The sequence below is a fragment of the Arthrobacter zhaoxinii genome (genome assembly GCF_025244925.1).
Lineage (GTDB): Bacteria > Actinomycetota > Actinomycetes > Actinomycetales > Micrococcaceae > Arthrobacter_B > Arthrobacter_B zhaoxinii.
Window position 1 is genome coordinate 2053374 of the sequence record NZ_CP104275.1, and the last position, 54671, is coordinate 2108044.

59 protein-coding genes and 2 tRNA genes (2 of these 61 cut by a window edge) are annotated in these 54671 nt (G+C 65.6%); 19 read left to right on the forward strand and 42 right to left on the reverse strand.

Features of this window, described 5'->3' with window-relative positions; translation table 11 throughout:
* A protein-coding gene (locus N2K95_RS09595) for an aldo/keto reductase (RefSeq protein WP_260651386.1) crosses the window boundary here: on the reverse strand, positions 1-476 show its 5' portion. 370 nt of this gene lie to the left of the window's left edge; the window shows 476 of its 846 coding nt (coding positions 1-476); the start codon lies at positions 474-476; its stop codon lies off the left edge, out of view.
* Positions 477-591: 115 nt separating this feature from the next.
* Between N2K95_RS09595 and N2K95_RS09600 the strand changes: the two genes are divergently transcribed.
* From N2K95_RS09600 to N2K95_RS09615, 4 genes are all read left to right on the forward strand, one after another.
* The gene (locus N2K95_RS09600) at positions 592-1599 is read left to right on the forward strand and encodes an NAD-dependent epimerase/dehydratase family protein (protein ID WP_260651387.1); all 1008 of its coding nucleotides are present in this window, start codon (positions 592-594) and stop codon (positions 1597-1599) included.
* A 162-nt stretch (positions 1600-1761) separates the two neighbouring features.
* Positions 1762-2313 carry a TM2 domain-containing protein gene (locus tag N2K95_RS09605; RefSeq protein ID WP_260651388.1) on the forward strand — a complete coding sequence of 184 codons (552 nt, stop codon included), beginning with the start codon at positions 1762-1764 and terminating at the stop codon, positions 2311-2313.
* A 71-nt stretch (positions 2314-2384) separates the two neighbouring features.
* The gene (locus N2K95_RS09610; RefSeq protein WP_260651389.1) at positions 2385-2804 is read left to right on the forward strand and encodes a LexA family protein; all 420 of its coding nucleotides are present in this window, start codon (positions 2385-2387) and stop codon (positions 2802-2804) included.
* Positions 2797-4101, forward strand: a complete 1305-nt coding sequence (locus N2K95_RS09615; RefSeq protein ID WP_260651390.1) for a Y-family DNA polymerase — start codon at positions 2797-2799, stop codon at positions 4099-4101. The genes N2K95_RS09610 and N2K95_RS09615 overlap by 8 nt, the downstream gene beginning before the upstream one ends.
* Before the next feature lie 31 nt (positions 4102-4132).
* Here the strand turns inward: N2K95_RS09615 and N2K95_RS09620 are convergent, their stop codons facing one another.
* A complete protein-coding gene (locus tag N2K95_RS09620) occupies positions 4133-4786 on the reverse strand; it encodes a M15 family metallopeptidase (protein WP_260651391.1) in 654 nt (217 codons plus the stop codon).
* A 183-nt stretch (positions 4787-4969) separates the two neighbouring features.
* Here N2K95_RS09620 and N2K95_RS09625 point away from each other — a divergent pair, with 183 nt between their 5' ends.
* Together N2K95_RS09625 and N2K95_RS09630 are read left to right on the forward strand one after the other, a co-directional pair.
* A complete protein-coding gene (locus N2K95_RS09625; RefSeq protein ID WP_260651392.1) occupies positions 4970-5536 on the forward strand; it encodes an MOSC domain-containing protein in 567 nt (188 codons plus the stop codon).
* A 114-nt stretch (positions 5537-5650) separates the two neighbouring features.
* Entirely contained in the window at positions 5651-6106 is a 456-nt protein-coding gene (locus N2K95_RS09630) for a hypothetical protein (protein WP_260651393.1), read from the forward strand.
* Positions 6107-6137: 31 nt separating this feature from the next.
* Here N2K95_RS09630 and N2K95_RS09635 read toward each other — a convergent pair whose 3' ends face one another.
* The 3 genes from N2K95_RS09635 to N2K95_RS09645 all read right to left on the reverse strand — a co-directional run bounded on the left by N2K95_RS09635 (position 6138) and on the right by N2K95_RS09645 (position 9049).
* Positions 6138-7523, reverse strand: coding sequence for a CoA transferase (locus N2K95_RS09635; RefSeq protein WP_260651394.1), 1386 nt, complete (start codon positions 7521-7523; stop codon positions 6138-6140).
* Positions 7524-7626: 103 nt separating this feature from the next.
* Positions 7627-7932, reverse strand: coding sequence for an antitoxin VbhA family protein (locus tag N2K95_RS09640; protein ID WP_260651395.1), 306 nt, complete (start codon positions 7930-7932; stop codon positions 7627-7629).
* A 130-nt stretch (positions 7933-8062) separates the two neighbouring features.
* The gene (locus N2K95_RS09645) at positions 8063-9049 is read right to left on the reverse strand and encodes a helix-turn-helix transcriptional regulator (RefSeq protein ID WP_260651396.1); all 987 of its coding nucleotides are present in this window, start codon (positions 9047-9049) and stop codon (positions 8063-8065) included.
* Positions 9050-9149: 100 nt separating this feature from the next.
* On the opposite strand from N2K95_RS09645, the gene N2K95_RS09650 reads away from it, so the two are divergent.
* From N2K95_RS09650 to arfB, 6 genes are all read left to right on the forward strand, one after another.
* Entirely contained in the window at positions 9150-9578 is a 429-nt protein-coding gene (locus tag N2K95_RS09650; RefSeq protein WP_260651397.1) for a VOC family protein, read from the forward strand.
* A gap of 143 nt (positions 9579-9721) precedes the next feature.
* Complete coding sequence (locus N2K95_RS09655; protein ID WP_260651398.1) at positions 9722-10555, forward strand: SDR family oxidoreductase; 834 nt, start codon at positions 9722-9724, stop codon at positions 10553-10555.
* A gap of 81 nt (positions 10556-10636) precedes the next feature.
* Positions 10637-11419, forward strand: coding sequence for an alpha/beta fold hydrolase (locus tag N2K95_RS09660; RefSeq protein ID WP_260651399.1), 783 nt, complete (start codon positions 10637-10639; stop codon positions 11417-11419).
* Positions 11416-11985: a DUF1697 domain-containing protein gene (locus tag N2K95_RS09665; protein WP_260651400.1), complete on the forward strand. Its 570-nt coding sequence runs from the start codon at positions 11416-11418 to the stop codon at positions 11983-11985. The genes N2K95_RS09660 and N2K95_RS09665 overlap by 4 nt, the downstream gene beginning before the upstream one ends.
* A 23-nt stretch (positions 11986-12008) precedes the next feature.
* Positions 12009-12374, forward strand: coding sequence for a serine/threonine protein phosphatase (locus N2K95_RS09670; protein WP_260651401.1), 366 nt, complete (start codon positions 12009-12011; stop codon positions 12372-12374).
* A 33-nt stretch (positions 12375-12407) separates the two neighbouring features.
* Positions 12408-12830, forward strand: a complete 423-nt coding sequence (gene arfB / locus N2K95_RS09675; protein WP_255791777.1) for an alternative ribosome rescue aminoacyl-tRNA hydrolase ArfB — start codon at positions 12408-12410, stop codon at positions 12828-12830.
* Between the two features lie 54 nt (positions 12831-12884).
* Here the strand turns inward: arfB and N2K95_RS16320 are convergent, their stop codons facing one another.
* From N2K95_RS16320 to N2K95_RS09690, 3 genes are all read right to left on the reverse strand, one after another.
* Positions 12885-13358, reverse strand: a complete 474-nt coding sequence (locus tag N2K95_RS16320) for a DivIVA domain-containing protein (RefSeq protein WP_407080075.1) — start codon at positions 13356-13358, stop codon at positions 12885-12887.
* 162 nt (positions 13359-13520) lie between these two features.
* The gene (locus N2K95_RS09685; protein ID WP_260651402.1) at positions 13521-14279 is read right to left on the reverse strand and encodes a phosphotransferase; all 759 of its coding nucleotides are present in this window, start codon (positions 14277-14279) and stop codon (positions 13521-13523) included.
* A gap of 66 nt (positions 14280-14345) precedes the next feature.
* On the reverse strand, positions 14346-15275 hold the full coding sequence (locus N2K95_RS09690; RefSeq protein ID WP_260651403.1) for a LysR family transcriptional regulator: 930 nt from the start codon (positions 15273-15275) through the stop codon (positions 14346-14348).
* 72 nt (positions 15276-15347) lie between these two features.
* On the opposite strand from N2K95_RS09690, the gene N2K95_RS09695 reads away from it, so the two are divergent.
* Positions 15348-16469: a DMT family transporter gene (locus N2K95_RS09695; protein WP_260651404.1), complete on the forward strand. Its 1122-nt coding sequence runs from the start codon at positions 15348-15350 to the stop codon at positions 16467-16469.
* Between the two features lie 155 nt (positions 16470-16624).
* On the opposite strand, the gene N2K95_RS09700 is transcribed toward N2K95_RS09695, so the two are convergent.
* The 12 genes from N2K95_RS09700 to nrdH form a co-directional block, all read right to left on the reverse strand.
* Complete coding sequence (locus tag N2K95_RS09700; protein WP_260651405.1) at positions 16625-17269, reverse strand: NUDIX domain-containing protein; 645 nt, start codon at positions 17267-17269, stop codon at positions 16625-16627.
* A complete protein-coding gene (locus N2K95_RS09705; protein ID WP_260651406.1) occupies positions 17266-18813 on the reverse strand; it encodes a nicotinate phosphoribosyltransferase in 1548 nt (515 codons plus the stop codon). Before N2K95_RS09705 ends, N2K95_RS09700 begins: the two co-directional genes overlap by 4 nt.
* 10 nt (positions 18814-18823) lie before the next feature.
* Complete coding sequence (locus tag N2K95_RS09710) at positions 18824-19639, reverse strand: ribose-phosphate diphosphokinase (protein ID WP_260651407.1); 816 nt, start codon at positions 19637-19639, stop codon at positions 18824-18826.
* 84 nt (positions 19640-19723) lie between these two features.
* The gene (locus N2K95_RS09715) at positions 19724-20572 is read right to left on the reverse strand and encodes a hypothetical protein (protein WP_260651408.1); all 849 of its coding nucleotides are present in this window, start codon (positions 20570-20572) and stop codon (positions 19724-19726) included.
* Between the two features lie 52 nt (positions 20573-20624).
* Complete coding sequence (locus N2K95_RS09720; RefSeq protein WP_260651409.1) at positions 20625-21419, reverse strand: ABC transporter permease; 795 nt, start codon at positions 21417-21419, stop codon at positions 20625-20627.
* Positions 21416-22384 (reverse strand): ABC transporter ATP-binding protein, encoded by a 969-nt coding sequence (locus N2K95_RS09725; RefSeq protein WP_260651410.1) that lies wholly within the window; start codon positions 22382-22384, stop codon positions 21416-21418. Before N2K95_RS09725 ends, N2K95_RS09720 begins: the two co-directional genes overlap by 4 nt.
* 9 nt (positions 22385-22393) lie before the next feature.
* A complete protein-coding gene (locus N2K95_RS09730; RefSeq protein ID WP_260651411.1) occupies positions 22394-23002 on the reverse strand; it encodes a DinB family protein in 609 nt (202 codons plus the stop codon).
* Between the two features lie 57 nt (positions 23003-23059).
* Complete coding sequence (locus N2K95_RS09735) at positions 23060-24118, reverse strand: neutral zinc metallopeptidase (RefSeq protein ID WP_260651412.1); 1059 nt, start codon at positions 24116-24118, stop codon at positions 23060-23062.
* Positions 24119-24386: 268 nt separating this feature from the next.
* Positions 24387-25361 (reverse strand): class 1b ribonucleoside-diphosphate reductase subunit beta, encoded by a 975-nt coding sequence (nrdF, locus tag N2K95_RS09740; RefSeq protein ID WP_255791747.1) that lies wholly within the window; start codon positions 25359-25361, stop codon positions 24387-24389.
* 54 nt (positions 25362-25415) lie between these two features.
* Positions 25416-27554 carry a class 1b ribonucleoside-diphosphate reductase subunit alpha gene (gene nrdE, locus N2K95_RS09745; protein WP_260653776.1) on the reverse strand — a complete coding sequence of 713 codons (2139 nt, stop codon included), beginning with the start codon at positions 27552-27554 and terminating at the stop codon, positions 25416-25418.
* Positions 27551-28060, reverse strand: a complete 510-nt coding sequence (gene nrdI, locus N2K95_RS09750; RefSeq protein ID WP_407079933.1) for a class Ib ribonucleoside-diphosphate reductase assembly flavoprotein NrdI — start codon at positions 28058-28060, stop codon at positions 27551-27553. Before nrdI ends, nrdE begins: the two co-directional genes overlap by 4 nt.
* A 109-nt stretch (positions 28061-28169) precedes the next feature.
* Complete coding sequence (gene nrdH, locus N2K95_RS09755; RefSeq protein ID WP_146361766.1) at positions 28170-28415, reverse strand: glutaredoxin-like protein NrdH; 246 nt, start codon at positions 28413-28415, stop codon at positions 28170-28172.
* A gap of 438 nt (positions 28416-28853) precedes the next feature.
* On the opposite strand from nrdH, the gene N2K95_RS09760 reads away from it, so the two are divergent.
* The 3 genes from N2K95_RS09760 to N2K95_RS09770 all read left to right on the forward strand — a co-directional run bounded on the left by N2K95_RS09760 (position 28854) and on the right by N2K95_RS09770 (position 31742).
* On the forward strand, positions 28854-29774 hold the full coding sequence (locus N2K95_RS09760) for a LysR family transcriptional regulator (protein WP_255791745.1): 921 nt from the start codon (positions 28854-28856) through the stop codon (positions 29772-29774).
* A 58-nt stretch (positions 29775-29832) separates the two neighbouring features.
* Entirely contained in the window at positions 29833-30933 is a 1101-nt protein-coding gene (locus N2K95_RS09765; RefSeq protein ID WP_260651413.1) for an FUSC family protein, read from the forward strand.
* 539 nt (positions 30934-31472) lie between these two features.
* Positions 31473-31742 carry a hypothetical protein gene (locus N2K95_RS09770; protein WP_260651414.1) on the forward strand — a complete coding sequence of 90 codons (270 nt, stop codon included), beginning with the start codon at positions 31473-31475 and terminating at the stop codon, positions 31740-31742.
* A gap of 65 nt (positions 31743-31807) precedes the next feature.
* On the opposite strand, the gene N2K95_RS09775 is transcribed toward N2K95_RS09770, so the two are convergent.
* Both N2K95_RS09775 and N2K95_RS09780 read right to left on the reverse strand, forming a co-directional pair.
* Positions 31808-32881 carry an App1 family protein gene (locus N2K95_RS09775; RefSeq protein ID WP_260651415.1) on the reverse strand — a complete coding sequence of 358 codons (1074 nt, stop codon included), beginning with the start codon at positions 32879-32881 and terminating at the stop codon, positions 31808-31810.
* Positions 32882-32943: 62 nt separating this feature from the next.
* Positions 32944-34041, reverse strand: a complete 1098-nt coding sequence (locus tag N2K95_RS09780) for a fatty acid desaturase family protein (RefSeq protein WP_255791738.1) — start codon at positions 34039-34041, stop codon at positions 32944-32946.
* A gap of 198 nt (positions 34042-34239) precedes the next feature.
* Here N2K95_RS09780 and N2K95_RS09785 point away from each other — a divergent pair, with 198 nt between their 5' ends.
* Positions 34240-34944 carry a lysoplasmalogenase gene (locus tag N2K95_RS09785; protein ID WP_260651416.1) on the forward strand — a complete coding sequence of 235 codons (705 nt, stop codon included), beginning with the start codon at positions 34240-34242 and terminating at the stop codon, positions 34942-34944.
* A 16-nt stretch (positions 34945-34960) separates the two neighbouring features.
* Here the strand turns inward: N2K95_RS09785 and N2K95_RS09790 are convergent, their stop codons facing one another.
* The 16 genes from N2K95_RS09790 to N2K95_RS09865 form a co-directional block, all read right to left on the reverse strand.
* Positions 34961-35704, reverse strand: coding sequence for an NUDIX hydrolase (locus N2K95_RS09790; RefSeq protein ID WP_260651418.1), 744 nt, complete (start codon positions 35702-35704; stop codon positions 34961-34963).
* Positions 35704-36810 carry an AAA family ATPase gene (locus N2K95_RS09795; RefSeq protein WP_260651419.1) on the reverse strand — a complete coding sequence of 369 codons (1107 nt, stop codon included), beginning with the start codon at positions 36808-36810 and terminating at the stop codon, positions 35704-35706. The genes N2K95_RS09790 and N2K95_RS09795 overlap by 1 nt, the downstream gene beginning before the upstream one ends.
* Positions 36807-37457, reverse strand: a complete 651-nt coding sequence (gene pnuC, locus N2K95_RS09800) for a nicotinamide riboside transporter PnuC (protein ID WP_255791732.1) — start codon at positions 37455-37457, stop codon at positions 36807-36809. The genes N2K95_RS09795 and pnuC overlap by 4 nt, the downstream gene beginning before the upstream one ends.
* 168 nt (positions 37458-37625) lie before the next feature.
* Positions 37626-37701 (reverse strand) — tRNA-Ala (locus N2K95_RS09805).
* Positions 37702-37750: 49 nt separating this feature from the next.
* Positions 37751-37826, reverse strand: a tRNA-Ala gene (locus N2K95_RS09810).
* Between the two features lie 126 nt (positions 37827-37952).
* The gene (locus N2K95_RS09815; protein ID WP_260651420.1) at positions 37953-38636 is read right to left on the reverse strand and encodes a histidine phosphatase family protein; all 684 of its coding nucleotides are present in this window, start codon (positions 38634-38636) and stop codon (positions 37953-37955) included.
* Positions 38637-38645: 9 nt separating this feature from the next.
* Positions 38646-39032 (reverse strand): ribosome silencing factor, encoded by a 387-nt coding sequence (rsfS, locus tag N2K95_RS09820; protein ID WP_255791728.1) that lies wholly within the window; start codon positions 39030-39032, stop codon positions 38646-38648.
* 24 nt (positions 39033-39056) lie between these two features.
* Complete coding sequence (locus N2K95_RS09825; protein WP_260651421.1) at positions 39057-40232, reverse strand: hypothetical protein; 1176 nt, start codon at positions 40230-40232, stop codon at positions 39057-39059.
* Positions 40233-40256: 24 nt separating this feature from the next.
* Positions 40257-40865: a nicotinate-nucleotide adenylyltransferase gene (gene nadD / locus N2K95_RS09830; protein ID WP_260653777.1), complete on the reverse strand. Its 609-nt coding sequence runs from the start codon at positions 40863-40865 to the stop codon at positions 40257-40259.
* A 92-nt stretch (positions 40866-40957) separates the two neighbouring features.
* On the reverse strand, positions 40958-41191 hold the full coding sequence (locus tag N2K95_RS09835; RefSeq protein WP_255791722.1) for a hypothetical protein: 234 nt from the start codon (positions 41189-41191) through the stop codon (positions 40958-40960).
* Between the two features lie 121 nt (positions 41192-41312).
* Positions 41313-42644 (reverse strand): glutamate-5-semialdehyde dehydrogenase, encoded by a 1332-nt coding sequence (locus tag N2K95_RS09840; protein ID WP_260651422.1) that lies wholly within the window; start codon positions 42642-42644, stop codon positions 41313-41315.
* Positions 42641-43855, reverse strand: a complete 1215-nt coding sequence (gene proB / locus N2K95_RS09845; RefSeq protein ID WP_260651423.1) for a glutamate 5-kinase — start codon at positions 43853-43855, stop codon at positions 42641-42643. Before proB ends, N2K95_RS09840 begins: the two co-directional genes overlap by 4 nt.
* Positions 43856-43907: 52 nt before the next feature.
* Positions 43908-45491, reverse strand: a complete 1584-nt coding sequence (obgE, locus tag N2K95_RS09850; protein ID WP_260651424.1) for a GTPase ObgE — start codon at positions 45489-45491, stop codon at positions 43908-43910.
* A gap of 107 nt (positions 45492-45598) precedes the next feature.
* Complete coding sequence (gene rpmA / locus N2K95_RS09855; RefSeq protein WP_104053918.1) at positions 45599-45862, reverse strand: 50S ribosomal protein L27; 264 nt, start codon at positions 45860-45862, stop codon at positions 45599-45601.
* Between the two features lie 84 nt (positions 45863-45946).
* On the reverse strand, positions 45947-46258 hold the full coding sequence (gene rplU / locus N2K95_RS09860) for a 50S ribosomal protein L21 (RefSeq protein ID WP_146361875.1): 312 nt from the start codon (positions 46256-46258) through the stop codon (positions 45947-45949).
* Between the two features lie 349 nt (positions 46259-46607).
* Positions 46608-49919: a ribonuclease E/G gene (locus N2K95_RS09865; RefSeq protein ID WP_260651425.1), complete on the reverse strand. Its 3312-nt coding sequence runs from the start codon at positions 49917-49919 to the stop codon at positions 46608-46610.
* 439 nt (positions 49920-50358) lie between these two features.
* Here N2K95_RS09865 and N2K95_RS09870 point away from each other — a divergent pair, with 439 nt between their 5' ends.
* Positions 50359-51021 (forward strand): vitamin K epoxide reductase family protein, encoded by a 663-nt coding sequence (locus N2K95_RS09870; protein WP_407080076.1) that lies wholly within the window; start codon positions 50359-50361, stop codon positions 51019-51021.
* A gap of 7 nt (positions 51022-51028) precedes the next feature.
* Here the strand turns inward: N2K95_RS09870 and N2K95_RS09875 are convergent, their stop codons facing one another.
* A complete protein-coding gene (locus N2K95_RS09875; RefSeq protein WP_260651426.1) occupies positions 51029-51667 on the reverse strand; it encodes a CG0192-related protein in 639 nt (212 codons plus the stop codon).
* Positions 51668-51790: 123 nt separating this feature from the next.
* Between N2K95_RS09875 and N2K95_RS09880 the strand changes: the two genes are divergently transcribed.
* Entirely contained in the window at positions 51791-52891 is a 1101-nt protein-coding gene (locus N2K95_RS09880; protein WP_260651427.1) for an SDR family oxidoreductase, read from the forward strand.
* 61 nt (positions 52892-52952) lie between these two features.
* Here the strand turns inward: N2K95_RS09880 and ndk are convergent, their stop codons facing one another.
* The 3 genes in view from ndk to N2K95_RS09895 are tightly spaced (at most 39 nt apart) and all read right to left on the reverse strand, a layout consistent with a single transcriptional unit that may run on beyond the window.
* Positions 52953-53369, reverse strand: coding sequence for a nucleoside-diphosphate kinase (gene ndk, locus N2K95_RS09885; protein WP_255791708.1), 417 nt, complete (start codon positions 53367-53369; stop codon positions 52953-52955).
* Positions 53370-53408: 39 nt separating this feature from the next.
* Positions 53409-53885 carry a DUF4233 domain-containing protein gene (locus N2K95_RS09890; RefSeq protein ID WP_255791706.1) on the reverse strand — a complete coding sequence of 159 codons (477 nt, stop codon included), beginning with the start codon at positions 53883-53885 and terminating at the stop codon, positions 53409-53411.
* Positions 53886-53895: 10 nt separating this feature from the next.
* A protein-coding gene (locus tag N2K95_RS09895; protein ID WP_260651428.1) for a bifunctional folylpolyglutamate synthase/dihydrofolate synthase crosses the window boundary here: on the reverse strand, positions 53896-54671 show its 3' portion. 604 nt of this gene lie beyond the right edge of the window; the window shows 776 of its 1380 coding nt (coding positions 605-1380); its start codon lies beyond the right edge, outside the window; the stop codon is at positions 53896-53898.

The following is a 54671-nucleotide window of genomic DNA, read 5'->3' on the forward strand; positions in this document are numbered from 1 at the left end:
ACCTGGCTCTGCTCGTACAGGGCATCCAGATGGTCGGTGAGGAAGTTGGAAACCCCGATGGCCCGCATATAGCCGTCGCGGTACAGCGCCTCGAGTTCCTTCCAGGCCTGCACAAACATCCCCTGCGAGGGCACCGGCCAGTGGATCAGGTACAGGTCGACGACGTCGAGGTTCAGCGCTCGCCGACTGTCCAGGAACGCGGCCCGCGCCCTGCCCTGGTCTCCGTTGCGCAGCTTGGTGGTCACAAAGATCTCGGACCGCTCAATGCCTGACGCCGCGATGGCCGCTCCCACGCCGGCCTCGTTGCCGTACGCAGCGGCGGTGTCGATGTGCCGGTATCCGGCGGCCAGGGCGTCTTCCACCACTTCCTGCGTCCGGCCGGGCGGAACCTGGAAGACGCCGAACCCCAGCTGCGGAATCCGCACGGAGTTGCCGAGTGTCAGGTCCGGAACAACGGTGCGGGGACTCTCTGTCATGGCGGTGCCTTTCCTGCGGTGAGGTCATCTAGGCTGGGTGCAGCCGGGAGCCGGGGCACCTCCACCTAAGCCCGGCTCCCGCCCCCAGTCAAGGAACCACCTAAGGAAACCCGCAATGACGCATCCCGCGGCACTTGATCTGCTTTTTATCGGCGGCACCGGCGTGATCAGTTCGGCCGCCGTCGCGCACGCCTGCAGCCTCGGACACCGGGTGACCGTGCTGAACCGCGGCGTATCCGCGCTGCGTCCGGTGCCGGCCGGCGTCCAAGTGCTCTCCGCGGATGTCCGGGATGCCGGCGCTGTGCGCACCGCCCTGGGCGGCCGCACGTTCGACGCCGTGGCGGACTTCCTGTCCTTTACTGCCGAACACGTGGCAGCGGCGGTGGAACTGTACCGCGGTCGGACCGGACAGTATGTCTTCATCAGTTCGGCCTCCGCGTATCAGAAGCCCCCGGCCCGGCTCCCCGTGCGTGAGTCCACACCGCTGCGCAACCCGTTCTGGCAGTACTCCCGGGACAAGATCGCCGCCGAGGACATCCTGGTGCAGGCCTACCGCAACGAGGGCTTCCCAGGCACTATCGTGCGGCCTTCCCACACCTACGACGCGACAATGGTGCCGCTGACCGGACACTGGACGGACATCCACCGGATGCGCGCCGGGTTGCCCGTGGTGGTGCATGGGGACGGCACCTCCCTGTGGACGCTGACACACAGCCGGGACTTCGCGAAGGCCTTCGTGGGCCTCCTAGGACGGCCCGCCGCCGTCGGCGAGAGCTACACGATCACGTCCGACGAGTTCCTGCCCTGGGATGCCGTGTACCGTTCCCTGGCGGCGGCCGCCGGTGTTCCGGAGCCGCTGCTGCTGCACGTGGCATCGGAGACCATTGCCGCCCATGATCCGGGGCGCGGCCCGGGCCTGCTGGGCGACAAGAGCCATTCGGTCATCTTCGACAACAGCAAGATCAAATCCCTCGTGCCGGACTACCGGGCGGTGATCCCGTTTTCCGAAGGGGCCCGCGAAATCGTCCAGTGGCACGATGCCCATCCTCAGGAACAGGTCCTGGACACGGCCTGGATGGAGCTCAGCGACCGGCTCGCGGACCGGGTCCGGGCGGGGAGCTAGAACAGTTCCCTCGGAGCGGGCGGGTTTGACGCTTCTGTTTCCAGCGACTGTTAGAGTGCAGGCAGCAGGTATATCCGGATGCTTACGGCGCTCGCCGCCGGAGTTGAAACGCAATCTCGACACCCCGTCCGGATGGCTTCGAAAAAAACGTTAGAGGGAAGCATGTCAGGTAACGGTCCAGGCCAGGGAAACAACCACGGAAACCAGTGGTCCGACGACTGGGACGAGCAATACGCCTCCCCCAAGAAACCCGAAGCTACCGCGCCGGCGGCCGACCGCCAGGCCCAGCACTCCCAGCCGCAGAATCCCCAGGGATACGGGCAGCAGGCACCTCACTATCCCTCACCCGGATACCCGAACCAGCCCGGCGATGGTTACCCGAACCAGGCCCAGGGGTATCCCGTCCAGGGTTACCCGGCAGCCGGCCACCAGCAGGCCCAGGGCTACGGCCATGCCCAGTTCGGCCATGCGCCGCAGGGCTCCGGTTACCGTCCCCAGAAATCCCGCGTCGCCGCCGGACTGCTCGGAGTATTCCTCGGCGGCTTCGGCGTCCACCGCTTCTACCTGGGCAACAACAACCTGGGCATCGCACAGATTATCGTGACCGTTGTCACGAGCGGCTTGGGAGGTGTCTGGGGATTCGTCGAAGGCCTGATGATTCTCTGCAACGCCAAGACCTTCCGCACCGATGCCCACGGGGTTCCGCTCAAGTAGCGAACAGCAGTCCGGTGCTAGGCTATGGGTTCGAAAGTATGTTCTAGAACAGTCCCATAGGAGGCCTCGGCATGGCGGTGTTCTCAGCGGACCGTTCCCGCCGCCCCGCCCCGCCGTCGGAGTCCGACGCCGCGACCGCCGCAGGGTTTCCGAGTCCGGCCCGGGATTACTTCGACGGCCGGATCGACCTCAACCGGCACCTGATCCGGGACCCCACCTCCACCTACGTGGTCCGGGTGGAAGGCGATTCCATGGCGGGCACCGGCATCTGCAACGGCGATGAACTGATTGTGGACCGCTCACTCACTCCGCGCGACGGCGCCGTCGTCGTCGCCGTGGTGGACGGGGAACTCACGGTCCGCCGGCTGCTGCTGGACGGACAGCGGATCGTACTGCGGGCCGAGAGCCCGGGTTATCCGGACATCCTGGTGGCCGAGCCGTCGGAACTGTCGGTCTGGGGCGTTGTGACCCGCTGCCTGCACCATGTCTGAGCCGGCTGCGCCTCCGGGCGCCCAGCGGATCGCTCTGGTGGACGTCAACAGCTTCTACGTCTCCTGCGAGCGCGCCTTCGATCCGAAACTCGCCGGAGTGCCGGTGGTGGTGCTGTCCAACAACGACGGCTGCGTGGTGGCGCGCTCGGATGAGGCGAAGGCCCTGGGCATCAAGACCGGCACCCCGTGGTTCAAGCTCGCCGAGTCCGCGCCGCGCGTGGGCCTGATCCAGCGCTCGAGCAACTACGAGCTCTACGGAGACCTCAGTTCCCGCGTGATGGAGCTGTTGGGGCGCTACGCGCTGTGGCAGGAGGTGTACTCCATCGACGAGTCCTTCCTCGGACTCGCCGGCACGCCCCGCGAACTGGAGGCACAGGGCGCAACGATCCGCACCGCCGTCGCCCGGCACACCGGCCTGCCCGTCTGCGTGGGCATCGGCACCACCAAGACCCTGGCGAAGTTCGCCAACCGGATCGCCAAGCAGAACCGCCATCTGCAGGGCGTCTGCAACCTCGAGACCATGGATCCGGCCGCCGTGGAAGCCATCATGTCCCGGGTGCCGGTCACCGGACTCTGGGGTGTGGGGTCCCGGCTGGGCACGAAACTCGATGCGATGGGGATCTCCACCGTCGCGGACCTCCGCGCCGCCGATCCCGCACTGATCCGCCGGAAATTCTCGGTCACCCTGCAGCGCACCGTGCTGGAACTCAACGGCACCGCCTGCATCCCGCACGAGGACGAGCGGGCGGACCGCAAGCAGCTGATCTTCTCCCGCAGCTTCTCGACGCCGGTCACCAGCGCTGCGGAAATGCGGCAGGTGATGAGCATCTACGCCCAGCAGGCAGCCGCCCGGCTGGAGCGGGAGGGGCAACAGGCCAGCATCCTCACTGCCTACGCGGGGACCTCCCACTTCAGCGAGCGGGCGGCGTCGTTCCCCTCGGCCACCGTGCGCCTGCCCAGCCCGACGTCGGATCCCGTGATCCTCAGCCGGGCCGCCGTCGGCGCCCTGGAGTCCCAAGTGGTGGAGGGTGTCCCGTATACCAAGGCCGGGGTGATGCTGAGCGGACTGGAGTCCGCCGGTGCCCAGCCGCTCTTTGAGGAGTTCGTTTCCGTTCAGGAACGGCGGAACCTGGGCGAGCTGCTGGGGAAGGTCACGGACAAATACGGGGCTGCCAGCATCGGGCTCGGTTTGGCGGGGATGTCGACGGCGACGCCGGAGTGGACCATGTCCCGCAGGTATTCCTCGCCCCGGTACACCACCGAGTGGAGTGAACTGCCGGTGGTCAAGGCCGTTTAGCGGCGGTCTGTGTGCCTTCGGCCGCCGCGGTTCAGTACCCCGGAGCGGCCGGAAGACCGAGGAACTCCTCCAGCGTCACGCCGGCCTCGTGGACTCCGCCGGCGACCTCCGGCCCCACATAGCGCAGGTGCCAGGGCTCGTAGGCGTACCCGGTGATCTGTTCCGCCCCGGCCGGATAGCGGATGAGGAAGCCGTACCGGTGGGCGTTCGCCGCGGCCCAGGAACCGGCTGCCGTTCCTTCAAAACAGGTTTCCAGCGCGCACAGGCCGTCCGGATTGCCGATGTCCACGGCCAGCCCGGTTTCATGCTCGCTGAAGCCGGGCCGGGCGGAAAGCGAATCGGCTCCCTCCTGGCCGTACCTCTCGGTGTAGGAGGTGTGCAGCTGGGACTGATCCTCCCGTGACCGGTAGCCGCTGACCGGGGAAATGGAAACGCCCTCCGCTGCGGCAGCACTCACCATGCCGGCATAGGCCGCAGCCGCTTCGGCCCGCAGCAGCAGCCCGCCCGCGTCTACCAGATCCGGCGGCACATAGTCCGCCGCGAGGGGGCGCTGCTTGTTGACCACGAGCGTGACGCTGTCCGGCGCCTCGGCTTCGGGCGCAGCCGCCGCGTCGGCCGGCTCCTTGGACAGATTCAGGAACACGGCAAGGGAGACGACCAGGCATAAACACAGCAGGCCGGCCATGGACGCGCATGTCCGCAGGTACAGGTACCGCACTGTTCCGCTACCCCCTCATCCACATGGCACCCTCGTCATTTCGCGCCATCCTCGCACGTGCGGTGCAAAGCACGCGGCACCGGCGCGCCCGTGCCGCCTACGGGATACGCGGCGGCAACCCGTGCGCGCAGGAACGGTTAGCGTGGAGGCATGAGTTATGCGTACGACGTCGAGATCCTGCACCTGCTCGTCTCGCCCGCACACGCCTACTTTGGGCGTGCCAAGGACGGGGCGGCCGACGTCGCCACCACCGATGCGGATCGCGCCGAGGTGGTGGCCGGCAAGGGAATTGTCGGTGACCGGTTCTTCGGCAAGGCAGCCCACATGGATGCTGCCGTTACGCTGTTCGCCGTCGAGTCGCTGGAGGCCATCGCCGCGGAGCTGGGTGCGGACCGGTTCGATCCGCTGCTGCCCCGCCGCAACGTGGTGCTCCGCGGTGCCGAGCTGATCCCGCTGCTGGGGCAGGACTTTGTTCTCGAATCGGCAGGTGGCCGGGTTGAGTTCCACGGCGGCAGGCAGGCTCATCCGTGCGCCTGGATGGATCGGGTGCTGGCGCCCGGTGCGCACAAGGCGATGCGGGGCCGGGGCGGGCTGCGCTGCCGGCCGTTGAGCACAGGAACACTTCACCGCGGACCGGCCGTGCTCCTCAGCCCCGTGCCGTTGGATCCGGCGCGGGCTGCCGTCCCCTCGCTGCTGCGGCCCGGCCGGCTTCCCTGACGGAGGTGCCTAATCCCCGCGAGCGGGTAATTACCCGGTGACAGCACGGTCCCGTTGATTTAGCCTTCCGGCAGCCCGGCAGCCGGGCCCAGTCTCATTCACCGGGGGTTCTTTATGTCCGTTTTCTGGCCGGGCGTCATTATCGGCTCACTCATTATCGCCGGGTGTGCTGTCGGCTATTCCCAGCGTGGCAGGCTGGTCAAGGCCATGAACGCGGGGATGGAGGGGTCATACGGTAAGCGGACCGCCGAAACGTTTACCGGGAACCTCGATGCAGCCAAGGCAAACCTCATCATTCCCTTGTTCGGGGGAATGGCACTGGGAGCCGTGATGGTTCTTCTGTCCCTCACCGGTGTCATAGGGAGCGACCCTGCGCCTGAAGGCCCGCCGTTGAATCCGGTGGTTATTGTGCTTGCACTGATTGGTTTCTGTTTCGGCATCCTGGCTTTTATTCACACGGTCACCCGGAGGGGCAGGAAACCGTCCCGCATGCTTACCGCCGGATCAGCAACGCTCGGCATGCTCTTCATCGTGGCCGCCGGGATCGTCTTCCACTTTTCCGCCAACTGACTACCGCGGGATGGCCCGACGGAAGGCGGGGTCATTCCCAGACCAGCCCGGAACTGCCGTAACGCTGCGGCGGCCGGCTGTAGTCATGCTGCCTCCCGTCCACGTGCAGGGGCGGCGGCACAAACGTCAGCTCGCCGTAAGCGCTTGGCGAGGTGCGGACTTCGGGATCCAATTCGCTCCGCTCGGTCCCCGGCGGCGGAGCAGGCAGCCGCATCAGCTCCAGCGCGGTGCGCGCCAGCGACAGGTGAGCAGCTCCGCTGATTCCCCGGTTCCGGGCACCCATGAGCGCCGCCGCGGCGGCTGCCACCCCGAGTCCGGTGGCATAGTCCAGGGCCTGGACCGGCAGCGCTCCGGGCCGCCACAAGTCCCCGTCCCAGCCGCCGTAGAGGGAGGCGATGCCGCTGGCAGCCTGCACGATGCTGTCGAACCCCCGCCGGCCCGCCCACGGCCCGGCATCACCCCAGGCGTCGAAGCTGACCACGCCCAGCCCCGGGAAATCCGCCCGCAGCGCTTCCGGTTCCAGTCCGAAGCGGGCCAGGGAGCCGCCCCGGTACCCCAGCAGCACGACGTCGGCCGCCTCGAAGAGCTCGCGGAACCGGCGGTAGGCGGCCGGGTCGGCGAAGTCGGCCACCGCGCTGCGCTTCGAGAAGCCGGTGTCAATGTGTTGCTCCACCAGCTCCGGGGTGGCGGGCGGGTCGATCCGCAGCACGTCGGCACCCAGGGCGCCCAGGATCCGGCTGCCCGACGGACCGGCGATCACCCGCGTCAGGTCCAGAACACGCAGGCCGTCCAGAACCCCGCCCGACCCGCCGCGCAGCGCTGCCCCGACGGCGCGCTTGGGAGCAGGACCCGGCTCCGTATCCACCCGAATCCACGGCTCGTTCTGCAGCGCCCGGCCCGCCGGGGACTCTGCCCACTCCTTCGGAGTGCGGACCCTGGCGGCCACTCCCCCATGCGCAGTCACCCGTTCCTCCACCTCGGGCGCGGAGAGACGAAGCAGCGCAGTATCGACGTCGTCCGGCGAGGCAACTCCCAGTCCCTTAAGCAGGGCACGTTCGTGATGCGGATAGTTGGCGTGCAGCCGGACCCATCCGTCGATGGTCCGGCGGAAACCCGACAGCGGGGCGAACCCGCCGACTGCCTGGCCGTCCACCCGCAGATGGGTATAGGAAGCAAAAGACACTGCGGCGCCCCGGGAGGTCAGTGCGATGTCCCGGCCCCTGCCTGCGGCGCCGGTCCCGGCGGCGAGCGCCGTCGCCAGCGCCTGCAGGGATCCGAGGGCCAGTCCTTCCACGTCCAGTACGCCCGCCCACCACCAGCGCGGCCCCGACCACGGCGCCGGTTCCGTGTCCGCCGGCAGCAGCGGGGCCAGGTCCTGCCAGAGGGGAGGTAGCCGGTCTGCGGCCGGGTGGGGCAACTGCGTTACCCGGCTTCGATCCAAACGTACTCAACATCGGCCATCGCACCGGTTGCGCCGCTCACCCGATCGGCCAGGTTCTCAACATCCGCGCCCAAGACAGTTACTGTTCCTCCGCTCGGCGGACCAGTTGGTGCGCACGCTCATCAGCCCGGCGCATGAACTCGTCCATATCAATCTCTCCCCGGGCATGCGCCACCAGATCCGCCACATCCTCGCGGTTCGGTTCCCATCCCGCATGCCAAGAGGAGGCGCAGGTTTGCCGGATGGAGTTTTTCCTCTCCTCGGTCAGGCCTTCAAATAATCCGGGCCACATCGAAACCACGTCCATACCCGGTCCTACAGGGACCGGGTCCGGACGTGGCGCAGCCGCCAGACGTGCCAGGACGTCCATCAGGTTCTCAACCACGTTTCCTCCATCTGCTTTCCGGACTTCATGCTTTCCGGACTTCGCTGCCGGGCGCGGGCCCGTTCCGTCCAAGAGTTTGTTTTCTATCAGTAAATTGCCGGCCGGGCCAGAGCCGTCCGAAGTCCGCCGGCTACCTCAAAGCCGCGGCGAAGCGGGCGGCCAGCGTCCCGAAGGCGGCTGCCAGTTCAGGCGGGCCAACCACCTCGAGTCCGGCGTCGAACCGGCCGAAGGAGGCCGCCAGTGCTGCCCACGACCAGGAGCCCGCCTCCAGCCGGCACCGGTCGGATCCAACCGCTTCAACGGTGCCGTCCCCGGCGAACGGAACGACGTCGGCCGCCGGCAAATGCAGGATCACGGCGCCGCGGCAGGGCCAGTCTTCAGCGGGACTCTTACCCGGTTCCGCTCCCCGGAACCGGGCGGAGACGAAGGCGTACACGCTGCCGCCGGGCAGATCCCGCTGCCGGAACCGGGCACCCGCCGGCGTCCGCGGCGTGATGCGGTCGGCACGGAAGATCCGCCAGTCGTTCCGGTCCAGGTCCCAGCCCACCAGGTACCAGCGTCCGCGCGAGGCCACCAGATGGTGCGGCTCCGCCCGGCGCGGCGGTGCGAAACCTGCGCCGTCATCGTGCCGGCCGTCCGCATAGTCAAAACGCAGCACCTGCCGGGACCGGACGGCGCCGGACAGAGCCAGCAGGAGTTCCGGCGACACCGATCCGGCTGTGCCGGAAAGTCTCGGCAGCGTAGTGAACTGCAGCGCGTCCAGGCGATGGCGCAGCCGGGAGGGCATGACCTGCCGGACCGTCGCCAGCGCCCGGGCCGCGGCCTCCTCGATCCCCGCTCCCGTCAGGGGTGCGGATTGCAGCGCCACGGCGAGCGCCAGCACCTGGTCCTCATCGAAAAGCAGCGGAGGCAGCTCGGCCCCTGCCTCCAGGCGGTAACCTCCGTCCGGGCCTTTCAGCGCGGAGATGCGGTACCCCATCTCCCGCAGCCGCTCGACGTCGCGGCGCACCGTGCGGGGGCTGGTATCGAGGCGGTCTGCAAGAGTCTGCCCCGGCCACCTCCGCGGCGTCTGCAGGAGGGAAAGCAGCTGAAGGAGCCGCGACGTCGTGGTGGTCATAGGGAAAAAGATAAGCGAAGTAGCGGCCAGAACTTGACCTCTACTGGGAGAAGAGTGGGTGTTACCGGGAAACGCCCGGGCTATCCAGAAGGAGCAATCCATGTCTGTCACCACCACTCCGCATCTGAACTTCCGCGGCGATGCCCGGGCCGCCCTGGAGTTTTACCACTCGGTCTTCGGCGGTTCACTCGTCGTTGTCACCAACGAGGACGCCTACAGCGTCGAGCTCCCGGAGGAGGCGGGCCAGGTCAAGTTCGGGCAAGTCACCAGCGAGAACGGGTTCTCGATCATGGCCTACGACGTCCCCGCCGGTGTGTCCTATGACCAGGGCGAGAAGTCCTCCTTCGTTTCGGTCCGCGGCGACTCGGCGGAGGAGATCGCCGACCTCTGGGGGCGGCTTTCCGCCGGCTCCACCGTGCTGCAGGATCTGGCGCCCTCGGCCTTCTCCCCCGCCTACGGAATGGTGCAGGACCGCTTCGGCGTCACGTGGGTGCTTGACGTCGCCGTCGCCTATGACCGCGCCGGCTGACCCCCTGCCCGGTACACGGCGGGCACGCACCGATGTCCGGGACGTGCCCGCCGCGGCGCGGGTCCGGGAGTGCCGGAGACCGGCTAGTCTCAGAGGCATACACCCGGCGGTTCCCCCGCCGGCACTCTAAGCATGGGAGCGTTATGGCCTCGGACGTACTGGTAGTCATCGGCATGGGCGGCATGGGGCAGGCGGTTATGCGCCGGTCCGGCGCGGGACGGAAGATCCTGCTGGCCGACTTCAACGAGGACCTGCTCGAAAGTGTGCACGCCGCGGCACTGGGCGAAGGCTACGACGTCGTCTCCCAGCAGGTGGACGTCTCCTCGCGGCAGTCGGTGGCCGCGCTGGCCGCAACCGCCCGTGAGTTGGGAACCGTAACCGGCGTCGTCCACACCGCCGGGCTCTCCCCCGTCCAGGCGCCGGTGGAGGCCATCTGGAAGGTGGATCTCTTCGGTGTCGCCGTGGTGCTGGAGGAGTTCGAAAAGGTCATCGCCCCGGGCGGCGCCGGCGTCGTTATTTCCAGCATGTCCGCGTACATGGCCGGCGGCCAGATGCCCGCCGACGTGCTGGCCAGCCTGGCCACCGTCCCTGCGGACGATCTGCTGCTGATTCCGTTTATTGCCGGCATCGACCACCCCGGACACGCCTACAGCGTGGCCAAGCGCGCCAACCAGGTCCGCGTCCAGACCGCCAGCCTGCGCTGGGGTGCCCGCGGGGCACGCGTGAACAGCATCAGCCCCGGCGTCATTTCCACCCCAATGGGCCAGCAGGAGCTCTCCGGCGAATCCGGCGCGCAAATGCGCGCCATGATCGAGGCGTCCGGGACCAAGCGCCTCGGCACCGCCTTCGACATCGCCAATGCCACGGCCTTCCTGCTCAGCCAGGATGCCAGCTTCATGACCGGCGCGGACCTGCTGGTCGACGGCGGCGCAGTGGCCGCCGTCGATACCGGCCAGCGCAGCCAGGTCACCGGCTAGGAAGGGAAAGTTCCGCACCTTCAGGAACGGATGCGGATTCACTGATTGCCGGGGCGTCGGTGGTGTGATCGAATCTGGGACATGTTGTACGCAACCTCCGCAGACGGCACCCGCATCGCCTTCGACCAGGTGGGCCACGGCACCCCGGTAGTCATTGTCGGCGGCGCCTTTTCAACCGCCGACGCCGGCGCCCCGCTGGCCGACGCGCTGAAGGCCGCAGGCTTTCAGGCCGTGACCGTGGACCGCCGTGCCCGCGGGGAAAGCAGCGACACCTCCCCCTACTCCCCGCAGCGGGAGGTGGAGGACCTAGCAGCGGTCCTGAACGCCGTCGGCGGCGAGGCGGCGGTCCTCGGACATTCTTCGGGCGCGATGCTAGCGTTGCTGGCCGCAGCCGAAGGAGCGCCGATCAGCCACCTGTTCCTTTCCGAACCGCCGTTCCTCTTCGGCGAGGGGGAACCGTCCGCTGATCTTCCGGACCGGCTCCAGTCCCTCGTCGACGCCGACAAGCCCACCGAGGCCGTCACCACCTTCCAGCGTGAAGGCATCGGCCTGCCGGAACCGATGATTGAACAGATCCGGACCAGTCCGTTCTTCCCGGCGCTCCTTCCGCTGGCCCAGTCCGCTGTCTACGACGCGCGCCTTTCACAGGCCGTATCAACCCCGACGGCGGCGATGGCTGAGGTCTCGGTGCCCGTCACGATTCTGCGCGGAACCACCACGTACCCGGTGATCATGGACGCCACTGAGAAGCTGGCCCGGCTCATGCCCCATGCCGTCCTGGTGACAGTGCCGGAGTCCCACGACCACTCCCCTGACGCATCCGGCACAGTCCGCGAAATCCGCCGCCGCATACCGGTGCAGTGACGGACAATCCGGGCGGGGAACTGACCCCCTATCTGGTACTCCTGCGCGGCATCAACGTCGGCGGGCGGAACAAGGTCCCCATGCAGCCGCTGAGGGAGCATTTGGAGGACCTCGGGTATCAGCAGGTCTCCACCTATATCGCCAGCGGCAATGTTCTCCTCGCGTCAAACGACGACGCCGCCTCGATCGGCAGCCGGATCGAGGCCGCACTCACCGAGCATTTCGAACTCGACGACGAACTCGTCAAGGTGCTGGTGCTGAGCCGCGCGCAGCTGCAGTCCGTCGTCGAGCACCGGCCCGAGAACTTCGGTGAGCGGCCCGACCTCTACCACTCCGACGCGATCTTCCTCATGGGCATCGATGCCGACACCGCGATGGGCGCGTTCCGGCCGCGGGAAGGCATCGACGGGATCTGGGCCGGCGAGGGCGTGATCTATTCGCAGCGGCTCAGCGCCGAGCTGACCAAGAGCCGGCTGAGCACCATCGCGGCCTCCCCGCTGTACAAGTCGATGACGATCCGCAGCTGGAAGACCACCCGGAAGCTGTGGGACCTGCTGCCCGGGTGATGCGTCGGTGTTAGGGTCCTGCCATGTCCGAACCCCTGCCGTCCGAAAACACCTTTGACCATCTGCGGAGCGATGACGGCGAGCACGTGGGGTACATCCATATGACCGACGACGGCGCTTTCATACCGTATGACTTGCTGCACCGCCGCTGCGCTGAGGCCGGTGACCTTGATGCCGCGGAATCCCTGCTCGACGAGCTGGGGCTTCGGATGTTCATGGAGCAGTGGTGGCTCGACGCCGACGGACAGCAGATCCCCGTGCTGATCCAGGAAGTGCACAGGGACCGGGTGCTGGTGGCTCCGACAGCTGAGGGCGCGATTGCCAAGGCAGCCGATATGACCGCTGTCGTCGAGTTGGTGCTGCCCACCGACCGGCTGCATTCGCGTTAGCCCTACCGGATTCGTTCGTGCGACGCTGGTGGGATGGATTTAGTGGTGTCGCCCGCGCTCACGATTCCCGCGGCTGAACTCGAGTGGCGGTTCTCCCGTTCGTCCGGCCCTGGCGGCCAGCACGTCAACACCTCGGACAGCCGCGTCGCCCTCTCCTGGAACGTAGCCGGTTCTACGGTGCTGTCGGACCAGCAACGTCTGCTGCTGCTGCAGCAGCTGAAACGCAGCCTGGTGGCTGGAGTGCTGACTGTGACGGCCTCCGAGCAACGTTCCCAGCTTCGCAATCGGGAAACAGCCCTGGCCAAGCTCGCCGCCCTCGTGGCAGGTGGACTCGCGCCCGGACCTCCCCCGCGCCGCAGGACCAAAGCCACCCGGGGCTCGAACTACCGCCGCCTCGACGCCAAGAAACAACGGGCTGCCACGAAGCGGCAACGGCAGCGGCCTCCGGCTGATTAAGTCCACCAGGGCTTGGGCCCGAGGGCTGCTGCCCACGGATGGGCCGACTCCGGGTTAGCCCGGCGTCGTCGGCGTTCCGTACTGGGGTGTCTCCGGTATCTCCCCGGAAGCCGGCGTCCTGAGCTGCTCGTTTTCGGAAGTCCACCGCCTCAAATCGACAACAACGAGGTCCAGGAAATCATCCACCTCGTCCTGGTCTAAGCCCGGCCGAAACTGAGACACAGTGAACCTCTGATTCACTACCTGTTCCGGCGTGATTATGGGACTGGTAACCGGGACCGGCTGCCGGAGAATATCGGCCTTTTGCAGCTGCTCACGTTCTTTTTCGAGCCTCCGAAGTTCCAGGACAACTGTTTTCAGCAGTTCAGTGACCTGCTCCGAGTCATAGCCCTGCCTGATTTTCCTTGGCATGAAGCGCTTTTCGGCAACTTCGTCAGCAGTGATGGGAGGCTTCTTTGTCCCGTTGGATTTGCGGATTATCACAAGGATCAAAGCCAGCAGCGCTGCCAGCCCAATAAGAATTTCCAAAACGCTGACACTTCACTTCCGTTTATTGGAATCAATCAGAATCGATCAGAACCATAGTGGCAGTAACTATAAATCACAATCGACTCCTGAACAGCCCGTAGTTCCCCAACTACATTGGCTCACCGCCGACGAAGTGCGGTCAGAGACGCATAAGCCGATCGCTCACCGTACGGAGGTGAGAAGCGTTCGTGACCAGAGATCCTGATGGCGCTGTGCATACTGGGTTGCAGCCCGCCAATGATCCCCGTGGCCCTCCACGTACATCGAGCCCCATGGTTCGCGGCCTGAGTCATGGGACGACTTCAGAAGCTGATACATAGCCGCGGCACGCTGATGCATTGCCTCTGGCAATTGTTTGCGCAGAGACTCATCCGCGCCATATCCATCGACAAAGGCTTTAAGATTTTGGGCAGCATCCTTTGGCTCCTGCTTGGTGTTGGAGAGCGTGAAGGCTTGCGCGGCGTAGGCGAGGTCCCACAACCGCGTACTCGGCGCGGCAGCATCCCAATCAATGAACGCCCATCGATCACCAATAATGAGATTCCAGGGCGCAAGGTCATTGTGGCAAATCAGCTCGTCGCCCGGTGATGGGATAGCAACGATCCAACAAGCATCCTCAGGAGGTCTAAACGTCTCGCTGGCGTCATGAATCGCGCGGACCATTGCTCCGACACGGTGAAGCTCGGCATGCGTCAGCGGATCCATTTCAATTGCAAGTTGCCCAGGAATGAATTCGATAACCTGCCGGCCCTGCTCATCCTCACCTATGACCGCCGGCACATCGACCCCAGCCTCCCGAACAGCTGTCATGAACTCGAAGACGCTCGGAGTCGACTCCGTCCACGGCTTCCGGACCGTTGATCCAACACGGACCACACCGTCACTGACATTGCCGCCTTCGAGTATCTGCTCGTCATCCATCAGACGATGCTAACTCCACCCGTAAGCCGATCCTGTATCGCGATACTTCCTAGGTGATTTTCCGATTCAGACGGCTCCTTCTGCGTCTTTGCTGTCCGAGTGAGTGGGTGTGGCACGGTTCTGGAGAGTCCTGAGGACTTTCTGAACGGCTGTTCGGTGCAGGCTTTCGGGGCGGCAGAGGATGTCGACATGTCTGCTGAGGTGTACATCGCGGAGTGGTTTGAGGACTATGCGGCTGCCGGGTTGAGGTGCTGCGGTGTAGCGGGGCATGAGCGCAACGGCGGGACTGTTCGCAATAATCGCGGCGGCGACAAAGAACTCGTTGATCCGGTGCGTGATGTTCAGGGATTTCCCTGCATGCACGGCGATGCTGTGCAGAGCTGATACCAAGGGAAATCCATCCTGAACAGACACCCATTCCTCATCGATGAGCTCCGCGACACCGACGGTGGATTGACCGGCCAGAGGATGTTGATCCGACATTGCGACGTCTAAGGGTTCACGGACTAGGGGTAGCACAGTCAGGGACGACGGCCAGGGCGCGCTGTGCTCGAGGCGGTGAGCGATCACGAGGTCATAGTCAGCTGCGAGGGCGGGAAAGGCATCTTGCCCTACGTCCCGGTCGTGACAAACAACGCGGGGATTCCCCTCACCAGCAAGGTCTCCCAGAAGCGGGCCGAAGTAAGTCAGTCCGGCGCTGTTGAATGCGCAGATCCTCACTGTCGCGGTCGGATCCTGCACGTACCGGCTCACGGCCTGCTCCGCGGAGCTCATCGCCACGCTGATCTGGGTGGCGGCTTCGGCTAATGCCTGCCCGGCTCCGGTGAGGACCAGGTTTCGACCTCGGCGTTCTGTCAGGGGCACCTCGACCCGGCGCTGTAACGCGGTGAGCTGCTGGGACACAGCAGACGGTGAAACGTGGAATGCCCGCGCCACGGCAGCCAGACTTCCGCGTTCTCCCAGCTCCCTGAGCATTCGCAATTGATTCACATCCATAAGTGAACGCTAAACCATCACTTCAGAAACTGCCCTCTCGTCTAATTGATAAGGACCGGCGACACTCGAAAAGTGCCATCTTTCCTTTCACCCCCAGCCTCACCGAACTCCTTCGCCCGGCGTTTACGACAGGGCTGGCACGGTCGTGTCCTCTCCTTACTCGCTTCACGACGTGTCGATGTCCTTCTCCTGCTGGTCGCCGTGGTGTGGGGTAGCAGCTACCTGGCAGCGAAAACTCTCACCGACACCGTCGGCGTCACCGTAATTCTCTCCCTGCGGTTCCTCATCACGACCGCTGCGCTGGTTGTAATCGCGCTCATATGGAACCGGCGCAAGGCGGGACTGCGTGAGAGTGCCATCGGCGTCGTACTCGGCCTCACTCAGGCGGCCGTACTGATCCTGGAAACCCACGGGATCGCCGGCACCAGTGCCACGAATGCCGGCTTGATCATCAGCCTCGTCGTCGTTTTCACCCCAGTCGCCGAGAGCATCGCCTTTCGGGTGAAGCTACCGCGCATGGTGCTCGGCGCCGGCGTGATCGCCGTCGTCGGTGTGTGTCTGCTCGTTTCCGAAGATGGGCTCGCTACCCCGACTCCTGGCGACACACTGATGCTCGCCTCCGCGATCGTCCGTGCAGTCCACGTCACCGCTGTCTCCGGCCTTACCCGAGGACGGGCCTACAGCCCGCTGACTCTGACTCTGGTGCAAAGCGCCGTCTGCGCCGTCGTCTACACCGCCGCAGACCATACCGGCGTCCTTGCCGCCATCAGAACCTTCCACCCGACACAGTGGCTCGGCGTCTTCTACCTGGGCCTGGCCTGCAGCGTCTTCGCGTTCCTCGTCCAAACCTGGGCCATCCAGCAGACCTCTGCTTCACGAGCCAGCCTCCTCATGGGCACCGAACCCATCTGGGCAGTCCTCATCGGACTCACCATCGGACAGGACACCCTCGCCCTGCTCGGGCTCCTCGGCGCCGCACTCATCATCACCGGCACCTACCTCGGGCTACGAGCCGAAACCCGCCACCGAAACCAACAAGAACCGACACTCCCGGGCGCAAGCCACGCCCCGTCGTTGCCGGCCCGTAAGTCGATCCTTCGATGGGGCACAGGTTCGAGATTTAGAGGTGCTTCATTTTCGTGGTCACTATTTCGTAACCCATCGATTCGTAGAGCCCTCGGGCGCCGTGGTTGAATCCGAAGACGCTTAGTCCAGGAAGTGTGGGCGCCTTGGGAAGCACAGGCGTGCACGAATACGATCCTTTCCGTGCACGCCATCTGTCCGTGGTGCGTGTTCCGTTGTGAACCGCAACGGTAGGTGCATGGTTCACAGTGGAGCACAAAGTCAGGTTAGGTCCAGGACCATCCTGCCGCCGGACGGCCGCGGCCCGCGGCGACTGCCTCGCTGGACTTGAACAGGGCCGGGTTCCGGGCCAGCATCCGGCCCAGATTGGATGAATCGGGTTCGCTGCGGCCCGCGGCGGCAGCGAGACTCCGGATGATCCTGGCCGCCTGCGCGGTGGTGAAGTGCTTTCCCAGCAGTGCCTTCGTCAGCGGCTGGTCCACCCAGAGGGCATCCAGCACGGTGCCGGTAGTGCGGCGGATGATGGTGTCGTGGTCGAACGGCAGTCCGGAGACCTGCCCCACCGGCGTGACCTTGGCCCTCGTTTCATCGAGCCGGGCGTCCGGCTGCAGGACGGCGGTGTGGACAATCGAGATGGTCGGCCCGCGCGGATCACGGTCCGGATTGTCGTACACGCCCGCCGTGCCGATGTGTTCCACCTGGCCCTCCCCTACTCCGGTCTTGGCCGTCAATGCCCGCAGTGCGGCCTCGGCCAGCCGTTCGGAGGGAAGCAGGAGGACACCGGGGAGCGCCTGGACACCGGCAAACGGTTCGTTGGCCCGCTCCGCGGTCACCACGCACAGCCCCCCGTCCCTTCCGATGAAGGGCACGGTATCGATCGAGACGAGGGGCTGCTGCCGTTCAATGCTCATGAGGAAATGTTACCGAGCACTGTCCGCACGTCGGCGAAGGACTGGCGGCGGAGGAACTCGCCGTTGGCCCAGACCGGCTGCAGCAGGGAGGCTTCTTCCTGCTCGGGGGTGGCCTTCTCGATGAGGGCCAGCTCGCCGTCGTCGTTCCGTGTCACGGCCAGGCGGCCGGTGGCTGAGCGCTTGGACCCGAAGCCCTTGGCCGTGATCGGATCCTTGAAGACGTTGCGCCCTTCGCCGTTGACCTCGATGTAGGTGACCTTGACGGCGGAGGAGAACGTGTCCCGGGTGACGTACTGGTAGGTGAACGAGCCGGCGCCCAACACTACGTTCTCGGCTGCGTAGCCCGCCTTCTCCAAACGATCGGTGATGTCGGCGGCGCGTTCCGGCGTGATCGAGTCCCCGTACATCACGCGCACTTTGTTCAGGACCTTGTAGCCGGCCTGGTTGCGGGCGGAGCCGAACTCTGCGTCGAGGATGGCGACGACGCCGAAGAAGGCAGGGTCGTCGGTCATGGCCGGCACCGCGGCTGGAACGACGGCGCCGGGCCGGGTGGAGGTTCCGCAGACAATGTCGGCGGGATCCCCGGAGTCGGGACGGATGACGACGTTGCCGTCGCGGGACGTGATGATGTCCTTAAGCCCCGGCAGGATGTTCTGCAGCACGTGCCACAGATCGTAGCCGTCGGAAACCAGCGAGATGTTGCCGCTGGAATTGACCTCCAGGATGTGGCGGAAGGTCTCGGCTTCTCCGTCCTGGCCGCCGGCGCACATGACCGCATGCTCGCTGGCGGGGATGGAACCGAGGATCTGGCCGTTGTCGGCCCCGAAGGAGGAGTTGTAATAGCGGCGGATGAAGTCCGCCGAGCCGAGGGAGTCCGATCCCTTGAAGGACAGCAGGTGGCCGGCGCCGGAGGCGGCAGCGGCTTCGACGCCGGGCATTCCGCGGAAGGAGAAGTCGTGGAGCTGCCAGTCCACGAACGCGGCGTCCGTGCCGGTCTTTTCGGCAGCGGCATCGAGGATGCCGCGGTACTTGTCGGCGATGGTCGCTGCGGTGGAGGGCTGCCAGATGGACGCGCTCAGCGCCGTCTCGATGTAGTTGACCAGCCAGAAGAACTCCGGTTCGGTGGACTCAACAGTGACGGACGGGACCCGCAGGGGTACCCGGGTTCCTTCGGGAACGGCGCGGAAGATCAGCGGCAGGTAGCCGCGGCGGTGCAGGGCCCGGATGTGGCTGGTGCCTACGGTATTGGGGCCGAGGATGTCATTGAGGCCGGCCTGGTACTCGGCCACGGCCTCGTCTTCGTCTGCGGCGAAGAACGGAGCGAAGGCCTCGATGCAGAACTTCTGCAGGAAGGCCTGCAGTCCGAAGTGCACCACGTGGTCCACGCCCTCGAGGCGGGAGCCGCGGTTGGTGAAGTTGGAGAGGACCTTCGTGGTGCCCTGCGGGTACATGTGGATGTGGCCGAGCTTGTACGCGTCCGTCTGGAAGAGGGCGGCCGTGATGCTGGCAGTGGTCAGTGCGGTGGCGGGTGCTGTTGTGGTCATGGCGGCGTCCTTAGATGAGGTGGGAAATCAGGGGCGTGATGGAAGCGGCAACGTCCGGGTTGGCGGCGCCGGGATGTGAATCGGTGGTGTAGATGGAGCCGTAGGCCTGCCGCAGCTGGGCCGCCTTGCCGGAGAAGACTCCGTGGCTGACCCACAGGTCCAGGCGGTCCGGCCCGAGTCCGGTGGCGGCGGCCAGGCCCATGAAGGTTCCGCCGCCGTCGCAGATGTCGTCGACAACCAGGAAGCGGCCTTCGGCGGGCAGCTCCTCGCAGGTGAAGGAGGAGAGCTTGCCGGTGGCAAAGTCGCGGTGCTTCTCGGCGGAATAGAGCGGAAGTCCGAGCGCTGCGGCGGTTCGGGCGGTGCGTTCCTTCGCTCCGGCGTCCGGGCAGATGACCCCGGCATACTCCCCCGCCTTGTTCCGCAGGACCTGGGCGATCACGGCGGAGGAATCCACAACGCGCAGGTTGCGCACCAGCGCCGGCATGACGGGCGAGTGCGGATCGAAGCAGACCACTTCGTCGGCGTTCATGGCGTTGATGAGGTTGGCGTAGACCTTGGCGCCGAAGGGGTTGCCCCGGTCCTGGCGCGCTCCGGGCAGGTACGGGATGAGGGCCTGGACCTTATGGCCGCCCTGGTGGGCGTAGTCGATCCACATGGCCGCGCTCATATACTCGTTTGCGTCGGCACCGGTGAGGTAGAGGTAAAGCGGCGTCTCATTCGGACTGCCGTCGACTTTGAGGTGGGCCTCCCCGGCCGGGAAGGACATCGGCGTAGCGGCCGAATGGACGGTGTATCCCTGCGGGACTGTGGCGTATGCGGTGAACATGCTGCCAGCCTACACAAGTTTTTCGTCAATGGAAGTTTATTTCCTGAATAAACTTCATATTACGACTAATGACAGGGCGGCGGGCTAGCCCGGCACGCTGATATACCGGCCTCCCAGCTCCTGGGCGAGAGCGGCGATTTCCTCGGGGCCAGGCGCCTGCCCCTCACGGCCCGGCAGGACCAGCACGTGCCAGTTGCTGCCCTCGGCGAAGTACGCAGGTCCGTTTTCAGCGCCGTGAAGCAGGTCCGAGGCCTTGGACCGGTCCGCCTCGTTGTCATAGCGGACTATTTCGACCGTGTCCGTACACATCCGGTACTCTGCGGTGGAGCCGTCGATGTGCACGGTCACCGGTTCGGCAGTGGTGCCGGGGTCGCAGCCCAGGACCCCGGCAACGGCGTCGTACGCTTCGTGAATCGAGGCGAAGGACGGGACCCGCTCTTCCACCCGAAGGTCGATCGAAATCGCCGTCGTGCGGTCCGACATCTTTCGCTGCACCAGCAGTGACCAGCACCCGGGCTCGTCGAACTCATAGACGGCGTCCCATCCCTCCCCCGGTTTGTCCGGCCCTTGCCCCATCGAAGTGACCGGCTTCTTGAACACCTCGACCCGGTTTCCCTGCGGATCGGCAAGCCACGTATCGAATGTGCCGGTGCCGGTCACCCGCCAGGCAATCTCCACCGGCGATCCGGTGGAGAACGGAACCGAGGCGTCGGCCGTGTCCACTAAGCCCCAGGCCTGAAAGTCCGGGGCGTCGCTCAGGTCCAGCACCCTGTCCTCGCCGAGGACCACGGTGTCCCGGCAGGCCGCTTTCGAGACTTCCGCGCCGTCGTTCGACGCCGGCTGCTCGTCCGCGCTCGACGAGCCGGCGGCCGTGCAGGCGGACAGCAGCAGCACCGCCGCCGCTGCGGCTGTGAGTCCCTTTACGTTGCGCATTGGCGCCCACCCCGTCGTGTTTGGTGGGGACATCATGACACAGGGCAGCAGATCACGCGCCGATGTCCCTCCGGGTGAGCGCGAAGGCCGCAAGCAGCACCAGCAGCGCACTTGTTCCGTACAGTGCGCCGAGCCCGGCCCAGTCGGCCCCGTTGCTGAGCGGGCCGGCGCCGAAGGCCCAGTGATAGGGCGTCCAGGCGTGGAGGTAGTCCAGGTCAGGGTTCTGGTTGGCCACCGCGTTGAGGGCGTACCCGCCGACGGCGACCGCAACGGCCGCAGCGAGCGCCCAGACACGGCGGCCGGTGATGGCTCCCGCTGCCAGGGCGATGGACGCGGTCAGGAGTGCCAGTCCGATGAGCGCCGCGCACCCGGCCCAGACATGGGAAGGAACGAGTCCGAGTTGTGCTGGGCGGTTGAAAACCAGCACGGCCAGGCCGGTGAAAAGGCCGAGCAGCAGCAGGCGGGCAGCAATGGCGGCGCTGCGCTCCAGGACGAGCTGGACCCGGCCGACTGCATGCGCCAGGACGAGTTCCAAGGCCCCGCTCTCTTCGTCGCCGGCAATGGCCCGGGTTCCCCAGGAAACGGCGGCGATGGTGAAAAGGGCGAACCCGATGAGGCCGAAGAACGTCGACTGGGTGTATCCGGCGCCGGTGGTCAGCTCGTCATAGCCCAGTGCGGAAATGAGTTCGGGCGGCAGGCTCTGCAGGAGATCCTGGAAATCCTGGCCGGCCAGGGACGGATACAGGGGCAGGTACAGGCTCAGGACAGCCAGGATGCCCGCCGCCCATCCCAGAAGCGGACGCCATGACCCGGCAAGCGAACGGGTGAACAAGGGGAGGCGACTCATTCGCCCGCACCGCCGTCGGCCGGTCCGGCAGTGTTCTCCGGCCCGTAGAACCGCAGCACGGCCTCCTCGAGGTCGGGCTCCTGCACCACCAGGTCCAGGAGGTGGTATCCCGCCAGAGCCGTGATCAGGTCCGGCATGTCCCCCTCGAACCGGGCAGAGATTGAGGCTGCGTCCCCGGACCCCGGGTCGGCGGGCACCTGCAGCAGCTCAAATCCAGGCACCCGCCGAAGGCGTTCAACCAAGGCAGGTGCCTCTGCCGCAGCAATTCCAATCCGCACCCGGCGGCCGGCCGAAGCCCGGATGGCCGCGGTGCCGGCGGCGGATATCACTGTCCCTGACCGGAGGATGGCCACAGTGTCAGCGGCCTCCTCGATCTCGCTGAGAACGTGCGAACTAAGCAGTACCGTCTGGCCGTTGCTGCTCGCCTCCCTCACCAGCGCCAGAAACTCCTGCTGGATCAGCGGATCCAGTCCGCTGGTCGGTTCGTCCAAAATGAGCAGCGGGGGTTGGTGCATGAATGCCTGAATGAGTCCCAGTTTCTGCCGGTTTCCCTTGGACAGGGCACGCGCCGGGCGGCCGAGGTCCAGATCGAGCCGCTCCGCCAGCGCCGGAACGGTTCCCGGATCCACGGGTCCACTGATGCGCGAGAAAAAGCGGAGAAGTTCCCGTCCGCTGACTCTGTCCGCGACGGCCAGTTCTCCCGGCAGGAACCCGATTCGCCGGCGCAGGGCCGGGCCGCCGCTGCGGGGATCAACGCCGAGGACGGTTACCTCCCCGGAGCTGGGCCGCAGCAGGTCCAGCAGCAGGCGCATAAGCGTGGTCTTACCGGCACCGTTGGGACCGATGATCCCGAAGACACTTCCGGCGGGAACCTCTAAATCGATGCCTTTCAGCGCTTCAACGCGGCCGAAGTACTTCTGCAGCCCCCGGGTGCGGACAGCGGTTGAGGCAGAGCCAGTACCCATGGGGTCAGGCTACGCGCCTGCCGCGGGTGCCGGATAGGCGGCGGTGCCGGACGCCGGAGCGGGCCAGGATACGTCCGCCGGAGGATCCTCCCCCACCAGCCCGTCCACGGATTCACGAATCAGATCGGCATGACCGGTATGCCGGGCATATTCCTCGATCAGGTCGATCAGCATGCGGCGCAGGCTGCCGGCCTGACCCTCGATGGCGGGCAGCAGCTGGTCGAGTCCGCCGTCGTCGAGTGCGGCGGCAAGGCGTTTCCGGGAGCGCCCGACGGCGCCGCTCCACAGGGCGTAGAGGTCCTCCGGACTGTCGTCTGCGGCGGTGCGCCAGTCCCAGTCCGGATCGCTCTGCCAGTCCACGGCATTCCACGGGGCTCCCGGGTCCTGACCTTTCAACCGCCAGGCGAAGTAGGTATCTTCCACACCCGCCAGGTGCTTGAGCAGACCGCCGAGGGTAATCGCTGAGGCGCCGACGGTCCTGGTGAGCGCTTCAGCATCAAGGCCGCCTGTTTTCCAGGCAAAGGTGGCACGCTGCCGGTCCAGGGACCCCAGCAGGGTTTCTGTTTCCGTTCCCGCCAGCGGGGGTTCGATTTTGCGCGTGAGTTCTTTTTCGGTCATGACGCGGAAGGCTACGCGGGAGGGGGCACCACCGTCCACGGGTACAGTAACTGCGGTTTACCTCCAGTAGCGATCGACACACTCCATGGGATCGCCTCCGTTGCCGGATGTACCCAAGTACCCCAGCATGAGAGCGGCTCGCCTTTCCTCTGCAACAGGGTGTGACGATCCCGCCTGAGCAGAAGCGATCGCATTGAGTGCAGCAACGGCCTCATCGACGTCACCGGGCTCAAGCATTCCCTCGTAGTATGCCGTTGTCATCCAGACACCGGCGAAACAGTCGGCGATTGCCTCCTTGTTGGAACCGGTAAAAGCGGGGACCTGCCCCGGATAGAAACGTTCCCACTGGATACTCAGTTCGTCCTGCACACTATGCCCATATTCATGGGCGACTATAACGGCCGCCGCGAAGTCACCCACCCGCATACTTGTCCTGCCCAGAACGTCCCCCTTCCACATGCGCTGCATGGTCGTGACAGGAAATATTACTGTTCCATTATCGGAACCGTTGGCCACGTTATAGGGATCCCTGGAGCAGTAGTAGGCATTTGGATGATCATGCGGCACCACAGTGGAACCGCAGTTCATAACGTAGGCAGGGTCCGTCTCATAGACCACTTTGAAATAGACCACTGGTTCGGCGAAGTTGTTCTCGGTAAACCATTGGGTCCACTTTTTGTGCAGGTCTTCGAGGATCCACTCCACATATTCCTTGACCGTGTAGGAGTATGTGTTGGTTGTAACTTTGCTCTGCGGAGGGGCGGCGCCCTGTGGTGCCTCATTCAAAGGCTCCAGGCAGGATTCGTCTACCCGATCCGCGCACTGATTTGCGGAGAAGATTTCGGGCACCGCTGTCGCAGACGGTGAGGGGGAACTCGGCTCAGAGCCCGGTTGTTCAGCCGGAATACTGGTTTGCGTCTGAGCTGTCGCAGACGGTGAGGGGGAACTCGGTTCAGAGCCCGGTTGTTCAGCCGGAATACTGGTTTGCGACTCACCTGTTGCAGAGGTGGTTTCCGACGTTGGATCACCCTCTTTGGGCAGCAAGGAGCAGCCACTGGCGAACAATGCGCCAACGGTGAGCAGCCCCAGAAGGCAGCGGTTAAAGTGCTGATGCATGTTGGTCGTCCTTCGCATCGGGAATGAACGAGTGGTCCTGCAATGCCGCTGCGGTGTCAACCTGCACCGTGCAACGGGGCTTCCGGCTTGCGCCGACGCATATCCATCCCCCGAGGCGGATTTTAGTCCGCGGTCAGAAGCCGCTGCGAGGTCGAAAGCCGGTTTCGGCTGCCGAAAGCCCCGGAAACCGGAGACGCGCATAAAAAAACCCGCTGCCCTAACGCGGGCAGCGGGTTTTTCATTGCTCAGAAAGCTCCGAGCCTTGGAACTAGAAGTCCCAGTCGTCGTCTTCCGTGTTCACGGCCTTGCCGATCACGTAGGACGAGCCGGAGCCGGAGAAGAAGTCGTGGTTCTCGTCGGCATTCGGCGACAGGGCCGAAAGGATCGCCGGGTTCACGTCCGTCAGGGTGGACGGGAACATGGCCTCGTAGCCCAGGTTCATCAGCGCCTTGTTGGCGTTGTAGTGCAGGAACTTCTTGACGTCCTCGGCCAGGCCGACGCCGTCGTACAGGTCATGCGTGTACTGGACTTCGTTTTCGTACAGCTCGAAGAGCAGCTCGTACGTGTAGTCCTTCAGTTCCTCGCGGCGTTCCACGGGAACGGTCTCCAGGCCGCGCTGGTACTTGTAGCCGATGTAGTAGCCGTGCACGGCCTCGTCACGGATGATCAGGCGGATCAGGTCGGCCGTGTTTGTGAGCTTGGCCCGCGAAGACCAGTACATCGGCAGGTAGAAGCCCGAGTAGAAGAGGAAGGACTCCAGCAGGGTGGAAGCCACCTTGCGCTTCAGGGGATCATCGCCGCGGTAGTAATCGGTGATGATCTGCGCCTTCTTCTGCAGATGCGGGTTCTCCGTGGACCAGCGGAACGCCTCGTCAATCTCCTTGGTGGAAGCCAGGGTGGAGAAGATCGAGGAGTAGCTCTTGGCGTGCACGGACTCCATGAACGCAATGTTCGTGTAGACCGCTTCCTCGTGCGGGGTCAGCGCATCGGGGATCAGCGAGACGGCGCCGATGGTGGCCTGCATGGTGTCCAGCAGGGTCAGGCCGGTGAACACGCGCATGGTGAGCTGCTGCTCATCCGGAGTCAGCGTGGCCCAGGACTGGACGTCGTTGGACAGCGGCACCTTCTCCGGCAGCCAGAAGTTGTTGACCAGACGGTTCCAGACCTCAACGTCCTTCTCATCCTGGATCCGGTTCCAGTTGATCGCCTCGACGCCGTCGATCAGCTTCAGCTTCTCGGTCATGAGTAATTCCTTGTCTTCAAAAGTTCGGGGAAAGGGGTGCGGAAAGCAGCAGCGTTACAGCATGCAGGAAACGCAGCCCTCAACCTCGGTGCCTTCCAGCGCAAGCTGGCGCAGGCGGATGTAGTAAATGGTCTTGATGCCCTTGCGCCAGGCGTAGATCTGCGCCTTGTTGATGTCGCGGGTGGTTGCGGTGTCCTTGAAGAACAGCGTCAGGGACAGGCCCTGGTCCACGTGCTGGGTGGCAGCGGCGTAGGTGTCGATGATCTTCTCGTAACCGATTTCGTACGCATCCTGGTAGTACTCCAGGTTGTCGTTGGTCAGGTACGGCGCCGGGTAGTACACGCGGCCCAGCTTGCCTTCCTTGCGGATCTCGATCTTCGACGCCACCGGGTGAATGGAAGAGGTGGAGTTGTTGATGTAGGAGATCGAACCGGTGGGCGGCACGGCCTGCAGGTTCTGGTTGTAGATGCCGTGCTCCATGACCGAAGCCTTCAGCGCCTCCCAGTCAGCCTGGGTGGGGATGTGCACGCCCTCGAACAGCTCACGCACGCGCTGGGTCTGCGGAACCCATTCGCGGTTGGTGTACTTGTCGAAGTACTCGCCGGTGGCGTACTTGGAGCGCTCGAAGCCGGCGAACTTGCGGCCGGTTTCGATGGCCAGCAGGTTCGACGCCCGCACGGCGTGGAAGACCACCGTGTAGAAGTACATGTTGGTGAAGTCGATGCCCTCTTCGGAGCCGTAGTAGACCCGCTCACGCGCCAGGTAGCCGTGCAGGTTCATCTGGCCCAGGCCGATGGCGTGGGACATGTCGTTGCCCTTGGCAATGGACGGCACCGAGCCGATGTGGCTCATGTCCGACACTGCAGTCAGCGCGCGGATGGCCGTTTCAATGGTCCGGCCGAAGTCCGGCGAGTCCATGGTCTTGGCAATGTTCAGCGAGCCGAGGTTGCAGGAGATGTCCTTGCCGGTCTCGTCGTAGGACAGGTCATCCTTGTACGTGGTGGGCTGGGAAACCTGGAGGATCTCCGAGCACAGGTTGGACATGATGATCTTGCCCTCGATCGGGTTCTCCCGGTTCACCGTGTCCTCGAACATGATGTAGGGGTAGCCCGACTCGAACTGGATCTCGGCGAGGGTCTGGAAGAAGTCGCGGGCACGGATCTTGGTCTTCTTGATCCGCGCGTCGTCGACCATCTCGTAGTACTTTTCGGTGACCGAGATGTCGGAGAACGGCATGCCGTAGACCTTCTCGACGTCGTACGGGGAGAACAGGTACATGTCCTCGTCGCGCTTGGCCAGTTCGAAGGTGATGTCCGGGACGACGACGCCGAGTGAGAGGGTCTTGATGCGGATCTTCTCATCCGCGTTCTCACGCTTGGTGTCCAGGAACCGGTTGATGTCCGGGTGGTGGGCGTGCAGGTACACGGCACCGGCACCCTGGCGGGCTCCGAGCTGGTTGGCGTAGGAGAAGCTGTCCTCGAGGAGCTTCATCACGGGGATGACGCCGGAGGACTGGTTCTCGATCTGCTTGATCGGCGCGCCGACCTCGCGGATGTTGGTCAGCGCGAAGGCAACGCCGCCGCCGCGCTTGGACAGCTGCAGCGCGGAGTTGATGGAGCGCCCGATGGACTCCATGTTGTCCTCGATACGCAGCAGGAAGCAGGAGACCAGCTCGCCGCGCTGTGCCTTGCCCGCGTTGAGGAACGTGGGGGTGGCCGGCTGGAAGCGGCCCTCAATGATTTCATCCACCATCTGCGTGGCCAGCTGCTCGTCGCCGCGGGCCAGGTGCAGGGCAACCATGCAGACACGGTCTTCGTAGCGCTCCAGGTAACGCTTGCCGTCGAAGGTCTTCAGCGTGTACGAGGTGTAGAACTTGAACGCGCCGAGGAAGGTCTCAAAGCGGAACTTCTTCTTGTAGGCGCGGTTGTACAGCTCCTTGATGAAGGTCATGGAGTACTGGTCGAGCGTTTCCGGCTCGTAGTACTCATTCTTGACCAGGTATTCCAGCTTCTCTTCCAGGTCATGGAAGAAGACCGTGTTGTTGTTAACGTGCTCAAGGAAGTACTGGCGCGCAGCAGCGCGGTCGGCGTCGAACTGGATCTCTCCGTTCTTGCCGTACAGGTTCAGCATGGCGTTGAGCTCGTGATAGCCCAGGCCCTTGTAAGCCTCCGGGAGCTCCTTGGAGTCCGTCATGCCGGCTTCTGCGACTGATGTGTCCAAAACTTTTCCAATCCTTCGTTAACCTTGGCAACGTCCTCGGACGTGCCCATGAGTTCAAATCGATACAGCACGGGGACCTGGCATTTCACGGCAATGATGTCTGCCGCGAGGCAATAGGTTTCCCCGAAGTTTGTGTTGCCCGCCCCGATCACTCCCCGGATCAAGGAGCGGTTGTGCTCGCTGTTCAGGAACTTGATGACCTGTTTTGGAACGGCACCCCGGGCCGCTGCGCCCGGCTGGGCTGCCGTCCCGCCGTAGGTGGGAAGCAGCAGCACGTACGGGCTGCGGGCGAGCAGGGTGGGCTGGGAGGTGTGGAGCGGAAGCTGCGCCGCGCGGATCCCGAGCTTTTCCACAAAGCGGCGGGTGTACCCGGAGGCTGAGGAGAAGTAAATCAGGGACGCATCCGTTTCCGGCTGCCCATTCCCTGCGGATGCCGATGCCGGCCCGAGGCCGGCCTGGTCTGCCATCCCCAGTGTCATGGTTGCTGCGCTCCTGACGGGTACTGCGCGGGTGGTGCGTGGTGCGGATGATGCGAGGTGCTGCGGAACCGGGAACCCCCGGGGGTTCCCGGCCGCCCTTCGGCGGTGCCTAGGCTACGGAGGAAACCTGTGCCTGGGCCAGCTCTTCGATCTTGTCGGGCCGGAAGCCGGACCAGGAGTCCTGCTCGGTGACGACAACGGGTGCCTGCATGTAGCCCATGGCACGAACGCGCTCGAGGGCCTCGGGGTCCTGCGACATGTCCACGCTCTGGTACACAATGCCCTTCTTGTCGAGGGCGCGGTAAGTGGCGTTGCACTGTACGCAGGCGGGCTTGGTGTAAACCGTAACGGTCATGGCGTGGTCTCCCCTAGTGAAGCGTGAAGTCTGTTCTGTGATGCTGGATGGAGCTGGTGATGCGGGACGTTCGCGGTGCTGGAAATCTGCTTGCGGAGCTTCGTGAAGCTCCCGAAGTCTGTTCCTAGATACTACATCCAGTTCCCTGCCCAGACACTACATCTAGTGCGCCCCCCGAGGCGGAACCCCTACATGATGTATTACAAGTATGTCATTACATGGGGCGTCCGTCCACAGTTTGTGCACAGGCGGTGCCCCGTTATTCGGCGGATTTCCGGAGCTCGGCGGAGGTTCTCCACAGCCTGTGCAGAACGCAATGCACATGTGATGAGGCAGGCAAGATTCGTGCGTGTCGCGTACCGTGGGCGTGTCGGCCCTAGTGCCGGCCAACACTAGATATTGTGGTCGACGCCGCCGGGCAAGGAAGGAGGGCACAGGATGGTAAACCCCGTGCACTTGAAGACGCTGCTGGAGGTGATCCGCACCGGATCATTTGCCGCCGCCGCCCTGCGGCTGGGCTACACCGCCTCGGCAGTGTCCCAGCAGATGTCCGCTCTGGAGAAGGACACCGGAGCGCGCCTGTTCGAGCGTTCCGCCCGCACCGCTGCTCCCACGGACGCCGCCGTCGTCATGGCCAGGCACGCCGTCAAGGTCCTTACTGACATGGACGCCCTCCTGGCTGCCGCAGCTCGGCCCGGGCCGGGCAGCGGGCACGAGCTGCGGCTCGGCATCTTCCCCAGCCTCGCTACCTTTGCCCTGCCGGAGCTGCTTGCCTCACCCCGGTGGGTGGACCTGGGGATTGAGCTGCTGCTGTCCGTGGCTGAGCCCGCGCAGACCATCCAGGGCCTGCGTACCGGCGGCAACCTCGACGTCGCACTGGTGTATCAGGTGGGCCAGGGCGGACTGGCCTGGCCCTCCTCGATCAGCCGCCGGTGGCTGGGCGATGACAACTTCCGGGTGGTGCTGCCCGAGTCCTGGGGCATCCGCAGCGGCGCCGAGGTGACGGCTGAACAGCTGGCGGGGATGCCCTGGATCATGCACCACCCCGGCACCCCGGACGCCCTGGTGATTGAACGGCTCTTCGCCAGCTGCAGCCTGCACCCGCAGGTCGCCGCGTACTGCGATGACTTCAACGCCAGCCTGGCCATGGCGTCCGCCGGTCTGGGCGCGGCGCTGGTGCCGGAACTGGCGATGCTGAGCCGCCCCGCCGGCACGGTGGTGCTGGACGTCCCCGAGATCCGGCTGGCGCGGAGCATCTTCGCCCTGCTGATTCATGAACAGAACGTCCAGGTCGGGCTTTTCCTGGACCGGCTGGCCGAGGTGCTGGGCCGCCGCAGCATAGTGCCGCTCCCCACATAAGGCCCGCTGCAGGGCGAAAAAGTCGTTTCCCGGGGAACGCCCGGGCCATACTCGAATCATGACCACTGGCGAAAAAACCATCTCCAAACGGTCATTGAGTGCCGTTACCAACCGGGTAACCGGAGTCCTGCGTGTCACCCGCTTCCAGCTCGCCTTCAAGGCAACCCTCGCGGTCGGCATCGCCTGGACACTCGCCCCGCATGTGCCCGGGGTAGCTTCGCAGTACCCGTATTACGCACCGCTGGGTGCCATTGTCAGCATGTACCCCACGGTGTCCGGTTCCTTCCGCACCGGCATGGAGACCCTGGCGGGACTGGTGACCGGCATGCTCCTCGCGCTGGGGGCACTGCTGATCGGCACCCCGAACGTCTGGACCATTTCCGTGATCGTCGGGATTGGCGTGCTGCTCGGCGGGCTGTCCTTCCTGGGCGCGTCCGGCCGTGAATACGTGCCGATGGCTGCGTTGTTCGTGCTGCTCCTGGGCGGCGACGATCCGGACGGCTACTCGTTCGGCTACGGCGTGCAGATGCTGGTCGGTGTTGGTGTCGGGCTGGCCGTGAATGCCCTTGTCTTCCCGCCCCTGCACCTGAACGGCGCCGTCAACGGGCTGGTGACGCTGCGGAAATCGCTGGCGCGGCAGCTGCGGGACATGGGCACGGCGCTGGAGGAAACCTGGCCGCCGAAGCACGAGGACTGGTCCCAGCGCGAGAGTGAACTGGATACCCTGACCAAAGAGGTCCGGGAAGCCGTGGAGCTGGCCGACACCAGCCGGCACGGAAACATCCGCAGCCGCAAGTACAGCCGTGATTTCACTGCCGACTACCGGGCGCTGCGGGCCATGGAACGCGCCACCCGGCACGTGAAGGATATGACGGAAGTGCTCACGGATGCGATCTGGCGCAATCCCGAACATGTGGCCGTCCCGGCTGCCCTGACCGTACCGCTGGCCAAGGCCGTGAACGGCTGCGCAGAAGCGGTGGAGATCTGGGATCCCGAAAGCGAGGAGCACGCGACGGCCACCCAGGCACTCGTGGAGCTGGTGCGGCTGGTCAACACCTCAGGCTCGGCCGAGAGCCCGGTGGATGCGACGGCGGCACTGGCCATGGACCTGCGCCGCATCCTGCGGATCATCAATACGGAGTCCGACGACGACGCCTAGGCCGTGTTCCTGTCCTGCCTGCCGGCGAAAGGCCCGCCCCGGATTTCCGCCGCTGATTCGCCAACGCTAATGCGGAAGACTTCGCCGGGTAAAGCCGCCGTTCTGAAAATAATTGAATTCCCGCAATAAGCGTGCAATGACAGGCATTCAGGAGTATTCGGCGTTCCTCCCTGGAATCCGCAAGGTTGACACTGTCCCGCGGAAAAGCAAGACTGCGAAACAGAAAGACACAGTGCACTGCGTATCACAAAGCACCATCCGTAGGGGTCAGCCGCCCGGAAATCCGGGGTAGACAACATGGAGGGCCTCCCCAATTAAAGGGGGAACGAATGTCAGTGAAACAACGCAGAAATATCCTGCCGGGATTAGCCGCATTTTCGCTTGCAGCCATATCCCTGGCGAGTTGCTCTCCAGCAGACACGGCGGAAGGTTCCGCTGCCCCGGCGACGTCAGCTAGCCAGAGTCCGGGAAACGACCCCTCCGGATCGGCCTCCCCGGTCTCGGCGCCGGACCAGGGCGATGCCGTCCTCGTTACCCGGATGGAGGAGCCGGACGGCGGCAGCTTCGCCGTCCATGGTCTCCGTAGTGATGCCGAGGCCCTCACCTTCCACGCAAACTGTGCCCGGGCCAGCACCGTCACCGTTGACGTGGCGAAGCTCGGACCTGTGACGTTCACGTGTGGGCAGCATGGTGCAACCACCACCGCGACGGTGGATGCCCGGCCCGCCGCAGGCATCATTGACGTGACGGTGACCGGGGAGGAAAGCGTTGCCTGGGGTGTGACCATCACCGAGGACGAACTGCGCTAAACGCAAAACGGCTCGTGTCCCGGGATATTCCGGGACACGAGCCGTTTTATGTGAAATGCGGGGGTCTAGCCCTCGTCCGTCAGCAGACCAATCTCGGCGAGCTGACGGGCCATCCCGGCGCCGTCGGGGGCGTAGATCCACGGCACGTCCACCGGGGTCTCCCCCGGCTTCCCGGTCCGTCCACCGGCGAGCACCGCTTCGCCGGCCGAGAGCTGGCGGATGGCGATGGCCCGGACGTTCTCCGGGTGGCGCTTAGCGAAGTCCGCATAGATCTCTTCGTCGTGCTGGCCGTTGTCGCCGATCAGCAGCCACTTGATATCCGGGAACTCCTGGGCCAGCCGTTCCAGCTGGGTGCGCTTGTGCGCCTGGCCGCTGCGGAACCAGCGGTCCGTGGTGGGACCCCAGTCGGTCAGCAGCAGCGGACCGGCCGGATACAGGTTGCGGGTAATGAACCGGGTCAGGGTGGCGGCCACATTCCAGGCACCTGTGGAGAGGTAGAGCACGGGGCCTACGGGGTTCTCCCGTGCCAGCCGGTCCATCATCACCGACATGCCGGGCGTGGGCGTGCGGGCATGCTCATCGAGGACAAAGGTGTTCCACGCTGCCAGCATCGGACGCGGCAGGGCGGTGACCATGATCGTGTCGTCAATGTCGGACACCACACCCACCTCCGCGGCAGGATCCACTACGTAGATCGGTGCAGTGGTTTCTTCGCCGTCTTCGGAACGAAGCAGAACGGTGGTCCAGCCCGGTGCCAGGTCCGCCGGGAGGACGGCGTCCACCACTCCCCCGCGGTCAGCGGTGACCACATGCTTCTGGTCGCCCACGACGACGGTGACGGTCGCCTTGTTCACGGGCGGGCTCATGAAGTTCCGCCAGCCGCGGATGCCGTCGGCAATCGCCTTGGACGCCATCGACTTTTCCGCACCGTCGAAATAGCCGGGCTTGGCCAGGATGACCCGGCCCAGGACCCGCACCCATTCGGTGGAGCCGTACCCGGTGAAAGGCAGGACGGTCTGCACATCGCCCCGTTTGCGGGCACGTTCGTCACGCCATGCGTGGAGGGAATCCTCCATGCGCATGCCGAGGTGGGCCACCGGGGTCTTGTCCGCCGGGCGGGCGAGGGGGTTTTTAGTCATATTCCTAGTCTGTCAGATGCTTCGATCGGAGGTATTCGCCGGTCTTCCGACGGACCTCCCGGCTAGATGCGGTACTTGGACCGGACCGGGCAGTCGAACGGGTCACGAGCTGAGAGGCCAACCTCGTTGAGGTACCGGACCACAATGCCGTAGGACTGCACCAGGGTGGTTTCGGTGTAGGGAATGGAGTGCTTGGCACAGTGTTCCTTCACCAGCTGGCTGGCCCGGGCCAGGTGCGGCCGGGGCATGCTCGGGAACAGGTGGTGCTCCACCTGGTAATTCAGTCCACCCATCAGGGTGTTCATGCCGCGGCCGACAATATTGCGTGAGGTCAGCACCTGGCGGCCGAGGAAGTCCACCTTGGAGTCCCGGGGAAGGATCGGCATGCCCTTGTGGTTCGGGGCGAAGGATGCGCCCATGTAGACGCCGAAGACTGCGAGCTGCACGCCGATGAAGGCGAAGGCCATTCCCACCGGCAGGAAGAAGAACACGGCGGCCAGATACAGGCCCAGACGCGTGAACACCATGACCAGTTCAGAGATACGGCCCTTGACCTGCTTGTTCGCAAAGAGGTGCTTGATGGATGTCGCATGCAGGTTGATGCCCTCGAGCATCAGCAGCGGGAAGAACAGCCAGCCCTGGCGGCGGGCGAACCACGCCATGAAGCCCTTTTGCCGAGCGGCCTGCTCGGGCAGGAAGGAGATGGTGTCCATGTCGATGTCCGGATCCTTGCCCACCGTATTGGGGTTGGCATGGTGCCGGCTGTGCTTGTTCATCCACCACTGGTAGCTGATGCCGACGACGGCGTTGGCCACGAACTTCCCGGCGCGGTCATTCGCCGGTCCCGATTCGAAGACCTGCCGGTGCGAGGCCTCGTGGGCAATAAAGGCAAGCTGGGTCAGCAGGATGCCCAGTGCGGCGGCGATAAGCAGCTGGAACCAGCTTTCCCCGATAAAGAAGGACCCGGTGGCAGCGGCAACGAGACCGAGGCACAGAAACACGAACGTGGTGATGTAGAAAGAGCGGCGGCGCTTCAGCAGCCCTTCGTCACGGACTGCTTTGAGCAGTCCGGAGTAGGTGCTGGTCACGTTGTTCCGGCGCGGTTTCTTTTCGCTCGGGGTTTCTTCAACGGGTGCAGTGGAGGATGCGGTTACGCTCATTCTGCCTTCTGGTGGTGTACGACTTCCCAGCCGGCGTGATGAGCGGTTCCGCTCTACAGATGTGATCACCCTAACCCGGAAGTCTGGTATTTGTCTGTGACACTCCCGTGACCTTTGCCGCCGCCTCTCCGGACCGCCGGCAGGACGGGTCCCCGGCAGGCCCAGTACCATTGGCAGCAGCCGACCCGAAGGAGTGCCGTGACCACCGCACCGGCCCGCAGCAAGACCCCTGCCCTTCCCCGCTCGTGGTGGTGGGGGTTCCTGCCTTTCGCAGCGGCCTCTGCCGTCCATATCGGGGCGCGGGCGGTCGAAGCAACCGACATCGCCGAACCCACCAAGCTCACCCTGATGCCGCTGCTGGCGGCCGCGGCCCTGTGGGGCGGGCGGAGCCTGTTCAGCGGGCCCGCCGGCCGGAAGCTGCCGGCCGTACTGCTGCTGGCGGCACTGTTTTTCTCCTGGATCGGCGACGGGGCTGCCGCGTTCTTCCCCTCGGCACCGGAACTGCCGGTAATGCTCGGCTCCTTCGGGCTCGCGCACCTCTGTTACATCTGGCTGCTGGCACGGTATGCCGCAGCAGGCCCTCTTCCCCGGTGGGCACTGGTCTTTCCGCTGTGGTGGGTGCTGATGCTCGTGGTCCTCTGGCCGGCTCTCGGCGGTCTCGCCTTCGCCGTGGCAGCCTACGGCATTGTCCTCGCAGGCACGGCGGCGACGGCGGCGCGGTGCCGTCCGATGGTGGCAGCCGGCGGCCTGCTGTTCCTGGCCTCGGACACCGTCCTCGCCTGCCGGATTTTCCTGCCGGAACAGATGCCGGACTGGACCAGTCCCCTCGTGATGCTCACATACTGTGCGGGGCAGGGCCTGATTGTTGCCGGTGCCCTTCGCACCTGGGGGAACGCCCGCTGACCCGGGCGGTAAAGCGTCAGCTCTCCGCGGCGGGGCGGATCATCGGGGGGCTGAGATACTCGTCCCGAACGGTGAACACTGCGGCCGGGGCGCCCTTGCCACGGGCAACCTTGCGCCCGGTGTCATGCAGCGCGCCGGTCATCTTGCGGGTGAAGTTGCCGGCGTCGAGCTTGTCGGTGTTCCACACGGCCTGGTAGACCCGGCGCAGCTGGTAGAGGGCGAACTCCCCGGGCAGGAGCCGCGCGGCGGCCAGGGTGTATTCGATTTTGCCGGCGAGGCGTTCAAGAGCGGCGGTGAGAATCTCGCGGTGGTCGAAGGCCAGCGTCTCCTGGGCGAGGACTTCGTACACGGGCAGCCATTGGGCTGCCGCACTGTCGGTGCCGGGATCGAGTGCGGGCAGGGTGCGGCCGTCCGTGGCGAGCAGCGCAAGGTGGGCGACGGAAACGACGCGCATGCGCGGGTCCCGTTTCGGGGAACTGTAGGTGGCGAGCTGCTCGACGTGGGCGCGGTGTGCCCCGAGGTCCAGTCCCGTCTCCTCCTCCAGCTCGCGCCAGGCGGCTGTAAGGGCGTCCTCATTCGGTCCGACGAACCCGCCCGGCAGCGCCAGGGACCCCTTGAAGGGATGTCCTCCGCGGCGGACGAAGGCTGCCTGGAGAGTGCTTCCGGTGACGGCGAAGACCACCAGATCCACGGTCAGCGCCACGGAGGGATACTCCCTGGGCGCGTAGTCCTGGAGGAACTGCTGTTCTTCGCCGGCCATCAGGCTCCTGTCAGCACCGTCCGTGTGGCCCAGGGCGGGGACGTGAAGCTGTTGCGCTGGGCGATGATGAGGTCGATTATTCCAGTTGCAGTGGCAATCCGCTCCTCCGGACTGCCGGTAACCAGTATCCAGGAGGAGCCGGCGGCCGTGAGCTCCTCCTTGAACCACTCGGTCATTTCGGCGCGGGGGTGCCCGGCATCGCGCCAGCCGTCGTCCTCGAAGGCGACGCCGTCGTGGTCGGTAATGAGGTACAGGTCGCGGTGCGGCAGCCGGCTGACGGCGAGATAGGAGCCGTAGCTTTTCTCACCGATGTAGACACGTTCGAAGAGGGAGGTGGTGATGACATCCGTATCGGCAATCACCAGGGGGCACCGTGCCGCTGCCTCGTTCTCCATCTGGTTCTGGCGTTCTCCGATGACCGCGAAATCCTCGGCCGTCCAGACCATGTCGGAGAGGACGGCGTCGGGCTTCTCCGCCTGCAGCGCCGCGAACTTGTCGTAAGTGAACTGGCGGCCGAATTCCGGAACATCCGCCAGTTCGGGATAGCGCTTCCGGTAGTGCGTGGTCAGAGCCTGGGCGAGGGTGGTGGCGCCGGTGGATTCGGCACCGACGACGATGATCCGGACGGCCATGTCCTGGCGGGCGGGCTTGAGGATGTTCCGCCAGGCCGCGCCGAGGTCGTCGCGGCAAAGGGTGCCGCTGACCGGGTACGAGCTCCGGGCCTTGTCCACCATGACATGTTCGGCGCCGAAATCCCCCGCCAGGGTTGCACCGTACTCCTCGGAGCTGAAGACGGCGTCGACGGCCGTGATGCCTTTGCTTTTGAGGGCAAGGCGCAGGAGCTCATTGTGCGCCTTCCAAATGGCCCGGGAGGTGTAGTCCACGGGACAGTCGTCCGGCATTCCGATGACGGTGACGTTGGTGTCCTCGAACTCCGCGGCGAGCCATTTCACGCGGTCGGCAAGGCCGATGTCCTCGAACCGGGTGCCGAGGACCACCACGGCCAGCCTGGCGGACTGCTTCGACGCCGTGGCGATGAGGTGGCGGTGTCCGGTGTGCGGCGGATAGAACTTGCCGATGACCAGGCCTTGCGCGAAGAGGCTCATACCGGAACGGCGGCGGGGCGGGCGGCTGCGGTGCGGGTGCGCTTCCAGTCGATCAGTCCGTAGACGCAGAGGGCGGTGAAGCCGATATACAGGAGGGCAGTGAGGTTGAGGCCGCGGGAGAAGTAGAGCGGGACGCTCACGAGGTCGATGGCGATCCAGACGTACCAGTGCTGGAAAATCTTCTTGGCCTGTCCGTAGGTGGCCAGGAGCGAGGCAGCCAGGACAAAGGCATCGGGCCAGGGGACCTCGGAGTCGGTTCCGTGGGTGAGGATCATCGCGATCCCCGCGGTGGCCAGGACGACGGCGGCGATTCCGCCGATGATTTCGTTCCGACCGGCGTCGCGGATGGGCAGGTCGCTTTTCTGCTCCGTGTCCTTCGCTCCCCGGACCCAGTTGTACCAGCCGTAGACGGCGACGGCGGCGAACACTGCCTGCAGGACGGTCTCCCCGTAGAGGCCGGCCCCGAAGAACAGGATCATGAACGCAATGTTGTTGATAATGCCGACGGGCCAGTTCCAGGCCTGCTGCCGGGCCACGCCGTAGACGCAGGCTGCGCCGGTGACGAATCCGATGACTTCGATCCAGCTGACCGGTGCTCCGAGCAGGTGTGCCGCCGGGGAGTTCATCCAGTCCAGTACTGCGTTCATGTCGCTCTCCTGATTTATTGTCAATGTGACAATTTGTAGCCTAGGGCTGTGACGGAGATAACGGAAGGGCTGGCCGGGACGAGTAGTGAGAGGTGCATCACATGCTGTTGCCCTCACTGGGGCAACAAAAAACCGCCGGACACGTTTTCACGCGTCCGGCGGTCTTGTTGGTGGAGCTGAGGGGACTCGAACCCCTGACCCCCTGCATGCCATGCAGGTGCGCTACCAGCTGCGCCACAGCCCCGAACTTTCAGTGGTTTTCCACCGCAAACCCTCCGGTCTCCCGAAGGTTTTGGTGGAGCTGAGGGGACTCGAACCCCTGACCCCCTGCATGCCATGCAGGTGCGCTACCAGCTGCGCCACAGCCCCAAAACTAAAGGTTGTTTACTTCACTTTTCCGTTCACCGGGGCGAAGCAACTCCTCTACCTTAGTACAAATCAACAGGAGCGCAAAATCCACTCAGAGCTCCCCTGCCGGGCAGGAAGGAGGGTCTTTCAGCCCTCCACCGGACCGCTCGGAAGCGAGTCCAGCCCCACGTTGTGCTGGGTGAGATGCCAGGCGGAACGCCCGTGCCGGTCCGGGATTTCCTGCAGGACGGACCAGTGGCAGTTGGAGACTCCGGAGATGACCGCCCAGGACTCCGTGGGGAGTCCCAGCAAAGCGCAGATGCCGGCACGGATTGCTCCTCCGTGGCTTACTGCCACCAGGGTGCCGCCTGCGGGCATGTCCCGGACCGCCTCGGTCACGGCCTCGGACACCCGCCTGCCGACGTCGACACGGGTTTCCCCTCCGCCGGCCCGGGCACTGCCGACGCCGGCGGACCAGGCGGCCAGCAGCGGTGCGTCCTGCTCGGCGATCTGCGTGAAGGTGCGGCCCTCCCACGTCCCGGCGAAAGTCTCACGCAGGCGCTGGTCCTGCGCCACCTCGAGGCCTGTCTCCGCGGCCAGGGCCATGCCCGTGGTCAGGGCACGGCTCAGGTCCGAGGACACAATAACGTCAGGGTCGAGGAAGCGCAGGACTGCCGCAGCTTCGGCGGCCTGGCGGAGGCCGCCGTCGTCAAGGGCAATATCCTGCTGCCCCTGGAAGCGCCCCACCCGGTTCCACTCGGTACGCCCATGGCGCCAGAAAACCACCCGGCGCGACGCGGTATCGGGATCCCAGGGGGCAGGGGCGCTCACAGCCGTTGCTTATTCGGACTCGGCGCCGGCGGGGGCGTCCTCGAGCTGAAGGTCAACCTCGGGGCAGTCCTTCCACAGGCGCTCCAGTGCATAGAACACCCGGTCTTCCTCGTGCTGGACGTGCACCACGACGTTGGCGTAGTCGAGCAGGACCCAGCGGCCTTCGCTGCGGCCCTCACGGCGTACGGGCTTGAGGTCCATCTTGGACAGTTCCTCTTCGATGCCGTCAACAATGGCGTTGACCTGGCGTTCGTTCGACGCCGAGGCAATGAGGAAGACGTCCGTAATGGCGAGCCGTTCGCTCACGTCAATTGCGACGATATCGTCCGCAATCTTGGCCGACGCCGCTTTGGCCGCCGCCCGTGCAATGGCGATGGAAGATTCGGTGGCGCTCAAAGTGTGTCTCCTTGGGGTAATCGGTCAGCTGCCAAGGCGGCCGACGATCATTAGTATTCCGACGATCAGGGCAAGTGCGCCCAGACCTGCAACACCGGCAGCCGCAAAACGCAGCTTCCGGGTACGGCCGAGTCCGGCCGTCATAACATCTAGGGGGTCGAGTCCGAAGGCACTGCGGGCCCCGACGGGGGTGGCAGCGTCCTCGGATTCAGGTGTTGCGCTGACCGGCGCATCCGTGCGGGCGAGGGCCCGGGAACGGCGCACATCCGTAGCGCCGACCGGCACCCGGCGCGGCACGGAGGCCGGACGCTGGGCGGGAACCGCGGCCGGAGCCGCCCGCTGCGTTGCCGCGGTAACGATGGGCACATGCGAGGTGGGCGGTGCCTTCATCACGGGATGCTCCATCCCGGGAACCGAAACGAATTCGAGCGGTGTCACCATGGCCAGGTTGTGGGCAGTGCTCGGATCGCCGGTGGAGGGCCGGCGCTGCTCGTTCTCCTCCGACAGCTTCCGGATGACCTCCGTCCGCCGGTTCAGGACCTTGGCGCGTTCGGCCAGGGCCTTCTGCTGCGCCAGCAGTTCGAGATCCACTGCCTGCGGATCCGCCGACTGCAGGGCTTCCATGGCTGCAACCTGGTTGCGGGCCTGGCCTTCGAGTGCCTGGCGGGCGGCCAGTGCCTGTTCCACGCTCATGCCTTCGACGTCGGCGTTGGGGTCCGTGCCGGCCGCCGCAGCGGGATCCTCTGCGACGGATTCCGTCGCCCCGGAAGGGCCGGCTTCCGTTGCCGGGTGCCGGGTCTCCTGCTCCGCCGGTGCGGCGGCACGCTGGCTCTCCTGCCGCCGTCGTTCCCGGCGCGCGGGTACAGGGGCGGAGGAAGTATCGGGTGCGGACAGGTCTGTCGGCGAAACGGCAGGTGACGGGTCAACCGGTTCGGAGGACACCGCGGTGGTGGTTCCCGGCAGGGCACCTGCTGCTGCTGCGCGCTGCTGTTGCTGCTGCCTCAGCTGCCGGCGGGTGGGCAGGGCGGACTCAGGGTCCCGGCGCTCCTGCGTCTCGGTCAGGGCCTTGTACGCACGCAGCGCCTCCCGGTCACGGGCACGCTGCTGGGACTCACGTTCCCGCGGCCCGGCCGGGGAATCCACGGGTACGTCAGCCGCCCTGCGGCTGCGCCGCGGCGCGGACTCTGGACCGTTCGTCATTTCCTACCCATCCGGTATCTGTCTTTACGCTACTGGTTCTGTTTCGGTTTCCGCGGAGCTCTCGGCCTGCCGTCCGGCGGCATACAGACGGTGCTTCGCAATGTACTGCACCACTCCGTCCGGTACGAGGTACCAGACCGGCTTGCCCCCTGCCACGCGGCGCCGGCAGTCGGTGGAGGAGATCGCCATGGCCGGCACCTCCATCAGGGAGACGTCGTCGCGGCCCACGTTTTCCAGCACATGCCCGGGCCGTGTCACTCCCACGAAGTGGGCCAGCGACCACAGTTCCTGGATGTCCTTCCAGGACAGGATCTGCGCCATCGCGTCCGCACCGGTGATGAAGTACAGCTCGGCCTCGGGGCGCGCTGCCTTCAGGTCCCGCAGGGTGTCGATGGTGTACGTGGGGCCGGGCCGGTCAATGTCGACACGGCTCACCGTGAAGCGGGGGTTCGATGCAGTGGCGATGACCGTCATGAGGTACCGGTGTTCCGCCGGGCTCACCTGCTGGGCGGCCGGCTTGTGCCACGGATCGCCGGTGGGTACAAAGACAACCTCGTCCAGATCGAACGTGGACGCCACTTCGCTTGCGGCCACCAGGTGGCCGTGATGAATCGGGTCGAACGTTCCGCCCATGACTCCCAGCCGGAACCTGCGTTTTCCGTTGCTGTCTGTCCGCTGCGGTTCACCCATGGGCAGGAACGCCTCCGCTGGATTCACGTACCAGGTCAGTCCCGGATCGCCTGGCCGTGGTCATGCTTGTTCGTGAACTGCCGCTGGGGATCAACGTGCTCCGCCTCGGCCGAGTGGCGGTTGCCCACGTTGCTGAAGGACACGGTGATCAGCATCAGCAACAGCAGCGCCGCAAAGATGACCCCGCCGTAGACGTACGGAGACGCCGGCAGTTCAACGTGGTGTTCTTCGGCAGCAGTAAACACGGCGCTCGTGAGCTGGATCAGCATGTATCTCCCCTAGAGATTGATAGGTTCCGCCGGGCAGCCGGCGGAATGGGTTCTGAGTCAATGGTACGCGTAACGGAGTGCACATCGCAGCCGGGCAGATCACGGCGCGTACCGGGCGGAACTAGTCGCGGATCTGCCCGTCGCCCTGGATGATCCATTTGGTAGTGGTCAGTTCCTTCAACCCCATGGGACCGCGGGCATGCATCTTCTGCGTGGAAATTCCGACTTCGGCTCCCAGGCCCAGCTCTCCCCCGTCGGTGAACCTGGTGGAGGCATTAACAATCACAGCGGCCGAATCAATCTCGGCGATGAAACGCTCGGCATTGGCGAGGTCGTTGGTGATGATCGCCTCCGTGTGCCCGGTGGTCCAGCGCCGGATGTGCCCGAGGGCATCGTCGAGGGTGTCCACCACCGCCACGGCCAGGTCAAGGTCCATGTACTCACGCCCCCAGTCGCCGTCGTCGGCGGGTTCGGCAGTCACGCCGGCAGGAAGCAGCTCCATGGCACGGGCGTCGGCATGGAGGCGGACGCCGGCGGCGGCCAGGGCAGCGAGGACGTCCGGAGCCGCCGGAGCACCTTCGTGGATGAGCAGGGTTTCCACGGTGTTGCAGACGCTGGGACGCTGTGTCTTGGCGTTGAGGAGGATATCGACGGCCATCTCCACCGGAGCACTTTGGTCGAGGAAGATATGCACGTTGCCCTCCCCCGTTTCGATGACGGGGACGGTGGCGTTGGTGACCACCGACTGGATCAGGGACCGGCCGCCGCGGGGAATCAGCACATCCACCCGGCCGCGTGCCTTCATGAGTACGTTGGCGCCCTCGCGCCCGTACTGGTCCACACTCTGCACCGCATCGGCAGGCAGGCCGACGTCCTCGAGGGAGTCACGGATGATCTCCACCAGGACGGCGTTGGTGGCCGCTGCTGCGCTGCCTCCGCGCAGGAGTACCGCGTTGCCGCTTTTCAGTGCCAGTCCGGCAATATCGAGCGTGACGTTGGGGCGTGCCTCGTAGATGGCTGCCACCACGCCCATGGGTACGTGGACCTGGCGCAGCCGCAGGCCGTTGGGCAGTGTCTGGCCGCGGGCAACCGATCCCACCGGATCCGGCAGCCCGGCAAGGTTCTCCAGTGCCGCAGCCAGTGCGGTGATCCGCGCGGGTGTCAGCGACAGCCGGTCCAGCAGAGCCGTTGAGGTGCCGTTCTCCCGGCCTGCCGCGACATCCCTGGCGTTGGCGGCGAGGATGGCGGCCTGTTTCGCGTTGACGTTCTGCGCGATCTGCCGCAGGGCACGGTCCTTCCAGGCGCGGTTGGCCCGGGCCAGGCGCCGGGAGGCGGTGCGGGAGCGGTCGGCGAGGGCATGGACCCGGGCTTCGACGCCGGCGTCTGCCTCGGGATCGGTGCCGGCGGACCCCGGCTCGGCGGCCGCTGCCTCAGTTGTGTTCACGGAAGTCATGATCCCAGTGTAGGTCCGGTGCCGGCATCCGGCCCGGGTGCCGGTGCTTCGTTGGGATGCAGGAGAACGAGGTCGTTGACGTGCACCACCGCACGTTCATATCCGCGTCCCAGCTCGCGGGACAGTTCGCGGGTGGAGCGGCCGAGCATGGAGGGCAGCTCGTCGGAACCGTAGTTGGTCAGGCCATGGGCAATCACGCGGCCCGCGGTGTCAGCCAGGGCAACGGCGTCACCGGGCTCGAACTGCCCTTTCACAGCAGTGATTCCCGCCGGCAGCAGTGAACGGTGCCGGTCCCCCACCGCCCTTGCCGCGCCGTCGTCGAGCACCAGGGTGCCTTGAATGCGGGCGAGGTGGGCGAGCCACAGCAGGCGGATGGACCGACGCCGGCCGCGGGTGGTGAACCAGGTGCCCACGTCTTCTCCGGCCAGCGCAGCGGCGGCGTTGGCCGTGGACGTGACCAGGGCCGGGATGCCCGATTCCGCGGCAATGGTGGCCGCTTCGACCTTGGTCGCCATCCCGCCCGTCCCGACGCCGGCCTTGCCCACCTTGCCGATCCGCACGTCCGCCAGGTCCTTGGGACCGGTGACTTCGGGGATGCGGCGGGCACCCTCGGACGGCGGACCGTCATAGAGGGCGTCGACGTCGGAGAGCAGGATAAGCGCGTCCGCCTTCACGAGGTGCGCCACCAGGGCGGCCAGGCGGTCATTGTCGCCGAAGCGGATCTCGTGGCTGGCGACGGCGTCGTTTTCATTGACAATCGGCAGCACGCCGAAGTTCAGCAGCCGCTCCATGGCCCGGTGCGCGTTGGCGTGATGGGCCCGGCGCATCAGGTCCTCGATGGTGAGCAGCACCTGGCTGACCGTGACGCCGTGCGCACTGAAGGCGGAGGTGTAGCGGGCCATCAGGAGGCCCTGGCCGACGCTGGCGGCAGCCTGCTGGGAGGAAAGCTGGGCCGGGCGCTTGGTCAGTCCCAGCGGCGCCAACCCGGCGCTGATAGCGCCGGAGGAGACCAGGATGATTTCGGTGCCCTGCGCATGCCGGGCGGAAAGCACATCGGCCAGGGACTTCAGGGCAGAGTCGGAGATCCCGCCCGCCACGGAGGTCAGGGACGAGGAGCCCACTTTGACGACCACCCGGCGGGCCCGGGCCAGACCGGAGCGTGAGGTCAGCGCACGGCGGGCAGGCGGGGCGAATTCATTTTGTTCACTCATAACCTGCCCAGCCTATGCGCTGCGCCTCATCCCTACCGGGACTATGAAGGAGTTACTCCCCTTCGTTACCCTCGACGTCCGCAGGGCGGGAGGAGTGCTTGTAGTTCACGGACTCGGTCCAGATGCCTGCCTTGCGCTCTGCTTCGAGCTCGTCGCGGGCCGCGGCGCGGGCTTCCTTGCGCTTCTGGTGGTCGCCGCGCTTTTCCTCGCGGGTCGGGCGGGAGAAGTCCTCCACTCGGATGTCGCTGCCTCGCGGGGAAGCGGCAAGCAGTTCCGCTCCGCCGATCATCGTGGGCTCCCAGTCGAAGACGACGCCGTCGCCCTCGCCGATGACCACGGCGTCACCGGGCTTGGCGCCTTCCTTGAACAGTTTCTCCTCCACGCCCAGCTTGGCCAGGCGGTCCGCCAGGTAGCCAACGGCTTCGTCATTGGTGAAGTCGGTCTGCTGGACCCAGCGAACCGGCTTCTCGCCCAGGACGCGGAAGAGCGGCTCGAGGTTGCGCTCCTCGCGGCGGATCAGGAAGCCGCCCTTGTAGTTGACGCCGCGCGGCTTCAGGACCGGCGGCTGGATGCGCGGCGGAGCCTTCTCCACGGCATCGCGGGCGTCCTTGACGATGGCAGCCATGGCGAACCCGAGTTCACGCAGGCCTTCATGGCTGGACGCGGAAACCTCGAACACGCGGTAGCCGCGCTTCTCCAGTTCCGGCCGGACGAACTCGGCCATGTCGCGGCCGTCAGGAACGTCCACCTTGTTCAGTGCGACAAGGCGGGGACGGCGGTTCAGCGGCACGACGTCGCCGTCGGTGCCCGCGTAGCTCATGTCCACTTCGTACTTCTCGAGCTCGCGCTCAATGACTTCCAGGTCCCCAATGGGGTCGCGGTCCGTTTCCAGTGCGGCACAATCCAGCACGTGCACCAGGGCGGCGCAGCGTTCCACGTGGCGCAGGAAGTTGTGGCCCAGGCCCTTGCCTTCCGAGGCGCCTTCAATCAGGCCGGGAACATCGGCGACGGTAAAGCGCACGTCACCGGACTGGACAACGCCCAGGTTCGGGATCAGCGTGGTGAAGGGGTAGTCGGCAATCTTCGGCCGGGCCGCGGAGATCGCGGCAATCAGCGAGGACTTGCCGGCCGACGGGAAGCCGACCAGTGCAATATCGGCAATGGACTTCAGCTCCAGGACAATGTCGGCCTCTTCGCCGGGGACGCCCAGCAGCGCGAATCCGGGAGCCTTGCGCTTCTGCGAGGAAAGCGAGGAGTTGCCGAGGCCGCCCTGGCCACCGGCGGCAGCGATGTACTCGGCGCCCTCCCCGACCAGGTCCGCCAGGACCTCGCCGGCCTTGTTCTTGACGACGGTGCCGTCCGGCACCGAAAGGATCAGCGTCTCGCCGGTCTTGCCCGCGCGCCAGTCACCCATTCCGTTGCCGCCGTTGGTGGCGTGCCGGTGCGGGGCGTGGTGGTAGTCGAGCAGGGTGGTGGTATTCGTGTCAACGCGCAGGATGACGTCGCCGCCGTCGCCGCCGTTGCCGCCGTCGGGCCCACCCAGGGGCTTGAACTTTTCACGCTTGACGGACACGCAACCATGGCCGCCTGTACCGCCCGAAACGTGCAGCACTACGCGGTCTACAAAGCTGGCCATGGTTCTCCTTCAGAGGAACTTCTTGATCATGCCAATTCTACTTGGCTTAAAAAACGACGGGGCGGGCCATCAAGGCCCGCCCCGTCGGAAAAGCTAAATGCCGGTGATTACTCGGCGGCTGCAGCAGCCACGATGTTCACGACGCGGCGGCCACGACGGCTGCCGAATTCAACTGCGCCTGCTTCCAGGGCGAACAGGGTGTCATCGCCTCCGCGACCAACGCCCTCACCCGGGTGGAAGTGGGTGCCGCGCTGGCGAACGATGATTTCGCCTGCCTTGACAACCTGGCCGCCGAAACGCTTTACGCCGAGGTACTGGGCGTTGGAGTCGCGACCGTTGCGAGTGGAACTCGCACCTTTCTTATGTGCCATTTCTTTGCCTGCCTTTGCTAACTGATATTGAAACCCTCAGGCGGGATCACACCCGCGTTCCCGGCCCTGGGGCCGGCAGGAGAATCAGGAGTTGATGGACGTAACCTTGACCTTGGTCAGCGAGGAGCGGTAGCCCTGACGCTTCTTGTAGCCGGTCTTGTTCTTGAACTTCTGGATGACAATCTTCGGACCCCGGAAGTTCTCGACGATTTCTGCAGTCACGGTAACCTTGGCCAGGTCCTGTGCAGCAGAGGTGACCTTGTCGCCATCAACCAAAAGCAGGGCAGGCAGCTCAAAGGTGCTACCGGCTCCACCGGGGACGCGGTCCAGGGTTACGAGGTCTCCGACGGAAACCTTTTCTTGGCGGCCGCCAGCGCGGACAATCGCGTACACCACTTGGGAACTCACTTCTCTCGACGTTTAATACTTGGATGCGCATTTAGCCAGATCCAGATTGGACCCGCCTTGCGCCATGCAGTTGCGCCTGAACCGATAAACGGTTGGAAGGCGTTCGCACCGAAGTTCAAGGCTACGCTAACGGGCCCGTAACCCGCAAATGCGCTGTGCATCTGCGGAGCCGACCCACGCGCCACCGAACCGGTGCCACTGCTCGGTCTCTACTTTATCCCATGGACCCGGTGTTGCGGGCATCGGACCCGCCCCGGAGCGGCGGACCCGGTTAAACACCTGCGGGCGGCCCGCCCCCTTAGGGGACAGACCGCCCGCAGACGGGAGGACGAAGCGGTTACAGCTCGGAGGCGGGTACGCCCACACCCAGGATCACCGGGGCCGCAGCTCCGGCTTTCTCTTCCTGAGCAGCCGGCCTGCCTGCGGCCGTGACCGTATGCCGTGCCGGGACAGAGGGAACCGTGTCCCCTGCAGCCGGTGCCGTGACCTCCGCAGCACCCTGGGGGCTGCTTGCTGCCCTGCGCCGGCGCGCCGGGCGGACGGGTGCTTCCGGTGCCGCAGCCGGTGTCTCGGGCCTGCGGACGGATTTCGGCTCAGCCGCCTGCTTCTGCTCCTGTTCCTGCTCCTGCTCCTGCTCCACCGAGCGCGACACGGCCGAGGCTGCCTCGTTGAAGGCCTCCGTGAGGCTTTCCAGTGTCAGGGCAGGCTCTTCCTTGACCGGACGACGCCGCTGGCGGCGGGGAACCACTACGGTTTCTCCCTGGATGTTCAACACTGCACCGGGTTCGGTGTCGGACTCGTCGCCGGCTCCCTGATCCGCTGCCGGGGTTCCACCGTTGCCGTTGGCTGCGGCATCCACTACCTCGTGCGCGGCAGCAGTAGCGGCCGCGATGCTGGCGAGGGCGGCGCGAGCGGCTTCGGCCTTTGCCTGCCGCTCGGCATCCTCCTGCACCGGCTCGTCCGGCTGCGGCTGTTCTTCCGCTGCCTGGACGTTGCCGTTCTGTCCACGGCTGCGGTTGCGCTTCCGGTCCCCGCGGGACTGCTTCTCCTGCTTGAGGTGCTGCTGGTGGTTCTCGTCGGCAACCGCGTGGCCGTTGCCGGACGGAGTGTGGCTGGTGCTGCGGCGGTGCTCCACGGGTACGTCCTGGGTGACGACGCCGCGGCCGTCGCAGTGTTCGCAGGTCTCGCCGAAGACTTCCAGCAGGCCGGTGCCCATGCGCTTGCGTGTCATCTGGACCAGGCCGAGCGAGGTGACCTCTGCCACCTGGTGCTTGGTCCGGTCCCGGCCCAGGCACTCCACCAGGCGGCGCAGCACCAGGTCGCGGTTGGCTTCAAGGACCATGTCGATGAAGTCGATCACGATGATGCCGCCGATGTCGCGCAGGCGCAGCTGGCGGACCACTTCTTCGGCTGCTTCAAGGTTGTTCTTGGTGACGGTCTCTTCCAGGTTGCCGCCGCTGCCGGTGAACTTGCCCGTATTCACGTCCACCACGGTCATGGCTTCGGTGCGGTCAATCACCAGGGAACCGCCCGAGGGCAGGAACACCTTGCGGTCCAGGGCCTTCGCAATCTGCTCGTCGATGCGGTGGGCCGAGAAGATGTCCTCGTCCTTCATCCACTTCTCGAGCCGCCCCACGAGGTCCGGTGCCACGTACGTGACATAGGCCTCGATGGTGTCCCAGGCTTCCTCACCGGAGACCACAAGCTTGGAGAAGTCCTCGTTGAAGACGTCCCGGACCACCTTGATGGTCAGGTCCGGCTCGCCGTACAGGAGCTCCGGCGGCAGCGTCTTGGTGGACTTGGACTTCGCCTCGATGGTCTCCCACTGCGCGCGGAGGCGGTTGATGTCATTCATCAACTCTTCCTCGCTGGCGCCTTCAGCGGCGGTGCGCACAATGACGCCCGCGTTTTCCGGCAGGTGGTCCTTGAGGATCTTCTTGAGCCGGTTGCGCTCGACGTCGGGCAGCTTGCGCGAGATGCCGGTCATCGATCCGCCCGGAACGTACACGAGGTAGCGGCCGGGCAGGGAGATCTGGCTGGTCAGGCGTGCGCCCTTGTGGCCCACCGGGTCCTTGGTGACCTGCACCAGGACGGAGTCGCCGGACTTGAGCGCCAGTTCGATGCGGCGCGGCTGGCCGTCGAGGCCGGCGGCGTCCCAGTTGACCTCGCCGGCATACAGCACGGCATTGCGTCCGCGGCCGATGTCCACGAAGGCTGCCTCCATGCTGGGCAGCACGTTCTGGACCTTGCCGACATAGACGTTGCCGATGAGCGAGTCCTGCTGGGTGTTGGAGACGAAGTGCTCCGCGAGGATGCCGTCCTCCAGCACACCGATCTGGATCCGCTCGTCGCGCTGGCGGACAATCATCTGCCGGTCAACGGATTCCCGGCGGGCCAGGAACTCGGCCTCGGTGATCACGTGGCGGCGGCGGCCGGACTCGCGGGACTCGCGGCGGCGCTGCTTCTTGGCTTCCAGCCGGGTGGAACCCTTAACGCTGGTGACGCGGTCCGAGACCGGGGCGTCAGCGTGCGCACGGGGGGCACGCACCCGGGTCACGGTGTTGGGCGGATCGTCGTCCGCTCCCCCGGTCAGTTCCAGATCGGCGTCTCCGCGGCGGCGGCGGCGACGGCGGCGGGAGGTGACGCCGTCGGACTCGCTGTCCTCGGGGCCGGCGGACGGTTCTTCCGCAGAGGCTTCCTGTACGTTTGCCGGCTCCGTGCCCTGGCGGCTGCGGCCTCGGCGGGAACGGCGGCGCGGACGGCCCGAGTCTTCGGCACCCTCCTGCTCGTCCGTTTCCTCGGCTTCGGCGGGCTTGGCCACCGGCACGGAACGGACAGCAGTGAGGTCCGGGGCGTGGAACAGCACCGACGTGGGGGATTCCGGCACGGAGAACGGATCCAGTGCCGAGGTCGGCCCGGCGGCCTCGGCCTGTACCGGGGTCTCGGTCTTGACGGGCGCTTCGGCGGCGGCGGGCAGTACCGGCTCGGCGGGGGTTTCGGCGGGCTCCGCGGCGGCGGGCGTTGCCGACTCGGCCGAGCGTGCCGGGCCGGTGGGCGTGCTGGCACGGCGGCGGGCACGGGTTTTCGGTGCCGGCGCTTCAACAGCGGGTTCGGCAGTGTTGGTGGACTCGGGTCCGGCTGCCAGCGTTACCTCGTCGGCAGCGCGGGTTTCAACTGCGGCGGAGGTTTCAACTGCGGCGGGAGTTTCAACGGCGGCTGCGGCGTCGGCGGCAGGCTTCCTGGCCGGGCTGCGGCGCCGTCGGACCGTCTTGGCCGGGGTTTCGGACGGCGCGTCGGTTGAAGCGGCGCCGTCGGCGGGAACCGAATCCGCGGCGGCGGCCGCGGCTTCCGGGGTTTCCTCCGGTGCGGTCGGTGCTTCGGCGGCCGGTGCTGCCTTCTTGCGGGGTGCGCGTGTCCGCTTGGGCTTCTCAGCTGCGGGCGCCGGGGTGTCTGACGGGGTTTCGGCTGCCGGCGTTACCGCTGCTGCGGTGTCTGCCGCCGACTGCGGGGAAGAAACCGGAACGGACTTGCGGCGGCTGCGGGTGGCCTTCTTGACCGGGGCCGGCTGCTCGTCCGGCTGCACGGGGCTCTCCCCTGCCGTGCCGTTTTCTACAGGCAGTTCATTGGTTCCATTATTCTGATTAGTCATGTAGGCCTATGCTCCGGCCCTGCGGCACTGGCCACATTCCAATGCCCCAAGGCAATGTGTCGGCTGTGCGGTGGCATCGCAGCCAGCCCGCCAGCCGGAAGTCGTCTGGATGTCATTCGAGGTCGTGCCAGCTGTGGGGCGCGGTATCACTCGAAGACCAGCGGCGCTTTTCCTGCTACCCCTGCGGAACGGATATTTCGTTACGGCTGTTCTGGGTAGGTCTGGCCGGCGGATTCCCTGGTTCCCATCCGGATTGATGGGCTAACTACACGGGAAGCGTCACCGGCAGAACCGGAAGCCTGTCGCTGGACCGGCGGCGGAATGTGGTTCCGCCATCAGCCAAGCTTCATTATCGCATACGGCCGCCTTTTTGGCCTGCCTCTGCGCATAGACTCGACGCAGATAGTTACTTCTGCCGACTACTCCGTAAGGAGCTTCCGTGCCTTCCAGCGCAGCCCGTCCATCTTCCGGCGCCACCCCGGCCGACACCGCCGGCCTCCGGGATCCGGAGGGCGCAGCGGTCCGCCCGGAACGCCGGTCCTTTATCTGGACGCTGCTGGTTACCGCGGTTGTCGGCTGGGTGGCTTCCGGAATCCTGGTGATTGAACGCCTCCGCGTGTACGCGGACGCCAACTACATCACCAGCTGCGACATCAGTCCCTGGGTCTCCTGCGGGACGGTGTTCCAGACCTGGCAGGCGGCCATCTTCGGCTTCCCCAATCCGCTGATCGGCATCGTTGCCTTTGCCGTGGTGATCACCACGGCCATGGGGCTGCTGGCGGGTGCCCGTTTCGCCCGCTGGTACTGGATCGGCCTGCAGGTCGGCGTCACCCTCGGCATGGTGTTTGTTGTCTGGCTGTGGAGTCAGGCGCTGTTCGACATCTATGTACTGTGCATCTACTGCATCGTGGTGTGGGCTGCCATGATTCCGCTGTTCGTCTTCACCACCATCCGCAACCTGGCGGCCGGCGCCATACCGGCGCCGGCCGGGCTGGTCCGTTTCCTGACGGACTGGGCGTGGCCGCTGGTCGTCCTGCTCTGGGTGGCAACGGCCGCGTCGATCTTCTTCCGGTTCCTGAATTCGTTTGTAGGCGGCCAGTAGCCCTTCCCTAGGGATTCAGCGGAAGCCCCCAGGCCAGGACCACCGGGATCTCCTGCCCCTCCCAGGTAGCCGTCAGTGAGGGGTCCGGTGCCGTGCGCCCGTCCAGGTCCAGCAACCGCACCACGGAGAATTCCCACCCGCCCTCGGTCAGGACGGAGGTTGCCCAGCCCTCCGGATCGGAAGCGGGAGCTTCAACCAGCCCGGCGCCGTCGGGCATCCCCGTGCTGCTGACCTGCATGGTTTCGGGCAGCAGCTCGCGGGCGCCGTCGTTGTCCAGGTACTGGGCCGCCTGCGGCTGCCGGGAAAGGAGCGCGGCTTCCAGGGCCCGCGCATAGACCGGGTCACCGAGGGCATCGTAGACCCAGCGGTGGCCGAGGACGGAGTGCTCCATTTCGTTGATCAGGAATTGCTCCGCGCCTTCCAGCGGCGCCCCGCGGTAGGTCAGGGGAACCTGCACCACTGCCGATCCGGCTTCCACGATGGTGGTTTCCACCCCCACCTCCCCGTCGGGGTCGTCGAACCGGAAGGAAGCCAGCTTCCGGACCGTCACCGGCTCCGTTGAGGGAAACCACCACGTTCCCGGCAGCCAGCCGGAGATCAGTTCCATTTTGCCCGGACGCAGCTCGGCGTCGTATATAAGTGCCATGGGCACAGCCTAGGCGCCTTCCGGGAACCCGTGAGGAATTTCCCCCGCCGTTTCCCCGTTGCCGCAGAAGAAGGCGTGCGGACTTTTTACGCCGGCGCCACTTTTCGATCCATGAGGAGAACCATGCTCAGAACCATCCCTGCCCGCTCAGAAGGCCAGCGCACAGCACTTGTTGCCGGTGCCACCGGAATCGCGGGGGCAGCCCTGGTGGACCTGCTCTCGAGTGAGGGCTGGACCGTCCTGGCTCTGTCGCGGAAGGCCGGAAACCCCGACCCGGCACGTCCCGGCGTCGTTCCCGTTGCAGCGGACCTGGGCTCGCCCGAAAGCCTGGCGCAGGCGCTGGAAGGCGCCCGTCCCACACACGTGTTCTTCACCTCCTGGTCCCGGCAGGAAACGGAAGCGGAGAACATTGCGGTCAACTCCGCCATGGTCCGCAACCTCCTCACGGCGTTGGCGGATGCTCCCCTGGAGCACGTGGCCCTGATGACCGGGCTCAAGCACTACATGGGACCGTTCGAGGCCTACGGCGAGGGCCCCATGCCGGACACGCCGTTCTCCGAAGACGAGCCGCGGCTGCTGGTGGAGAACTTCTACTACGCGCAGGAAGACGAACTGATGGAAGCCGCCGAGCGGCAGGGCTTCGCCTGGTCCGTCCACCGCGCGCACACGGTGATCGGCTTCGCCGTCGGCAATGCGATGAACATGGGCCAGACCCTGGCCGTGCAGGCCACGCTCTGCCGTGAGCTCGGGATGCCGTTTGTCTTCCCCGGCTCCGAAACCCAGTGGAATTCAGTCACCGACATGACCGACGCCGGCCTGCTCGCCGAGCACATGCTCTGGGCGGCCACGGATGCGAACACCGCCAATGAGGCCTTCAACGTGGTCAACGGCGACGTCTTCCGCTGGCGTTCGCTCTGGCCGCGGCTGGCCGAGGAATTCGGTGTGGAGCCGGTGGGCTTCGAATCCGTTCCGCGTCCGTTGGAAGAGCAAATGGCCGGCATGTCAGAAGCCTGGACCAAGATTGCCGACCGTCACGGCCTGGCCGAAGCGGATCTCGGACGGCTGGCGTCCTGGTGGCACACTGACGCGGACCTGGGCCGGAAGGTCGAAGTGCTCACGGATATGAGCAAGAGCCGGCTGGCCGGCTTCACCGGTTACCGCCGCACGGAGGACGCCTTCAAGGCGCTCTTTGCACGCCTGCGGAACGAAAAGCTGATTCCGTAACCTCCGGTTGCAGACAGAAGGGCCGGCACCATCACTGGTGCCGGCCCTTCGTCTATCCGTACTAGCTGAACCAGATACCGATTTCCCGTGCTGCGGACTCGGGCGAATCGGAGCCGTGGACCAGGTTCTGCTGGACCGCGGAGCCCCAGTCGCGGCCGAAGTCGCCGCGGATGGTGCCGGGGGCCGCCGTCGTGGGATCGGTGGTGCCGGCCAGGGACCGGAACCCTTCAATCACGCGCTGTCCCTCGAGGACTACGGCAACAACCGGGCCGCTGAGCATAAACTCCACCAGCGGTTCGTAGAACGGCTTGCCCTGGTGCTCGGCATAGTGCTCTTCGAGGATGGCGCGGGTAGCAGCGGTCTTCTTCAGCTCCGCCACGGTGTAACCCTTGGCTTCGATCCGCGCCAGGATGGCGCCGGTGAGCCGGCGCTCGACGCCGTCGGGCTTAATCAGGACAAGTGTGCGCTCGGTGCTCACGGTGTATCTCCTTGGAACGATCGGATATCGGATCTAAGCCTAGTCGGTGCCCGCTGTGGATCCGGGCCCGGCAGCAGCGTTTCCTTCTTCCGGGTGGGCCTTCTCCCATTCAGCCTGCATCCGGTCCCGTTCCCGGTTTTCCCGGTCCAGGCGCATCCCGGCCCGCAGGCCGTACCACCAGGTCATGGCGAACAGCACGCCGACGAAGAACATCATGGGATCCAGGAATCCGGTGGCGATGAGCACCAGCTGCAGAATCCATCCGATCAGCGGACCTGCCGGCTTGGAGAGCAGCGCACACGTTCCGATCATCGCCGCCGCGAGCAGGACGCCCCCGCCCAGGAGCAGCGGCGGGGAGATGGTGTCGCGGTGGACACCGAAGACGGCGAGCGTTCCGAACAGCACCACGAACGCTTCAAGCGTGAGGACCGTGGACGCGAACATCACCTTGACGGAACGGCGCTTCTTGGGCATGCCCGGGCGCCATTCGCGCTGCGCCTTGGTCAGTCTTGCCATAACTGCATGCCTACTTTCCGAGGAGGGTGCGCGCTTCGGCGACCACGGTGATGGAACCGACCACGAGCACGCCGCCGGAGAGGTCGTTGTTCTCCTCGGCCTTGGCCACGGCCCATTCGAGGGCGTTGTCCAGGCCTGCCTCGACCTGGATGTCTTCATCCGCAAAGCCTGCATCCACCGCGTCCTGGACCAGTTCGTCGGCGGGGATGGCCCGGGGCGAGCCGGACTGGGTCAGGACAACGCCGCTCACCAGGTCCCCCAGCTGCTCGCGGAGTTCGCTGAGGATGCCGACGGCGTCCTTCTCCGCCAGGATGCCGACCACCAGGACGAGCGTGGTGAAGTTGAACGCCTCGCGCAGTGCCTCGGCGGTCGCCTTGGCACCGGCGGGGTTGTGCGCGGCGTCGACGACGATGGTGGGAGCGGTCCGCACCACCTCCAGGCGGCCCGGCGAGGTGACGGTCAGGAACCCGGTCCGCAGCAGTTCGACGTCGAGCTCCTTCGTGCCGCCGCCGATGAAGGCTTCCAGCGCCGCCACGGCAACCGCTGCATTTTCGGCCTGGTGCGCACCGTGCAGGGGAACCTGGAGATCCTCGTAGCGGCCGGCGAGGCCGTTGATGGTGACCATCTGCCCGCCTACGGCCATCACGCGGGATTCCACGCCGAATTCGACGCCCTCGAACCGGAATGGAACGCCGGCCTCGTGTGCCTTTTCGAGCAGCACCTGCGCAGCCTCCATGGGCTGTGCGGCGCTGATGAGGAACCCGTCCTCCTTGATGATGCCGGCCT

Excerpts from the sequence above, each read along its gene's own strand:
- N2K95_RS09835 (WP_255791722.1), bottom strand. The coding sequence starts at position 41,191 with ATGCTGATCCAGCTCACGAGCGCCGTGTTTACTGCTGCCGAAGAACAC.
- N2K95_RS09645 (WP_260651396.1), bottom strand. The coding sequence starts at position 9,049 with ATGACCACCACGACGTCGCGGCTCCTTCAGCTGCTTTCCCTCCTGCAG.
- N2K95_RS09615 (WP_260651390.1), top strand. The coding sequence starts at position 2,797 with ATGTCTGAGCCGGCTGCGCCTCCGGGCGCCCAGCGGATCGCTCTGGTG.
- N2K95_RS09625 (WP_260651392.1), top strand. The coding sequence starts at position 4,970 with ATGAGTTATGCGTACGACGTCGAGATCCTGCACCTGCTCGTCTCGCCC.
- N2K95_RS09775 (WP_260651415.1), bottom strand. The coding sequence starts at position 32,881 with ATGACTAAAAACCCCCTCGCCCGCCCGGCGGACAAGACCCCGGTGGCC.
- N2K95_RS09660 (WP_260651399.1), top strand. The coding sequence starts at position 10,637 with ATGTTGTACGCAACCTCCGCAGACGGCACCCGCATCGCCTTCGACCAG.
- pnuC (WP_255791732.1), bottom strand. The coding sequence starts at position 37,457 with ATGAACGCAGTACTGGACTGGATGAACTCCCCGGCGGCACACCTGCTC.
- N2K95_RS09670 (WP_260651401.1), top strand. The coding sequence starts at position 12,009 with ATGTCCGAACCCCTGCCGTCCGAAAACACCTTTGACCATCTGCGGAGC.
- N2K95_RS09865 (WP_260651425.1), bottom strand. The coding sequence starts at position 49,919 with ATGACTAATCAGAATAATGGAACCAATGAACTGCCTGTAGAAAACGGC.
- N2K95_RS09630 (WP_260651393.1), top strand. The coding sequence starts at position 5,651 with ATGTCCGTTTTCTGGCCGGGCGTCATTATCGGCTCACTCATTATCGCC.
- proB (WP_260651423.1), bottom strand. The coding sequence starts at position 43,855 with ATGAGTGAACAAAATGAATTCGCCCCGCCTGCCCGCCGTGCGCTGACC.
- N2K95_RS09705 (WP_260651406.1), bottom strand. The coding sequence starts at position 18,813 with ATGACCACAACAGCACCCGCCACCGCACTGACCACTGCCAGCATCACG.
- N2K95_RS09690 (WP_260651403.1), bottom strand. The coding sequence starts at position 15,275 with ATGGATGTGAATCAATTGCGAATGCTCAGGGAGCTGGGAGAACGCGGA.
- N2K95_RS09610 (WP_260651389.1), top strand. The coding sequence starts at position 2,385 with ATGGCGGTGTTCTCAGCGGACCGTTCCCGCCGCCCCGCCCCGCCGTCG.
- N2K95_RS09600 (WP_260651387.1), top strand. The coding sequence starts at position 592 with ATGACGCATCCCGCGGCACTTGATCTGCTTTTTATCGGCGGCACCGGC.
- N2K95_RS09720 (WP_260651409.1), bottom strand. The coding sequence starts at position 21,419 with ATGAGTCGCCTCCCCTTGTTCACCCGTTCGCTTGCCGGGTCATGGCGT.
- N2K95_RS09880 (WP_260651427.1), top strand. The coding sequence starts at position 51,791 with ATGCTCAGAACCATCCCTGCCCGCTCAGAAGGCCAGCGCACAGCACTT.
- N2K95_RS09715 (WP_260651408.1), bottom strand. The coding sequence starts at position 20,572 with ATGCGCAACGTAAAGGGACTCACAGCCGCAGCGGCGGCGGTGCTGCTG.
- N2K95_RS09840 (WP_260651422.1), bottom strand. The coding sequence starts at position 42,644 with ATGACTTCCGTGAACACAACTGAGGCAGCGGCCGCCGAGCCGGGGTCC.
- N2K95_RS09730 (WP_260651411.1), bottom strand. The coding sequence starts at position 23,002 with ATGACCGAAAAAGAACTCACGCGCAAAATCGAACCCCCGCTGGCGGGA.
- nrdH (WP_146361766.1), bottom strand. The coding sequence starts at position 28,415 with ATGACCGTTACGGTTTACACCAAGCCCGCCTGCGTACAGTGCAACGCC.
- nadD (WP_260653777.1), bottom strand. The coding sequence starts at position 40,865 with ATGGGCGGAACGTTCGACCCGATTCATCACGGCCACCTGGTGGCCGCA.
- N2K95_RS09655 (WP_260651398.1), top strand. The coding sequence starts at position 9,722 with ATGGCCTCGGACGTACTGGTAGTCATCGGCATGGGCGGCATGGGGCAG.
- arfB (WP_255791777.1), top strand. The coding sequence starts at position 12,408 with ATGGATTTAGTGGTGTCGCCCGCGCTCACGATTCCCGCGGCTGAACTC.
- N2K95_RS09790 (WP_260651418.1), bottom strand. The coding sequence starts at position 35,704 with ATGGCCGGCGAAGAACAGCAGTTCCTCCAGGACTACGCGCCCAGGGAG.
- rpmA (WP_104053918.1), bottom strand. The coding sequence starts at position 45,862 with ATGGCACATAAGAAAGGTGCGAGTTCCACTCGCAACGGTCGCGACTCC.
- N2K95_RS09765 (WP_260651413.1), top strand. The coding sequence starts at position 29,833 with ATGACCACTGGCGAAAAAACCATCTCCAAACGGTCATTGAGTGCCGTT.
- N2K95_RS09725 (WP_260651410.1), bottom strand. The coding sequence starts at position 22,384 with ATGGGTACTGGCTCTGCCTCAACCGCTGTCCGCACCCGGGGGCTGCAG.
- N2K95_RS09605 (WP_260651388.1), top strand. The coding sequence starts at position 1,762 with ATGTCAGGTAACGGTCCAGGCCAGGGAAACAACCACGGAAACCAGTGG.
- N2K95_RS09825 (WP_260651421.1), bottom strand. The coding sequence starts at position 40,232 with ATGACGAACGGTCCAGAGTCCGCGCCGCGGCGCAGCCGCAGGGCGGCT.
- nrdF (WP_255791747.1), bottom strand. The coding sequence starts at position 25,361 with ATGACCGAGAAGCTGAAGCTGATCGACGGCGTCGAGGCGATCAACTGG.
- N2K95_RS09760 (WP_255791745.1), top strand. The coding sequence starts at position 28,854 with ATGGTAAACCCCGTGCACTTGAAGACGCTGCTGGAGGTGATCCGCACC.
- N2K95_RS09780 (WP_255791738.1), bottom strand. The coding sequence starts at position 34,041 with ATGAGCGTAACCGCATCCTCCACTGCACCCGTTGAAGAAACCCCGAGC.
- N2K95_RS09650 (WP_260651397.1), top strand. The coding sequence starts at position 9,150 with ATGTCTGTCACCACCACTCCGCATCTGAACTTCCGCGGCGATGCCCGG.
- N2K95_RS09685 (WP_260651402.1), bottom strand. The coding sequence starts at position 14,279 with ATGGATGACGAGCAGATACTCGAAGGCGGCAATGTCAGTGACGGTGTG.
- N2K95_RS09620 (WP_260651391.1), bottom strand. The coding sequence starts at position 4,786 with ATGGCCGGCCTGCTGTGTTTATGCCTGGTCGTCTCCCTTGCCGTGTTC.
- N2K95_RS09735 (WP_260651412.1), bottom strand. The coding sequence starts at position 24,118 with ATGCATCAGCACTTTAACCGCTGCCTTCTGGGGCTGCTCACCGTTGGC.
- N2K95_RS09710 (WP_260651407.1), bottom strand. The coding sequence starts at position 19,639 with ATGTTCACCGCATACGCCACAGTCCCGCAGGGATACACCGTCCATTCG.
- N2K95_RS09770 (WP_260651414.1), top strand. The coding sequence starts at position 31,473 with ATGGAGGAGCCGGACGGCGGCAGCTTCGCCGTCCATGGTCTCCGTAGT.
- nrdE (WP_260653776.1), bottom strand. The coding sequence starts at position 27,554 with ATGACGGACTCCAAGGAGCTCCCGGAGGCTTACAAGGGCCTGGGCTAT.
- nrdI (WP_407079933.1), bottom strand. The coding sequence starts at position 28,060 with ATGACACTGGGGATGGCAGACCAGGCCGGCCTCGGGCCGGCATCGGCA.
- obgE (WP_260651424.1), bottom strand. The coding sequence starts at position 45,491 with ATGGCCAGCTTTGTAGACCGCGTAGTGCTGCACGTTTCGGGCGGTACA.
- N2K95_RS09875 (WP_260651426.1), bottom strand. The coding sequence starts at position 51,667 with ATGGCACTTATATACGACGCCGAGCTGCGTCCGGGCAAAATGGAACTG.
- N2K95_RS09700 (WP_260651405.1), bottom strand. The coding sequence starts at position 17,269 with ATGAGCATTGAACGGCAGCAGCCCCTCGTCTCGATCGATACCGTGCCC.
- N2K95_RS09795 (WP_260651419.1), bottom strand. The coding sequence starts at position 36,810 with ATGAGCCTCTTCGCGCAAGGCCTGGTCATCGGCAAGTTCTATCCGCCG.
- N2K95_RS09890 (WP_255791706.1), bottom strand. The coding sequence starts at position 53,885 with ATGGCAAGACTGACCAAGGCGCAGCGCGAATGGCGCCCGGGCATGCCC.